This is a genomic window from Rhodococcoides sp. S146-33 (assembly GCF_059489205.1).
Map to the genome: position 1 here is coordinate 1,259,950 of NZ_JCAJWY010000002.1, position 57,671 is coordinate 1,317,620.

General features: G+C 64.6%; 53 protein-coding genes (2 of these 53 only partly in view). 34 read left to right on the forward strand and 19 right to left on the reverse strand.

The window, feature by feature from the left end; translation table 11 throughout:
• From AC5WEY_RS14455 to ppc, 13 genes are all read left to right on the forward strand, one after another.
• Positions 1–475 carry the 3' portion of a riboflavin synthase gene (locus AC5WEY_RS14455; protein ID WP_495646347.1) on the forward strand. The gene continues 137 nt to the left of window position 1, outside the view, so only the last 475 of its 612 coding nucleotides appear in the window; its start codon lies beyond the left edge, outside the window; its stop codon occupies positions 473–475.
• An 87-nt stretch (positions 476–562) separates the two neighbouring features.
• Entirely contained in the window at positions 563–1,849 is a 1,287-nt protein-coding gene (locus tag AC5WEY_RS14460) for a bifunctional 3,4-dihydroxy-2-butanone-4-phosphate synthase/GTP cyclohydrolase II (protein ID WP_495646348.1), read from the forward strand.
• Entirely contained in the window at positions 1,846–2,343 is a 498-nt protein-coding gene (gene ribH / locus AC5WEY_RS14465) for a 6,7-dimethyl-8-ribityllumazine synthase (protein ID WP_495646349.1), read from the forward strand. Before AC5WEY_RS14460 ends, ribH begins: the two co-directional genes overlap by 4 nt.
• A gap of 29 nt (positions 2,344–2,372) precedes the next feature.
• Positions 2,373–2,831 (forward strand): PH domain-containing protein, encoded by a 459-nt coding sequence (locus AC5WEY_RS14470; RefSeq protein WP_495646577.1) that lies wholly within the window; start codon positions 2,373–2,375, stop codon positions 2,829–2,831.
• A 72-nt stretch (positions 2,832–2,903) separates the two neighbouring features.
• Positions 2,904–4,994: an excinuclease ABC subunit UvrC gene (uvrC, locus tag AC5WEY_RS14475; protein WP_057478797.1), complete on the forward strand. Its 2,091-nt coding sequence runs from the start codon at positions 2,904–2,906 to the stop codon at positions 4,992–4,994.
• An 83-nt stretch (positions 4,995–5,077) separates the two neighbouring features.
• Positions 5,078–5,944 carry an RNase adapter RapZ gene (rapZ, locus tag AC5WEY_RS14480; protein WP_495646578.1) on the forward strand — a complete coding sequence of 289 codons (867 nt, stop codon included), beginning with the start codon at positions 5,078–5,080 and terminating at the stop codon, positions 5,942–5,944.
• Positions 5,941–6,966: a gluconeogenesis factor YvcK family protein gene (locus tag AC5WEY_RS14485; protein WP_495646350.1), complete on the forward strand. Its 1,026-nt coding sequence runs from the start codon at positions 5,941–5,943 to the stop codon at positions 6,964–6,966. Before rapZ ends, AC5WEY_RS14485 begins: the two co-directional genes overlap by 4 nt.
• Entirely contained in the window at positions 6,957–7,940 is a 984-nt protein-coding gene (gene whiA / locus AC5WEY_RS14490; RefSeq protein ID WP_032377822.1) for a DNA-binding protein WhiA, read from the forward strand. Before AC5WEY_RS14485 ends, whiA begins: the two co-directional genes overlap by 10 nt.
• A 120-nt stretch (positions 7,941–8,060) precedes the next feature.
• The gene (gene gap / locus AC5WEY_RS14495; protein WP_032365753.1) at positions 8,061–9,080 is read left to right on the forward strand and encodes a type I glyceraldehyde-3-phosphate dehydrogenase; all 1,020 of its coding nucleotides are present in this window, start codon (positions 8,061–8,063) and stop codon (positions 9,078–9,080) included.
• Between the two features lie 5 nt (positions 9,081–9,085).
• Entirely contained in the window at positions 9,086–10,297 is a 1,212-nt protein-coding gene (locus AC5WEY_RS14500; RefSeq protein WP_495646351.1) for a phosphoglycerate kinase, read from the forward strand.
• A gap of 3 nt (positions 10,298–10,300) precedes the next feature.
• Positions 10,301–11,086, forward strand: coding sequence for a triose-phosphate isomerase (gene tpiA / locus AC5WEY_RS14505; protein WP_495646352.1), 786 nt, complete (start codon positions 10,301–10,303; stop codon positions 11,084–11,086).
• A 119-nt stretch (positions 11,087–11,205) separates the two neighbouring features.
• Complete coding sequence (secG, locus tag AC5WEY_RS14510) at positions 11,206–11,439, forward strand: preprotein translocase subunit SecG (RefSeq protein WP_057478684.1); 234 nt, start codon at positions 11,206–11,208, stop codon at positions 11,437–11,439.
• A 51-nt stretch (positions 11,440–11,490) separates the two neighbouring features.
• Complete coding sequence (ppc, locus tag AC5WEY_RS14515; protein ID WP_495646353.1) at positions 11,491–14,322, forward strand: phosphoenolpyruvate carboxylase; 2,832 nt, start codon at positions 11,491–11,493, stop codon at positions 14,320–14,322.
• 214 nt (positions 14,323–14,536) lie between these two features.
• Here the strand turns inward: ppc and pgl are convergent, their stop codons facing one another.
• From pgl to tkt, 5 genes are read right to left on the reverse strand one after another with little or no spacing between them, the layout of a single operon-like run.
• Positions 14,537–15,283: a 6-phosphogluconolactonase gene (gene pgl, locus AC5WEY_RS14520; protein WP_495646354.1), complete on the reverse strand. Its 747-nt coding sequence runs from the start codon at positions 15,281–15,283 to the stop codon at positions 14,537–14,539.
• A complete protein-coding gene (opcA, locus tag AC5WEY_RS14525) occupies positions 15,276–16,184 on the reverse strand; it encodes a glucose-6-phosphate dehydrogenase assembly protein OpcA (RefSeq protein WP_495646355.1) in 909 nt (302 codons plus the stop codon). The genes pgl and opcA overlap by 8 nt, the downstream gene beginning before the upstream one ends.
• Entirely contained in the window at positions 16,181–17,737 is a 1,557-nt protein-coding gene (zwf, locus tag AC5WEY_RS14530; RefSeq protein ID WP_057478688.1) for a glucose-6-phosphate dehydrogenase, read from the reverse strand. Before zwf ends, opcA begins: the two co-directional genes overlap by 4 nt.
• Positions 17,738–17,743: 6 nt before the next feature.
• The gene (tal, locus tag AC5WEY_RS14535) at positions 17,744–18,868 is read right to left on the reverse strand and encodes a transaldolase (protein ID WP_495646356.1); all 1,125 of its coding nucleotides are present in this window, start codon (positions 18,866–18,868) and stop codon (positions 17,744–17,746) included.
• A 3-nt stretch (positions 18,869–18,871) separates the two neighbouring features.
• Complete coding sequence (gene tkt, locus AC5WEY_RS14540; protein ID WP_495646357.1) at positions 18,872–20,971, reverse strand: transketolase; 2,100 nt, start codon at positions 20,969–20,971, stop codon at positions 18,872–18,874.
• Positions 20,972–21,387: 416 nt separating this feature from the next.
• On the opposite strand from tkt, the gene AC5WEY_RS14545 reads away from it, so the two are divergent.
• On the forward strand, positions 21,388–22,395 hold the full coding sequence (locus AC5WEY_RS14545; RefSeq protein ID WP_057478799.1) for a heme o synthase: 1,008 nt from the start codon (positions 21,388–21,390) through the stop codon (positions 22,393–22,395).
• Between the two features lie 23 nt (positions 22,396–22,418).
• Here AC5WEY_RS14545 and AC5WEY_RS14550 read toward each other — a convergent pair whose 3' ends face one another.
• Positions 22,419–23,384, reverse strand: a complete 966-nt coding sequence (locus tag AC5WEY_RS14550) for a quinone oxidoreductase family protein (RefSeq protein ID WP_495646358.1) — start codon at positions 23,382–23,384, stop codon at positions 22,419–22,421.
• Positions 23,385–23,520: 136 nt separating this feature from the next.
• Here AC5WEY_RS14550 and AC5WEY_RS14555 point away from each other — a divergent pair, with 136 nt between their 5' ends.
• Positions 23,521–23,892, forward strand: coding sequence for a hypothetical protein (locus AC5WEY_RS14555; RefSeq protein WP_057478801.1), 372 nt, complete (start codon positions 23,521–23,523; stop codon positions 23,890–23,892).
• 65 nt (positions 23,893–23,957) lie between these two features.
• Here AC5WEY_RS14555 and AC5WEY_RS14560 read toward each other — a convergent pair whose 3' ends face one another.
• Genes AC5WEY_RS14560 through mptB form a run of 4 tightly spaced genes read right to left on the reverse strand, consistent with a single transcriptional unit; the run spans position 23,958 to position 28,369 of the window.
• Positions 23,958–24,974, reverse strand: a complete 1,017-nt coding sequence (locus AC5WEY_RS14560) for a COX15/CtaA family protein (RefSeq protein ID WP_495646359.1) — start codon at positions 24,972–24,974, stop codon at positions 23,958–23,960.
• Positions 24,975–25,029: 55 nt separating this feature from the next.
• On the reverse strand, positions 25,030–25,824 hold the full coding sequence (locus tag AC5WEY_RS14565; RefSeq protein ID WP_495646360.1) for an ABC transporter permease: 795 nt from the start codon (positions 25,822–25,824) through the stop codon (positions 25,030–25,032).
• A gap of 2 nt (positions 25,825–25,826) precedes the next feature.
• Positions 25,827–26,729 carry an ABC transporter ATP-binding protein gene (locus tag AC5WEY_RS14570; protein WP_442971000.1) on the reverse strand — a complete coding sequence of 301 codons (903 nt, stop codon included), beginning with the start codon at positions 26,727–26,729 and terminating at the stop codon, positions 25,827–25,829.
• Between the two features lie 38 nt (positions 26,730–26,767).
• On the reverse strand, positions 26,768–28,369 hold the full coding sequence (mptB, locus tag AC5WEY_RS14575; RefSeq protein ID WP_495646579.1) for a polyprenol phosphomannose-dependent alpha 1,6 mannosyltransferase MptB: 1,602 nt from the start codon (positions 28,367–28,369) through the stop codon (positions 26,768–26,770).
• A 415-nt stretch (positions 28,370–28,784) separates the two neighbouring features.
• Between mptB and AC5WEY_RS14580 the strand changes: the two genes are divergently transcribed.
• Genes AC5WEY_RS14580 through AC5WEY_RS14610 form a run of 7 tightly spaced genes read left to right on the forward strand, consistent with a single transcriptional unit; the run spans position 28,785 to position 35,129 of the window.
• Positions 28,785–29,489, forward strand: coding sequence for a helix-turn-helix transcriptional regulator (locus AC5WEY_RS14580; RefSeq protein ID WP_442971001.1), 705 nt, complete (start codon positions 28,785–28,787; stop codon positions 29,487–29,489).
• Positions 29,486–30,931 carry a Fe-S cluster assembly protein SufB gene (sufB, locus tag AC5WEY_RS14585; protein ID WP_032398021.1) on the forward strand — a complete coding sequence of 482 codons (1,446 nt, stop codon included), beginning with the start codon at positions 29,486–29,488 and terminating at the stop codon, positions 30,929–30,931. The genes AC5WEY_RS14580 and sufB overlap by 4 nt, the downstream gene beginning before the upstream one ends.
• 24 nt (positions 30,932–30,955) lie before the next feature.
• Positions 30,956–32,146 (forward strand): Fe-S cluster assembly protein SufD, encoded by a 1,191-nt coding sequence (gene sufD, locus AC5WEY_RS14590; protein ID WP_495646580.1) that lies wholly within the window; start codon positions 30,956–30,958, stop codon positions 32,144–32,146.
• 39 nt (positions 32,147–32,185) lie between these two features.
• A complete protein-coding gene (gene sufC, locus AC5WEY_RS14595) occupies positions 32,186–32,962 on the forward strand; it encodes a Fe-S cluster assembly ATPase SufC (protein ID WP_495646361.1) in 777 nt (258 codons plus the stop codon).
• A complete protein-coding gene (locus tag AC5WEY_RS14600) occupies positions 32,959–34,257 on the forward strand; it encodes a cysteine desulfurase (protein WP_495646362.1) in 1,299 nt (432 codons plus the stop codon). Before sufC ends, AC5WEY_RS14600 begins: the two co-directional genes overlap by 4 nt.
• On the forward strand, positions 34,258–34,755 hold the full coding sequence (sufU, locus tag AC5WEY_RS14605; protein ID WP_037189362.1) for a Fe-S cluster assembly sulfur transfer protein SufU: 498 nt from the start codon (positions 34,258–34,260) through the stop codon (positions 34,753–34,755).
• Entirely contained in the window at positions 34,752–35,129 is a 378-nt protein-coding gene (locus tag AC5WEY_RS14610) for a metal-sulfur cluster assembly factor (protein ID WP_495646363.1), read from the forward strand. Before sufU ends, AC5WEY_RS14610 begins: the two co-directional genes overlap by 4 nt.
• A gap of 21 nt (positions 35,130–35,150) precedes the next feature.
• Here AC5WEY_RS14610 and ku read toward each other — a convergent pair whose 3' ends face one another.
• From ku to AC5WEY_RS14625, 3 genes are read right to left on the reverse strand one after another with little or no spacing between them, the layout of a single operon-like run.
• On the reverse strand, positions 35,151–36,092 hold the full coding sequence (gene ku, locus AC5WEY_RS14615) for a non-homologous end joining protein Ku (protein WP_057478698.1): 942 nt from the start codon (positions 36,090–36,092) through the stop codon (positions 35,151–35,153).
• 51 nt (positions 36,093–36,143) lie between these two features.
• Entirely contained in the window at positions 36,144–37,289 is a 1,146-nt protein-coding gene (locus tag AC5WEY_RS14620; protein ID WP_495646364.1) for a lycopene cyclase family protein, read from the reverse strand.
• Positions 37,286–38,074: an SDR family oxidoreductase gene (locus AC5WEY_RS14625; protein ID WP_495646365.1), complete on the reverse strand. Its 789-nt coding sequence runs from the start codon at positions 38,072–38,074 to the stop codon at positions 37,286–37,288. Before AC5WEY_RS14625 ends, AC5WEY_RS14620 begins: the two co-directional genes overlap by 4 nt.
• Before the next feature lie 155 nt (positions 38,075–38,229).
• On the opposite strand from AC5WEY_RS14625, the gene AC5WEY_RS14630 reads away from it, so the two are divergent.
• Positions 38,230–39,861, forward strand: coding sequence for an ABC-F family ATP-binding cassette domain-containing protein (locus tag AC5WEY_RS14630; protein WP_057478701.1), 1,632 nt, complete (start codon positions 38,230–38,232; stop codon positions 39,859–39,861).
• Here AC5WEY_RS14630 and AC5WEY_RS14635 read toward each other — a convergent pair.
• Together AC5WEY_RS14635 and AC5WEY_RS14640 are read right to left on the reverse strand one after the other, a co-directional pair.
• Positions 39,853–40,434, reverse strand: a complete 582-nt coding sequence (locus tag AC5WEY_RS14635; protein ID WP_495646366.1) for a TetR/AcrR family transcriptional regulator — start codon at positions 40,432–40,434, stop codon at positions 39,853–39,855. The genes AC5WEY_RS14630 and AC5WEY_RS14635 overlap by 9 nt on opposite strands.
• 120 nt (positions 40,435–40,554) lie before the next feature.
• Positions 40,555–43,365 carry an aconitate hydratase gene (locus AC5WEY_RS14640; RefSeq protein WP_495646367.1) on the reverse strand — a complete coding sequence of 937 codons (2,811 nt, stop codon included), beginning with the start codon at positions 43,363–43,365 and terminating at the stop codon, positions 40,555–40,557.
• Positions 43,366–43,713: 348 nt separating this feature from the next.
• Here AC5WEY_RS14640 and AC5WEY_RS14645 point away from each other — a divergent pair, with 348 nt between their 5' ends.
• The 8 genes from AC5WEY_RS14645 to AC5WEY_RS14680 all read left to right on the forward strand — a co-directional run bounded on the left by AC5WEY_RS14645 (position 43,714) and on the right by AC5WEY_RS14680 (position 52,650).
• Positions 43,714–44,256: an Rv1476 family membrane protein gene (locus AC5WEY_RS14645; protein WP_495646368.1), complete on the forward strand. Its 543-nt coding sequence runs from the start codon at positions 43,714–43,716 to the stop codon at positions 44,254–44,256.
• A gap of 437 nt (positions 44,257–44,693) precedes the next feature.
• The gene (locus tag AC5WEY_RS14650) at positions 44,694–46,223 is read left to right on the forward strand and encodes an NlpC/P60 family protein (protein ID WP_495646369.1); all 1,530 of its coding nucleotides are present in this window, start codon (positions 44,694–44,696) and stop codon (positions 46,221–46,223) included.
• A 320-nt stretch (positions 46,224–46,543) separates the two neighbouring features.
• Entirely contained in the window at positions 46,544–47,806 is a 1,263-nt protein-coding gene (locus AC5WEY_RS14655; protein WP_495646581.1) for an AAA family ATPase, read from the forward strand.
• Complete coding sequence (locus AC5WEY_RS14660) at positions 47,803–48,801, forward strand: DUF58 domain-containing protein (RefSeq protein ID WP_495646370.1); 999 nt, start codon at positions 47,803–47,805, stop codon at positions 48,799–48,801. Before AC5WEY_RS14655 ends, AC5WEY_RS14660 begins: the two co-directional genes overlap by 4 nt.
• Positions 48,798–49,790: a VWA domain-containing protein gene (locus AC5WEY_RS14665; RefSeq protein WP_495646371.1), complete on the forward strand. Its 993-nt coding sequence runs from the start codon at positions 48,798–48,800 to the stop codon at positions 49,788–49,790. The genes AC5WEY_RS14660 and AC5WEY_RS14665 overlap by 4 nt, the downstream gene beginning before the upstream one ends.
• Before the next feature lie 66 nt (positions 49,791–49,856).
• Positions 49,857–50,579, forward strand: coding sequence for a 3-oxoacyl-ACP reductase FabG1 (gene fabG1, locus AC5WEY_RS14670; protein ID WP_495646372.1), 723 nt, complete (start codon positions 49,857–49,859; stop codon positions 50,577–50,579).
• A gap of 60 nt (positions 50,580–50,639) precedes the next feature.
• Positions 50,640–51,464, forward strand: coding sequence for an NADH-dependent enoyl-ACP reductase InhA (gene inhA, locus AC5WEY_RS14675; protein WP_135045738.1), 825 nt, complete (start codon positions 50,640–50,642; stop codon positions 51,462–51,464).
• Between the two features lie 103 nt (positions 51,465–51,567).
• A complete protein-coding gene (locus AC5WEY_RS14680) occupies positions 51,568–52,650 on the forward strand; it encodes a ferrochelatase (RefSeq protein WP_495646373.1) in 1,083 nt (360 codons plus the stop codon).
• 30 nt (positions 52,651–52,680) lie between these two features.
• Here AC5WEY_RS14680 and AC5WEY_RS14685 read toward each other — a convergent pair whose 3' ends face one another.
• Entirely contained in the window at positions 52,681–53,511 is an 831-nt protein-coding gene (locus AC5WEY_RS14685) for an Rv1486c family protein (RefSeq protein ID WP_495646374.1), read from the reverse strand.
• Between the two features lie 76 nt (positions 53,512–53,587).
• Here AC5WEY_RS14685 and AC5WEY_RS14690 point away from each other — a divergent pair, with 76 nt between their 5' ends.
• Genes AC5WEY_RS14690 through AC5WEY_RS14700 form a run of 3 tightly spaced genes read left to right on the forward strand, consistent with a single transcriptional unit; the run spans position 53,588 to position 56,072 of the window.
• Positions 53,588–54,397: a DUF3097 domain-containing protein gene (locus AC5WEY_RS14690; protein WP_495646582.1), complete on the forward strand. Its 810-nt coding sequence runs from the start codon at positions 53,588–53,590 to the stop codon at positions 54,395–54,397.
• 54 nt (positions 54,398–54,451) lie between these two features.
• Positions 54,452–54,883: an NfeD family protein gene (locus tag AC5WEY_RS14695; RefSeq protein WP_495646375.1), complete on the forward strand. Its 432-nt coding sequence runs from the start codon at positions 54,452–54,454 to the stop codon at positions 54,881–54,883.
• A 4-nt stretch (positions 54,884–54,887) separates the two neighbouring features.
• Entirely contained in the window at positions 54,888–56,072 is a 1,185-nt protein-coding gene (locus tag AC5WEY_RS14700) for an SPFH domain-containing protein (RefSeq protein ID WP_057478710.1), read from the forward strand.
• 13 nt (positions 56,073–56,085) lie between these two features.
• On the opposite strand, the gene AC5WEY_RS14705 is transcribed toward AC5WEY_RS14700, so the two are convergent.
• The 3 genes in view from AC5WEY_RS14705 to AC5WEY_RS14715 are tightly spaced (at most 31 nt apart) and all read right to left on the reverse strand, a layout consistent with a single transcriptional unit that may run on beyond the window.
• Positions 56,086–56,595: a hypothetical protein gene (locus tag AC5WEY_RS14705; RefSeq protein WP_495646376.1), complete on the reverse strand. Its 510-nt coding sequence runs from the start codon at positions 56,593–56,595 to the stop codon at positions 56,086–56,088.
• Positions 56,592–57,191 carry a hypothetical protein gene (locus AC5WEY_RS14710; protein WP_057478712.1) on the reverse strand — a complete coding sequence of 200 codons (600 nt, stop codon included), beginning with the start codon at positions 57,189–57,191 and terminating at the stop codon, positions 56,592–56,594. The genes AC5WEY_RS14705 and AC5WEY_RS14710 overlap by 4 nt, the downstream gene beginning before the upstream one ends.
• Positions 57,192–57,222: 31 nt before the next feature.
• On the reverse strand, positions 57,223–57,671 hold the 3' portion of the coding sequence (locus tag AC5WEY_RS14715; protein WP_057478713.1) for a TVP38/TMEM64 family protein. It continues 268 nt past the right edge of the window; 449 of the gene's 717 nt are visible here — the last part of the coding sequence; the start codon falls outside the window, past its right edge — the gene reads right to left on this strand; it ends in the stop codon at positions 57,223–57,225.

Genomic DNA, 57,671 nt, shown 5'->3' on the forward strand with positions numbered 1-57,671 from the left:
GTGTCTGACCGTCGTGGATGTACTTCCGGACGGCGGCTTCACCGCCGATGTCATGCAGGAGACGTTGAACCGATCCAGCCTGGGTGCCCTCGACGTCGGGAGCCGCGTCAACCTCGAACGCGCCGCGGCACTCGGCAGCAGGCTCGGTGGGCATCTCGTCCAGGGCCACGTCGACGGAACCGGAACTGTGGCGAGTCGCTCACCCTCGGAAAACTGGACCGTCGTGCGCATCACCATGCCCACCTCGGTTGCGCGCTACGTCGTGGAAAAGGGCTCGATCACCGTCGACGGAGTCTCGCTGACCGTGTCCGGGCTCGGTGTCGACGACGGTGCGCACTGGTTCGAGATTTCACTGATACCCACCACCCTCGATCTGACCACGCTCGGCACGGCCGAGGTCGGATCACCGGTCAACCTCGAAGTCGACGTGATCGCCAAGTACGTGGAGCGGCTGCAGTCGATCGACGCACAGTAAGTACTGTTGAAGTGCACGCAGGTAACGGTGCATCGGAGACATTCGAAGGGCGCTGAGCCAGGCCCGAGACGTATGGAGCGCACTTTCGTGACCAGGTTCGACAGTATCGAGCGCGCAGTTGCGGACATCGCTGCGGGCAAAGCCGTGGTGGTCGTCGATGACGAGGACCGCGAAAACGAAGGCGATCTGATCTTCGCCGCCGAGAAGGCCACCCCGGAGTTGGTCGCCTTCATGGTTCGCTACACCTCCGGCTATCTCTGTGTTCCGTTGTCCGGTGAGGATTGCGACCGACTCGGTCTGCCGCCGATGTTCGCCACCAACCAGGACAAGCACGGAACCGCGTACACGGTGACCGTCGACGCCCGCGAGGGAATCGGAACCGGGATCTCGGCCTCCGACCGTGCAGCCACGATGCGACTCCTCGCCGATCCCGACACCGGGGCCGGCGACTTCACTCGCCCCGGCCACGTCGTACCGCTGCGCGCCAAGGACGGCGGAGTCTTGCGTCGCCCCGGCCACACCGAGGCGGCCGTCGACCTGGCCCGGATGGCCGATCTGCGGCCCGCAGGCGTCATCTGCGAAATCGTCAGCCAGAAGGACGAAGGCGCGATGGCCCAGACCGACGAACTTCGCGTGTTCGCCGACGAGCACGATCTCGCGCTCATCTCGATCGCAGACCTGATCGCCTGGCGTCGCAAGCACGAAAAGCACGTCGTGCGCGTCGCCGACGCACGAATCCCCACCAGCCACGGCACCTTCCGGGCTGTCGGCTACCAGAGCATCTACGACGAGGTCGAGCATGTTGCCCTCGTGCGCGGCGACATCGCCGGGCCCGACGGTGACGGCAACGACGTGCTCGTTCGCGTCCACTCGGAATGCCTCACCGGTGACGTATTCGGCTCGCTGCGCTGTGACTGCGGACCGCAACTGGACGCCGCCCTCGAAATGGTGGCCGCCGAGGAACGCGGAATCGTCCTCTACATGCGCGGACACGAGGGCCGTGGAATCGGACTGCTGCACAAATTGCAGGCCTACCAGTTGCAGGACGCCGGCTCCGACACCGTCGACGCCAACTTGCAGCTCGGCCTGCCCGCCGACTCCCGCGACTACGGAATCGGTGCCCAGATCCTCGTCGACCTCGGTGTGTCGTCGATGCGTCTGCTCACCAACAATCCGGCCAAGCGAGTGGGACTCGACGGCTACGGTCTGCACGTGACCGAGCGAGTGCCGATGCCGTTGCGCGCCAACGCCGAGAACCTCACGTACCTGCGCACCAAACGCGACCGCATGGGCCACGACCTCACCGGTCTGGATGAGTACGAAAATGGTCATTCCGCAGGCTCCACTCCCGGCGAAAACGGAGTCACCTCATGAGCGGCGACGGTGAACCCACCCTCCAGCTCGCCGGTGCGAACGATCTGAAGCTGGCGATTGTGGCCGGCCAGTGGCATCGAACGATTTCCGAGGCACTGCTCGCGGGAGCGCTGCGCAAAGCCGAGTCGGCGGGAGTACAGGACGTCACCGTCATCCGCGTGGCCGGTGCCATCGAGTTGCCCGTCGTCGCTCAGGCGCTCGCCCGCAACCACGATGCCGTCGTAGCCCTCGGCGTTGTCATCCGCGGCGGTACACCGCATTTCGAGTACGTGTGCGACGCCGTCACGGCCGGCTTGACGCGAGTATCGCTCGACGAGGGCACTCCGGTCACGAACGGGGTGCTCACCACCAATGACGAGCAGCAGGCGCTCGATCGGGCCGGCCTGCCCGGCTCGTTCGAAGACAAGGGCGCACAGGCGACTGCAGCGGCGATCGATACGGCGTTGACTCTGAAGCATCTGCGCCAACCTTGGACGAACCAGGAGTTCACGTGACCGGCGGCGAACCGACCCAGCAGTGGGACATGCAGGTGAAATCTCGCAAGTCCGCTCGGTATGCCATTGCGACGGCAGTCTTGCTCGTCGTGGCGCATTCGACCGTCGCAGTCCTGCTTCGGGTGTCACCGACCGGGGTGTACTTCCGGACGGCCGACCAACTCGCGATGGCCGGAATCGGAGTTCTGCTCGGCGGCCTGGCGCTGGTGCTGACTCGCCCACGGATCCGCGTCGGACCCGCAGGTGTCGCGGTACGTAATTTGCTCTCGGAGCGCCTGATCGAGTGGGATCTGGTGCGCGGACTGTCTTTCCCCGACGGGGCGATGTGGGCCCGTGTCGACATCCCCGACGACGAGTTCATCAACGTGATGGCCATCCAGTCCAACGATCGTGAGCACGCGGTCGCCGCAGTGCGGAAGTTCCGGACACTCGAACGCAAATACGCACCCGCCGCATCGGATCCGACCGACGCGGTGGATCAGAACTGACGTAGCAGGGCATCCACCACACCTGAGCTGCGGATGCGGAGAACGTCGGACCCGACGGCTAACGTGGTTGCCGTGTCCGACCCCGCTACTTACCGTCCGGCCACCGGAACTATCCCGGTGGAGCCGGGTGTGTACAAATTTCGAGATCCCCACGGCCGCGTCGTCTACGTGGGTAAGGCCAAAAGCCTCCGCAGTCGGCTCAACTCCTACTTCGCCGACGTCGCCTCGTTGCATCCTCGCACCCGCCAGATGGTCACCACCGCGGCGTCGGTCGAATGGACGGTAGTCACCACCGAGGTGGAGGCGCTGCAGCTCGAGTACAACTGGATCAAGGAATTCGATCCGCGATTCAACGTCCGCTACCGCGACGACAAGAGCTATCCGATGCTCGCGGTGACGATGAACGAGGAATACCCACGTCTGTTCGTGTACCGCGGACCTCGCCGCAAGGGCGTGCGCTATTTCGGCCCGTACGCGCACGCGTGGGCCATTCGCGAGACGCTCGATCTGTTGCTGCGGGTGTTCCCTGCGCGCACGTGCTCGACCGGAGTGTTCAAGCGGCACAATCAGATCGGCAGACCCTGCCTGCTGGGGTATATCGACAAGTGCTCGGCGCCGTGCGTCGGCCGGGTCAGCGCGGAGGAGCACCGCCGCACCGTAGAGGACTTCTGCGACTTTCTGGCCGGTAAGACCGACAAGCTCGTGCGGCAGCTCGAGAAGAAGATGCAGGCGGCATCCGAGGACTTGGACTTCGAGACCGCCGCGCGTCTACGCGACGACGTCGGTGCACTGCGTCGCGCCTTGGAGAAGCAGGCGGTGGTGCTCGGCGACGGCACCGACGCCGACCTCGTCGCGTTCGCTACCGACGCCCTCGAAGCTGCCGTGCAGGTATTCCACGTTCGCGGTGGCCGTGTTCGAGGACAACGGGGCTGGGTGGTGGAGAAGGCGGGTGAAGTGATCGAGCGGCAGGACGAGGCCGATCTGCCCGCACTGGTCGAGCAGTTCCTCACTCAGTTCTACGGCGAGCAGGCCGCGCTGACTGCGCAGGCACCGGGCGGCGACGACGGCGGCTCCAATGCAGTTCCGCGCGAGGTGCTGGTGCCGGTTCTGCCCGACAATGCCGACGAGGTCCAGACGTGGCTCAGCGAGCTTCGGGGGTCCAACGTGACTCTGCGCGTTCCTCAGCGCGGCGACAAGAAAGCGTTGGCCGAGACCGTCGAGCGCAATGCCAAGGAAGCCCTGCAGCAACACAAGCTGAAGCGAGCGGGTGATTTCACGTCGAGATCTGCTGCGCTGCAAGGGATTCAGGAAGCTCTCGATCTGGATTCGGCACCGTTACGCATCGAGTGCATCGACATCTCCCACGTCCAGGGAACCGATGTGGTGGCATCTCTCGTCGTCTTCGAGGACGGGCTGCCTCGCAAGAGCGACTACCGCCACTACGCGATCAAGGAAGCGGCAGGCGACGGGCATTCCGATGACGTCGCCAGCATCGCCGAGGTGACTCGGCGTCGATTCCTCCGACACTCCGCCGATGGGGCGACCGAAGCGAGCGGAGGCGATCTGGCTCCGGAAGCAGCGCTCGACCCCCAGACTGGCAGGCCTCGAAAGTTCGCCTACCCACCGAACTTGTTCGTCGTGGACGGTGGTGCCCCTCAGGTGGCCGCAGCCGCGGCGGTGCTGGACGAACTGGGCGTCACCGACGTGGCAGTGGTCGGTCTCGCCAAGCGGCTCGAGGAGGTCTGGGTGCCGGGCGAGGAGGATCCGGTCATCCTGCCGCGAACCAGTGAGTCCCTCTACCTGCTGCAGCGAGTTCGCGACGAGGCACACCGATTTGCAATCACGTTCCACCGCAGCAAGCGATCTCGTCGAATGACGGCCTCGGCCCTCGATTCGGTCCGCGGACTCGGCGAATCGCGGCGAACGGCACTGGTCGCACACTTCGGTTCGGTCGCCAACCTCAAGCGTGCGACGGTCGCGGAGATCGTCGAGGTGCCGGGAATCGGGGAAACCACCGCGAAGTCCGTGCTGGCGGCGCTCGGTTCGGACGCGGACGACGCCGATGTAGGCGATGATGGCAACGCAACTGAAACGACATCGGGCGAGAACACGACGGAACATGCGATCGCACCGCGCGTGGAATCGGCGGGACAGGCTTCGTAGTGAGCGAACACCAGACACAGAGACATCCGCCATCCGACGAGCAGCTCGAGCCGCCTGCCGAGCCGGAATCGCGGCACGATGGGATAGAGGTGGCGTTGGTCACCGGCGTCTCCGGTGCAGGGTTGCGCACTGCAGCCAAGATTCTCGAGGACCTCGGGTGGTACGTCGCCGACAACCTGCCCCCCGAGCTCATCTCCAAGATGGTCGACCTCGGACTGGAATCCCGGCCCCGCATCGAGCGACTCGCGCTGGTGATGGATGTCCGAAGCCGACTGTTCACCGGGGATCTGGGCTGGGTCGTCCAAGAGCTCGACTCCAAGGGAGTGCGCAACCGCGTGCTGTTCCTGGACGCGTCCGACGCCGTGCTCATTCGCAGATTCGAGTCCAACCGGCGCAGTCATCCGTTGCAGAACGACGGTCAGGACGGAACGCTGACCGAGGGCATCACCGCAGAACGGTTGCGGCTCGCGCAGGTCAAAGCTGCGGCCGATCTGACCGTGGACACCACATCGCTGTCGGTTCATCAGCTGCGACGCAAGATCGAGACGGTGTTCGGTGATGCGAACACCAGCGGCGTCGGCGTCACAGTGCAGTCGTTCGGATTCAAGTACGGCCTGCCGATGGACGCCGACCTGGTCTGCGACGTCCGCTTTCTGCCCAATCCACATTGGGTGCCCGAGCTCCGCGAGCACACAGGACAGGACGCGGACGTACGCGATTACGTCTTGGGGCAGGACGGAGCCCGCGACTATCTGCAGACGTACACGCACCTGTTGAATCTGACGATCGAAGGATATGTGCGGGAAGGCAAGAGGTACATGACGGTAGCCGTGGGCTGCACCGGAGGTAAGCATCGAAGTGTGGCGATGACCGAAGCGCTCGCTGGAATTCTCGCCGAGCAGGGTGATGTGTCCGTGCGCGTACTGCATCGCGATCTGGGTCGCGAATGAGCGAGGTCGGCACCGCAACGCAGGGGCCGGGTCCGAAGATCGTTGCCCTCGGCGGCGGTCACGGTCTGTACGCAACCCTCTCCGCGGCCAGGCTGCTCGGCCACGACGTCACCGCCATCGTCACTGTTGCCGACGACGGAGGATCGTCGGGGCGCCTGCGGGCCGAGCTCGGAGTCATCCCGCCGGGAGATCTGCGCATGGCACTGGCTGCGCTGGCTCGCTCCGACGAGCGAACGCAGCTGTGGACCGATGTTCTGCAGCATCGGTTCGGGGGTACGGGTGCGTTGGCCGGACACTCGGTGGGCAACCTCATCCTCGCCGGCCTCACCGAAGTATTGGGAGACCCGATCGCTGCGCTCGACGAGATGGTGCGGATGCTCGGAATCGACGGGCGAGTGCTTCCGATGTCGCCCATCGCACTCGACATAGAAGCGGACGTCTCGGGCCTCGAGGACGACCCGCGGGTCAGCCGCGTCATCCGTGGACAGGTGGCGGTGGCGACCACCCCCGGCAAGGTTCGGCGAGTGCGGTTGCTGCCACCCGACCCGCCGGCGTCGGCGGATGCCCTCGCGGCGATCGAGCAAGCCGACCTGGTGGTGCTCGGTCCCGGGTCCTGGTTCTCGAGTGTCATTCCACACGTGCTGGTGCCGGATCAGCTCGCCGCGCTGGCCCGTACTTCCGCGCCGAAGGTGCTCGTGTTGAACCTGGCACCGGAGCTGGGGGAGACCACCGGATTCTCCGCCGAGCGCCATGTCCACGTACTCTCCCAACACGCACCTGATTTGGGAATCGACTACGTGTTGGTCGATTCCGCCTCGGTCCCGGAGGGCAGCAATCGCGAACACGTAGCGCGGGCAGCAGCCCGGCTCGGTGCTGAGGTCGTTTACGTCGATGTTGCCGAAAACGGCACTCACGCACATCATTACGGAAAGCTTGCTGCAGCTCTCGGTTCCATCGTGACGCCCACCGGCGGCACTGCACCGACTGCTGCACGCAGAGAGGGGATCACTTCGTGGCCATGACAGCGGAGGTCAAGGACGAGCTGAGCAGGCTCACCGTCAGTCAGGTCAGTTGCCGCAAGGCCGAGGTGTCCGCGCTCCTGCGATTCGCCGGTGGATTGCACATCGTGGCCGGTCGGGTCGTGGTCGAGGCGGAGGTGGATCTCGGGTCCATTGCCAGGCGGCTGCGTCGCGAGATCTTCGAGCTGTACGGCTACTCCTCGGACGTGCACATGCTCGGTGCCGGCGGGCTGCGCAAGACCTCGCGTTATGTGGTCCGAGTGGCCAAGGACGGGGAGGCTCTGGCTCGCCAGACCGGTTTGTTGGATCTGCGTGGGCGCCCGGTTCGTGGACTACCCGCGCAGGTGGTCGGCGGCACGGTGGGGGACTCCGAAGCAGCGTGGCGTGGTGCGTTCCTCGCACACGGCTCGCTCACCGAACCGGGCCGATCCTCGGCGCTCGAGATCAGCTGCCCAGGGCCGGAAGCCGCCTTGGCGCTCGTCGGAGCGGCCCGCCGACTCGGCGTCGCCGCCAAGGCCCGAGAGGTTCGCGGAACCGATCGAGTGGTCGTGCGCGACGGCGAGGCCATCGGCGCGCTTCTCACCCGGATGGGAGCACAGGACACCAGGCTCGTCTGGGAAGAACGTCGAATGCGGCGCGAGGTGAGGGCCACGGCCAACCGACTCGCGAATTTCGACGACGCAAACCTCCGACGCTCGGCTCGAGCGGCCGTTGCCGCCGCAGCGCGGGTCGAGCGAGCGCTGAACATCCTCGGCGAGGACGTGCCGGATCATCTCGCTGCCGCGGGTTCGCTCCGAGTTCAGCATCGCCAGGCGTCACTGGAAGAACTCGGGCAACTGGCCGACCCGCCGATGACGAAGGATGCGGTGGCGGGTCGAATCCGGCGCCTGCTGTCCATGGCCGACCGCAAGGCGAAGGAAACCGGAATTCCGGACACCGAGTCTGCAGTCACCGCGGAGTTGCTCGACGAGGCGTGACCACTCCGATCGAGTGATGCGCGCGCTCTGCCTGCGCGCACACTAGGGTAGGAACCGCGTGTGGCACCCCGCACGCAGGCACAATCAGACATCTGTTTTCACAACTTTTAGGAGCGAACAGTGACGATCCGGGTAGGCGTCAACGGCTTCGGCCGCATCGGGCGTAACTTCTTCAGGGCAGTCGACGCGCAGAAGGCGCTCGGTACCACCGACATCGAAATCGTTGCTGTCAACGACCTGACCGACAACGCATCGCTCGCACACCTGCTCAAGTACGACTCGATCCTGGGCCGCTTGCCGCACGATGTCTCGCTCGAGGGCGAAGACACCATCGTCGTCGGCGGCCAGAAGATCAAGGCGCTGTCGCTGCGCGAAGGCCCGTCCGCACTTCCGTGGGGTGACCTGGGCGTCGACGTCGTCGTCGAGTCCACCGGCATCTTCACCGACGCTGCCAAGGCCCAGGGCCACATCGACGCCGGTGCCAAGAAGGTCATCATCTCCGCGCCCGCCAAGGGTGAGGACATCACCATCGTGATGGGCGTGAACGACGACAAGTACGACGGCAGCCAGAACATCATCTCGAACGCGTCGTGCACCACCAACTGCCTCGGCCCCATCGCCAAGGTTCTCGACGACGAGTTCGGCATCGTCTCAGGCCTGATGACCACCATCCACGCGTACACGCAGGATCAGAACCTGCAGGACGGCCCGCACAGCGACCTGCGTCGCGCCCGCGCGGCAGCGCTGAACGTCGTACCCACCGGTACCGGTGCAGCCAAGGCCATCGGCCTGGTTCTCCCGCAGCTGCTCGGCAAGCTCGACGGCTACGCACTTCGGGTGCCGATCCCCACCGGCTCGGTCACCGACCTGACCGCTCTGCTGAAGAAGAAGGCCAGCGCGGACGACATCAACGCCGCGATGAAGGCAGCAGCCGAAGGCCCGCTGAAGGGCATCCTGAAGTACAACACCGATCCGATCGTGTCCTCGGACATCGTGACCGACCCGCACTCGTCGATCTTCGACGCGCCGCTGACGAAGGTCATCGACGATCAGGTCAAGATCGTCTCCTGGTACGACAACGAGTGGGGCTACTCCAACCGCCTCGCCGACCTCATCGGTCTCGTCGGCAAGTCCCTCTGACACCGATGGCTGTCAAGACACTGCAGGATCTGCTCGATGCCGGTGTCGAAGGCCGTGGCGTCCTCGTGCGATCGGACTTCAATGTTCCGCTCGAGGACGGCACGATCACCGATCCCGGCCGTATCCAGGCGTCGATCCCGACACTTCGAGCGCTGGTCGAGGCGGGTGCAAAGGTCATCGTCACCGCCCACCTCGGGCGTCCGGACGGCAAGCCCGACGCGAAGTACAGCCTGGCACCCGTCGCCGCGAAGCTCGGCGAGCTGCTGGGTCGCCACGTTCAGCTCGCGGGCGACGTGGTGGGTCAGGACGCCGAGGCTCGCGCCGAGGGTCTGACCGACGGCGACGTGTTGCTGCTCGAGAACATTCGTTTCGATCCGCGCGAGACCAGCAAGGACGAGTCCGAGCGAGTTGCTCTGGCTCGTGAGCTCGTAGCGCTGGCCGGCGACGACGCGGCATTCGTCTCCGACGGATTCGGCGTCGTGCACCGTAAGCAGGCGTCGGTCTACGACGTGGCGCAGTTGCTGCCGCATTACGCGGGCACCCTCGTCGCTGCCGAGGTCGAGGTGCTGGCCAAGCTCACCGAGGATGCGGCACGTCCGTACGCGGTGGTGCTCGGCGGCTCCAAGGTCTCGGACAAGCTCGGTGTCATCGAGGCGTTGGCTCCCAAGGTCGACACCTTGGTGATCGGCGGCGGAATGGCCTTTACTTTCCTTGCGGCACAGGGTTATTCGGTCGGAAACTCGCTGCTTCAGGAGGACCAGATCGGAGTCTGCAAGGATTTGCTCGAGCGCTTCGGTGACGTGATCCACCTTCCCGTCGACATCGTCGTGGGAGACAAGTTCGCGGCGGATGCCGAGGCGAAGACCGTGAAGGCCTCCGAGATTCCGGACGGCTGGATGGGCTTGGACATCGGACCTGACTCGGTCAGTCGTTTCGCCGTCGTCCTCTCGAATGCCAAGACCGTCTTCTGGAACGGACCGGCAGGGGTGTTCGAGTTCGACAAGTTCTCGGCCGGCACCAAGGGCATCGCAGAAGCGATCATCGGAGCCACCGAGAAGGGCGCGTTCAGCGTCGTCGGCGGCGGCGACTCCGCGGCGGCGGTGCGCACCCTCGGGTTGCCCGACGACGGCTTCTCGCACATCTCCACCGGCGGCGGTGCATCCCTCGAATACCTCGAAGGCAAGCAGCTCCCCGGCCTATCCGTCCTGGAGGCGTAACGCATGGCACGTAAGCCGCTCATCGCGGGCAACTGGAAGATGAACCTCAATCACCTCGAGGCCATCTCGCTGGTGCAGAAGATCGCTTTCTCGTTGCCCGAGAAGTACTTCGACAAGGTCGACGTGACGGTGATCCCGCCGTTCACCGACATTCGTAGCGTGCAGACGCTGGTCGAGGGCGACAAACTGTTGCTCACTTACGGTGCACAGGATGTCTCGTCCGAGGACAAGGGTGCCTTCACCGGCGAGATCAGCGGATCGATGCTGGCCAAGCTGGGGTGCACCTTCGTCGTCGTCGGTCACTCGGAGCGACGCACGCTGCACAGCGAGGACGACGCCGTTGTCCTGGCCAAGACGAAGGCGGCGCTGAAGAACGGCCTCACCCCGATCGTCTGCATCGGCGAGGGGCTGAACATCCGCGAGGCGGGCGAGCACGTGGCCTACAACGTCGCGCAGCTCCGTGGGTCACTCGACGGGCTGTCGGCCGAGGACATCTCGAATGTCGTCATCGCCTACGAACCGGTGTGGGCGATCGGCACCGGTCGAGTTGCGTCGGCATCGGACGCGCAGGAAGTGTGCGGGGCAATTCGCGAGGAACTGAAGGCGCTGTCCTCGGACAAGGTCGCCGCGGGCGTCCGCGTGCTGTACGGCGGCTCGGTCAACGCGAAGAACGTCGGCGAGATCGTCGGCCAGCCCGATGTCGACGGTGCCCTGGTCGGGGGAGCGTCGCTCAAGGCGGACGAATTCGCCACGCTGTCGGCTATCGCCGCAGGTGGACCCCTGCCCTGATCGGCCCTCGGCAACGCTGTAACGAACGGTTCTCGGACACCTCGCTTCGGCGGGGTGTCCGAAGCCGTTCTCGGGGCCAGGTAGGCTGCTGAAGGCATCGAATCGAGTTTGAGGTGGACATGGATCTGTTTCTGGATATTCTGCTGGTCATCACCAGTCTGGCGTTGATCTTGCTGATCCTGCTGCATCGCGGCAAGGGTGGCGGATTGTCCAGTCTGTTCGGTGGCGGAGTGCAGTCCAGCCTGTCCGGTTCCACCGTCGTCGAGAAGAACCTGGATCGTCTGACGCTGTTCACCGGCCTGATCTGGCTCATCGCCATCCTCGGAATCGGCCTGGAGATCAAGTACACCTGATCCACTTCGGCTCCGAGTGCGAGTTGGTGACGAAGCGACGATACTGGGGGGATGAGCGAATCCTCTTACGAGTCAGTCGGTTCCCCAGCCTTCGTCCCGCCGACAGCTCAGGGCCGCGAGTTGACCGAGCCTCTCCGTGAGGACATCCGCTACCTCGGTGGCATCCTGGGTGAGATCGTTCGTGAACACGAGGGCGAGGACGTCTTCGACCTGATCGAGTCGGCACGCGTCGAATCCTTCGCGGTACGCAGATCCGAGATCGAGCGTGACGACTCGGTCGGACGCTACACCGATGTGGAAGTGGCACAGGCCGTTCCGCTCATCCGAGCATTCAGTCATTTCTCGCTGCTTGCCAATCTTGCGGAAGATCTGCACCGCGAACGTCGTCGCGCGATCCACCTCGATCGCGAGGATCCGCCACAGGACAGCAGCCTCGACGCCACGTGGCTGAAGATCGATGCGGCGGCTCCGACGCGCGAGCAGGTCGCCGCGGCGTTGACCGACGCGTTGGTGGCTCCGGTGATCACTGCCCACCCCACCGAAACACGTCGGCGGACGATCTTCGACGTGCAGTCGAAGATCACCGAACTGATGCGCCGGCGCGATGTGGCCACCGCAGCTCTCGAAAGCAAGGCTGCGAGCGCGACCAAGGAATTGGCCGTCATCGACGTGCAGATTCGCAGGCAAGTGCTGACCCTGTGGGAGACGGCTCTGATTCGGTTGTCGCGCTTGCGAATTCAGGATGAGATCGAAGTAGGGCTTCGCTACTTCGAGTCCTCGCTGTTCGACGTCATGCCGGCTCTCAACGCCGATGTGCGCGCAGCACTGCGGGCGCGGTGGCCCGAGGACGACCTGCTGCCCCGCCCCATCCTTCGCCCTGGATCATGGATCGGCGGCGATCGAGACGGCAACCCGAACGTCACCGGGGATGTGGTGCACACCGCGACCCACCAGGCGGGCTACGTCGCCTTCGAGCACTATCTCGACGAACTGGTCGCGCTGGAGAAGGAATTGTCGATGTCTGCGCGTCTGGTGGACGTCACCGAGGAGCTGACAGCTCTGGCCGGTGCCTCGGCGGAACCGGACGACCGTCGGGCAGACGAGCCGTACCGGGTGGCAATTGTCGGCGTCCGGGCTCGACTGACTGCCACTGCTCGTGCTGTGCTCGACGAGGTTCCAGTGTCCGGCATCGATCTCGGGGCGGAGAAATACGACGGTCCGCAGGACATTCTCGACGACCTCGACATCATCGATCGCGCGCTGCGAGCCGACGGGGACGGATTGATCGCCGACGATCGTTTGCTCCGGCTCAGGCAGTCGGTCGAGACGTTCGGATTCCATCTGCAGGCGCTCGATATGCGGCAGAACTCCGAAACGCACGAAGAAGTGGTCGCCGAGCTGCTGGCCTGGGCCGGGGTGCATCCTGACTACTCGTCTCTCGACGAGGACGAGCGGGTCTCGGTGCTGTCGCAGGAACTCGCGACTCGCCGCCCGCTTATCGGCCCCAACGCGCAGCTCAGTGAACTCGCAACCAAGGAACTGGGCATCGTCAGAGCCGCCAAGGAAGCCATCGACCATCTGGGGCCCGACACGATCCAGAACTACATCATCAGCATGTGTCAGTCGGTCAGTGACATGCTCGAGGCTGCCTTGCTGCTCAAAGAAGCCGGCATCTTCGACCCAGGCACGGACGGCGCGTCGCCCACGTCCACGGTGGGTGTGGTCCCGCTGTTCGAGACCATCGAGGATCTTCAGCAGGGTGCCGCGACGTTGCTCGCCACGCTCGACGTCCCCATCTACCGCGCCCTGGTGGCCGGGCGCGGAATGAACCAGGAGGTCATGCTCGGGTATTCGGACTCGAACAAAGACGGTGGGTATCTCGCAGCCAACTGGGCCTTGTATCGCGCCGAGTTGGATCTACTCGAAGCCTCGCGCAAGACGGGAATCCGATTGCGGCTTTTCCACGGCCGCGGCGGCACGGTCGGCCGCGGTGGTGGTCCCAGCTACGACGCTATTCTGGCGCAGCCGCCCGGTGTGGTGCAGGGATCCTTACGACTCACCGAGCAGGGCGAGATCATCGCGGCGAAGTACGCAGAGCCGTCCATGGCGCGTCGCAACCTCGAGTCCCTGGTTGCGGGAACCCTCGAATCCACTCTGCTGAACGTGGAAGGTCTCGGGGACGGCGCAGAAGCTGCATACGACATCCTGGACGACCTCGCCGCGAAGGCCCGCGCGGCATACGGCCGTCTGGTGCACGAGGAGCCCGGATTCGTGGAGTACTTCCGCACCTCCACGCCGGTTGCCGAGGTCGGTGAGCTGAACATCGGATCCCGGCCTGCGTCACGCAAGCCCACGAACTCGGTGTACGACCTCCGCGCGATCCCATGGGTGATGTCGTGGAGTCAGTGCCGAGTGATGTTGCCCGGCTGGTACGGCACCGGTTCTGCGCTCGAGGAGTGGGTCGGCGGCGACGATACGAAGCTCGCCGTGCTGACCGACCTGTATCGAAAGTGGCCGTTTTTCCAAACCGTTCTGTCGAACCTCGCCCAGGTGATGGCCAAGTCGGATCTGGGCATAGCCGCGCGGTACGCCGAGTTGGTGCCCGACGCCGACCTGCGCGCGAGGATCTTCGGCATGATCGAGGTCGAACACGCCAGAACGGTGCGGATGTATCTGAAGATCACCGGCCACAGTCGTCTGCTGGAAGACAATCCGTCGCTCGAGCGCTCTGTGCACAATCGATTCCCGTACCTGGAACCACTGAATCAGATGCAGGTCGAGATGCTGCGCCGCTATCGCAACGGTGACGACGACGAACGGGTCAAGCGTGGCATCCTGCTGACGATGAACGGCCTCGCGACGGCGCTGCGTAACAGCGGCTAGCCCCGGGAGGAACCGGTCGGCGGTCGGTCGCGTCCAACGAGGTATGAGGCAGTGCAGCAACGACACCGATGCCTGGCGCGACGGATCCGCCTACCGCGCGAACGGTAGGCGGATCGGTCACTCGACGACAGGTCGTACCTGGGGCGTCAGTGAGTACGAGGGCAATCGGCCGAGATGTGACCCCGACGCTGCCGAACCCAGCTGAACGGGTAGATCAGACCGTGTCCAGCTTGGACGCTGCGCCGGCGTCGAGGAACCACACTGTCGACTCGGTACCCAGTGCACCGGCCGACGGGACCTCATCCGGATCTGCCCCGCCTACCGCGGCTGCGACAGCATCGGCCTTGTTCGCTCCCGATACGAGCAGCCATACGTGCTGTGCGCGGCGAACTGCAGGCAGCGTCAGTGTGATTCGTACGGGCGGAGGCTTGGGGGAGTCCTCGACCGCGACAACGTAGCGATGCTGTTCACGCACGGCATCGGTATGCGGGAACAACGAATTGATATGACCCTCGCCTCCCATACCGAGCAGGTGGATGTCGAATGCAGGTGTCGGCTCTCCCTCGGAACGCGAATGGAGGATCTGCGCGTACGTCGCTGCCGCTACCTCGGGATCGCTTCCGTGTGGTCCGTCGGACGCAGCCATCCGGAACACTCGATCCGGGTGAACGTCGACGTGGTCGAGCAGAGCCTCGGCGGCCTGCACCTCGTTGCGTTCAGGATCACCCGACGGCAGGAATCGCTCATCGCCGAAGAAGATGTCGACCTTGCCCCAGTCGATCGATCCGGAATCGTGGCGCAGCGCCTCCAACAACGCAATTCCCGTGCCACCGCCGGTGAGCACCACCGAAGCCGAGCCCCGGTCGGCCTGCGCGGCCGTGACGACCTCGACGAATCGAGATCGTGCAGCATCGACCAAGGCCTGCGCGTCCAGGTACTGAAGGATCGACGTTTTACTCATAGCTCACTTTCGACAATCCGTGCAGGGCAAGTTCGTAGATCTCGTCCGTGTCGAGTCTGCGCAGTTCCTCGGCCAGGCACTCTCGAGTGTTGCGCCGGGCCAGTGCAACTTCGGCGTCGGGCTGACCGGTGCGCCGCAACGTTGCGGTCTTACCGGTTTGCGGGCGCGTCAGCGAAATGATGCTGGTCTCTCTCATCAGTTCCACCTTCAGCTCACCCGCTCGGCGATACACCGGAACGTCGAGTTTCGCGGCAAGCCAACCGGCCAAGATGTCGAGTGCAGGCTCCTCCGCCAGTCCCGAGACCGTTGCCGAGACGACGGCCTCGAACGGAGCCTGGTCCAGGGCCGTGGCCAACAGGCCGCGCCAGTACGTGATGCGACTCCATGAGAGATCGGTGTCGCCCTCGGTGTAGCTGCTCAGCCGTCCCTTGATCGCAGCCGTCGTGTCGGGCGAATTCGTGGCATCGGTGATACGTCGAATCGCCAAGCGTCCCAACGGGTCCTTAGCGGGAACAGCCGGTGCTTCGTCCGGCCACCATGCCACGATCGGAGTGTCGGGCAGCAGGAACGGGATCACCACACTGTGCTCGTGATCGGCCAGTTCACCATTGAGCCGCAGTACTACGACCTCCGATGCACCCGCGTCACCTCCGACGCGGATCTGTGCGTCGAGGCTGGACTCGGCCGATCGGTCGCCGTGGATGAGCACGATGACGCGGCACGGGTGCTCGCGGCTCGCCTCGTTCGCTGCGTCGATCGCCCGCTCGGCCTTGGCCGGGTCGCGGCTGGCGACTATCAAGGTCAGCACGCGTCCGATGGTGACTGCGCCGCCTGCCTCGCGAACCTCCACCAACTTCTTGCCGACCTCGGCCGTCGTGGTGGCGGGAATGTCGACAATCACGGCCTTCTCCATTCGCGTCCGGTGCGCTGCATCATCTCGTCACCCGAGGAGGGACCCCAGGTACCGGCTTCGTACGGTTCCGCGGTGCCACCCGACGCCCAGAAGTCCAGAATCGGGTCGAGAATCTTCCAGGACAGTTCGACCTCGGCGTTGACCGGGAACAGCGAGGGCTCACCGAGCAACACATCGAGAATGAGACGCTCGTATGCCTCGGGCGAGGATTCGGTGAACGCCTGGCCGTAACTGAAGTCCATGGAAACGTCCCGCACCTGCATGCTGGATCCGGGAACCTTCGAGCCGAAGCGCATCGTCACGCCCTCGTCGGGCTGGACTCGGATGACCAACGCATTCTGACCGAGTTCTTCGGTCATCGTGGCGTCGAACGGCAGGTGCGGCGCGCGTTTGAACACCATGGCGATCTCGGTGACTCGGCGACCGAGCGCCTTGCCGGTGCGAAGGTAGAACGGCACTCCGCCCCACCGTCTCGTATCCACCTCGAGAGTGATGGCGGCGTAGGTCTCGGTGTTGGACTCGGAGTCGAATCCCTCTTCCTCCTTGAGCCCCTTCACTTTCTGGCTGCCCTGCCAGCCTGCGGAGTACTGACCGCGAGCCGACGTGCGATCGAGGGGCTCGGCGAGCTTGGTAGCCGAGAGCACCTTGATCTTCTCCGACTGCAACTCCTTGGGGTTGAAGCTGACCGGCTCTTCCATCGCCGTGATGGCGAGCAGTTGCAGAAGGTGATTCTGAATGACGTCACGGGCGGCACCGATGCCGTCGTAATACCCTGCGCGACCGCCCAATCCGATGTCCTCGGCCATCGTGATCTGAACGTGGTCGACGTAGTGCGCATTCCAGATCGGATCGAACAACTGGTTCGCAAAGCGCAGCGCCAGAATGTTCTGCACCGTCTCCTTGCCCAGGTAGTGATCGATGCGGAACACGGTGTCCTCGGGGAACACGCGGTTCACGACCGCGTTGAGCTCTTTTGCGCTCTCCAGGTCGTGGCCGAACGGCTTCTCGATCACCACACGACGCCAGTTGCCGTCCTTGCTCTGAGCCAGGCCGGACCGCGACAGCTGCTCGAGAACGACGGGGAATGCGCTCGGTGGGATGGACAGATAGAAGGCGTGATTGCCGCCGGTGCCACGAGTTTCGTCCAGTTCGGTCAGTGTTCGCGACAGCTCGTCGAACGCTGCGTCGTCGTCGAACGTGCCCTGAACGAACCGGAATCCCTCGGCGAGGGTGTTCCACACCTCCTCGCTGAACGGAGTGCGCGCGTGATCGCGAACGGAATCGTGCACGATCTTCGCGAAGTCCTGGTTCTGCCATTCCCGCCGGGCAAATCCGACCAAGGCGAAACCGGGGGGGAGTAACCCCCGGTTCGCCAGGTCGTACACCGCAGGCATGAGCTTCTTGCGCGCGAGATCACCGGTCACTCCGAAGATGACCATGCTGCACGGGCCCGCAATGCGGGGGAGCCGCTTGTCTCGTGCGTCGCGGAGTGGGTTGAGCCAGTCCGCTGAATGGAGAGGTTCGGTTTCTGCGGTGGGCACAGTCGGTCAGCTCTTCTGACCTGCTTGGCGAAGTTGCTCGCCGGTGGCCTCGAGCAATTCGTTCCAGGCCGACTCGAACTTCTGCACGCCCTCGTTTTCCAACGTCAAGAAGACATCGGTGATGTCGATCCCGAGTGCCGAGATGCGATCGAAAATCTCCTGCGATTCCGGTCCCTTGCCCGAGACGGTATCGCCGACGATCTCACCGTGATCGGCCACCGCGTCCATGGTCTTCTCCGGCATCGTGTTCACCGTGTTCGGCGACACGAGCTCGGTGACGTACATGGTGTCCGGGTACGCGTCGGACTTCACGCCGGTCGAGGCCCACAGCGGACGCTGCGGACGCGCGCCGCTGCCGACGAGCTCGCGGAAGCGAGGAGCGACCTCGAAGACCTGCTGGTACGCCACGTAGGCGAGACGAGCGTTGGCCAGCGCGGCTTTGCCCTTGAGCCCTTCTGCATCCGGCGTGCCGATCGCGTCGAGCCTGGAATCGATCTCGCTGTCCACGCGGGAGACGAAGAACGACGCCACCGAGTGGATCTTGTCGAGATCGTGACCGGCTGCTCGCGCTTTCTCCAGACCTTCGAGGTAGGCGTTCATCACCAGTTCGTAGCGTTCGACGGAGAAGATCAGCGTCACGTTGACGCTGATACCCTCGCCGACGACCTTGGCGATGGCGGGAATGCCTTCTTCGGTCGCCGGAATCTTGATCAGCAGATTCGGTCGATCGACGATCTTCCACAGCTCGACGGCCTGCTCGTACGTCTTGTCCGCGTCGTGTGCCATGCGGGGATCGACCTCGATGGACACGCGGCCGTCAACGCCTGAACTGGCCTCGTACTGGGGCATCAGGATGTCGCACGCTTCGCGGACGTCGTCCGTCGTGACGGTGCGAATCGTGGTCTCGACGTCGGCACCTTCGCCGGCCAGCTTGGTGACCTGCTCGTCGTAGGCGTCGCCCTTGCTCAAGGCGGCCTGGAAAATCGACGGGTTGGTCGTCACCCCCACGACGCTCTTGGTGTCGATGAGGTCCTTCAGGTTGCCCGAACGGATGCGGTCACGAGACAGGTCGTCCAGCCACACCGAGATGCCGGCTGCGGAGAGCTCTGCGAGATTCTTGTTCTGGGTCATGGACTATCCCTTCACTTTGGTGATGGAGCGCTGAGCGGCTGCGGAGACGGCCTCGGCGGTGAAGCCGAACTCACGGAAAAGTGTTGCAGCATCCGCAGATTCGCCGTAGTGCTCGAGCGAGATGATTTCGCCGAAGCCGCCGACGATCTTCCACCACGGCATGGCGATGCCGGCTTCGATCGACACGCGCGCCTTGACGGTCGGCGGGATGACCTGGTCGCGGTAGTTCTGATCCTGGCTCTCGAACCACTCGACGCAGGGCATCGACACCACTCGGGCGGCAATGCCCTGGGCCTCGAGCTGCTTCTGCGCTTCGACGGCGTACTGCAGTTCCGAGCCGGTACCGATCAGCACGACGTCCGGCGTTGCCTTGGAAGACTCGACGAGGATGTATCCACCCTTCGAGACACCCTCGAAGCTGGTGCCGTCGAGGATCGGGATGCCCTGACGCGTCAGTGCGAGCCCGACGGGGCCGCTGCTGCTGGACTTGGCGAGCACCGCCTGCCATGCGAATGCGGTTTCGTTGGCGTCACCCGGACGCACGACCGAAAGGTTGGGGATTGCCCGCAGCGCCGCGAGGTGTTCGACCGGCTGATGCGTCGGACCGTCCTCGCCGAGTCCGATGGAGTCGTGGGTCCACACGTAGATGGGATCGATGTCCATCAGCGACGCGAGCCGGACGGCCGGCCGCATGTAGTCGCTGAACTGCATGAACGTGCCGCCGTACGCACGGGTCGGACCGTGCATGACGATGCCCGACAGGATGGCGCCCATCGCGTGCTCACGAATACCGAAGTGCAGCGTGCGACCGTACGGCTCGGCGTCCCAGTCGTCGGTGGAGATCGACGTGGGGCCGAAGGACTTGGCACCCTTCATTGTCGTGTTGTTGCTGCCGGCGAGGTCGGCGGAGCCGCCCCACAGCTCGGGCAGAACCGGGCCGACCGCGTTGAGGACCTCACCCGACGCCGCACGCGTGGCGACGGCCTTGCTGCCGGGCTCCCAGGTGGGGAGAACGTCGGTCCAGTTCTCGGGCAGCGTGCCCTGGGTGAGGCGATCGAGCAGCTTCTTGCGCTCGGGCTCGCGTGCGGCCCAGGCGTCGAACTGGGTGGTCCACTCGGCGTGGGCCGTGCGGCCACGTTCCTGCAGTTTGCGGGTGTGACCGATCACCTCGTCGGTGACCTCGAAGGTCTTGGCGGGATCGAAATCGAGAGCCTGCTTGACCTTGACGATCTCTTCGTCGCCGAGCGCCGCACCGTGGACGGCACCGGTGTTCATCATGGTAGGGGCCGGGAAGCCGATGATGGTGCGCAGCACGATGATCGACGGCTTGTCGGTGACGGCCTTGGCCGCCTCGATGGCCTCTTCGATCGCGGTGACGTTCTCGCCGCCCTCGACGACCTGCACGTGCCAGCCGTAGGCCTCGTAACGGGCAGCGGTGTTCTCGGACAGAGCGATGTCGGTCGAGTGCTCGATCGAGATCTTGTTGTCGTCGTAGAACAGGATCAGATTGCCGAGTTGCTGAGTGCCGGCGAGGGACGAAGCCTCGGACGTGACCCCTTCCTCGATGTCACCGTCGGAGGCGATCACGTAGATGAAGTGATCGAACGGGCTCTCCCCGAGTGCGGGTTCGGGATCGAACAGACCGCGTTCGCGGCGAGCAGCCATCGCCATGCCGACGGCGGAGGCAAGTCCCTGACCGAGCGGGCCGGTGGTGATCTCGACGCCGTCGGTGTGACGGAACTCCGGGTGTCCGGGAGTCTTCGACTTGTAGGTACGCAGCGCCTCGATGTCGGCGAGCTCGAGTCCGAAGCCGCCCATGTACAGCTGTAGGTAGAGGGTCAGGCTCGAATGTCCGCACGAGAGCACGAACCGGTCGCGCCCGATCCAGTGGGAATCGGTGGGATCGTGACGCATGGTGCGCTGAAAGAGGGTGTAGGCGAGGGGAGCCAGGCTCATCGCGGTTCCGGGGTGGCCGTTGCCGACCTTCTGCACTGCGTCCGCTGCCAGAACACGAACGGTGTCGACCGCTCGGGTGTCCAGGTCCGTCCAGTCGCTCGGGTGGTGCGCCGTGGTGAGGACGTCAATATCGTCTGTGATCGACACGAGCAGAAATCTCCTGACATTCGTTCGAGTTGTGGCTCTGTGGAGTTCGTCGCTCGGCCGCGACTGTCGTGCGCCTGCGTTGAGCGCGCACACGGTCGGTGCCGAAGGACGTCCTCCACCAGCCTAGTTCTGTCCGACCCTACTGTCGTGCCTTCCCCCGGCCGATTGCACGCGGGTTACTCGCAGACGACGTATTTCCCCACTTTGGGTGCCCTGCGAATTGGAGGTGCAAACCCTGCCGTCTACCATCGTGTGTAGTAGGCGCACGTACGTCGGTTCCAGTGGAAGATTTCAGGATCGCGGCGATCGAACGTGCGCGCTGGCGTCCATGGTCGTCTGCAAAGTGAACCCGCGTGCCGGTGGCGCGTGAGCAAGTGGCCGAGCGCCAGAGAATGACAGTCGTGCGAGGAGACGCAGTGCGAATTGGGCAGCAGCCGGGCGGACACGGATTCGCAGGCGGCCCCGGATTCGGAGCCGACGATCAGGGTGAGCCCGCAGAGGTCGCACCGGTGACGTCCGCCCCGCGTCGAGCGCTCGCTCTCCTCCTTGCATACGTGGCACTGACGAAGCCACGCGTCATCGAGCTCCTCCTCGTGACCACCATCCCCGCGATGCTGCTGGCCGACCGCGGTCACGTCGATCCGTGGCTGATTCTGACCACGCTTTTCGGTGGCATGCTGGCCGCGGCCAGTGCAAACACCTTGAACATGGTGGTCGACGCCGACATCGACAAGGTGATGAAGCGCACCGAGAAGCGCCCGCTCGCCCGTGGTGCCATGCCGGTGTCGCATGCTCTGGTCTTCGGGCTCGTCCTGGGCGTGTTCTCGTTCTTCTGGTTGTGGGCCACGACGAATCTGCTCAGTGGCGTGCTCGCGGTCGTCACGATCTGCTTCTACATCTTCGTTTACACCCTGATCCTCAAGCGGCGCACATCGCAGAACGTGGTGTGGGGTGGCGCGGCCGGTTGCATGCCGGTGATGATCGGTTGGTCCGCAGTGACCGGCACAATCGGCTGGCAGGCACTGGTGATGTTCCTGGTCATCTTTCTGTGGACACCGCCGCACACCTGGGCGCTGATGTTGCGCTACAAGGAGGATTACCAAGCCGCGAACGTGCCGATGCTGCCCGCAGTTGCCTCCGAAACCAAAGTCACCAAGCACATCGTGCTCTACGCATGGGCGACCGTCGCGGCCACTCTCGCGCTGGCACCGGGTTCGGGCGTCATCTACGCCGTAGTCGCCGTGGCCTCGGGAGCATGGTTCCTCGTGGTGGCGCACCGCCTGTACGCGGGAGTTCGAGCCGGAACCCCGGTAAAACCGCTGAAGCTGTTCATTCTTTCCAACGAATACCTGGCCCTGGTGTTCTGCGGCCTTGCTGTGGACTCCGTACTCGGCTGGCAGACGCTCGCTCAGATCTTCTCCTGAGCGAGCGCCCGCCGCGAGCCTGATCAGGGAATCAGGACGATGGACCCGGTCGTCTTGCGCGACTCGAGATCGATGTGGGCCTGCGCCGCATCGTCGAGTGCGTAGTGCGCACCCACCTGGATCGTGAGCGCTCCACTCGCCATCGCTTCGAATACGTCACCGGCCCGCCACTCCAGTTCGGCTCGGTCCCGGATGTGATGCGCGAGCGTGGGCCGGGTCAGGAACAGCGAACCCGCTCCGTTGAGACGCTGCGGATCCAGAGGCGGTACCGGACCGCTGGCGGCACCGAACAGGGCCAGAGTGCCCCTGATCCGGAGCGACGCCATGCTGGCTTCGAATGTGTCCTTCCCGACGCCGTCGTACACCGCGTGCACGCCTTCGTCGTCGGTGATGTCGCGAACGCGTGCGGCGATGTCCTCGTCGTACCTGAGCACGTGTGCTGCACCGGTCCGTTTCGAGAGTTCGGCCTTCGCGTCCGTGGACACCGTCGTGATCACGTTCACACCTTTGGCCACTGCGAGTTGTGTCAAGAGCAATCCCACGCCGCCTGCTCCGGCGTGGACGAGCACGGTGTCACCCCGCTGGGCGGGGTAAGTGGATTCGATCAGATAGTGCGCCGTCATACCCTGTAGGAGCGCCGACGCGGCCTGATCCGACGCAACGCCGTCCGGAACGGCGATGGCCGAGGAGGCGTCGACCAGCACGTACTCGGCGTAGCTACCCGGTGCCGCAGCCCACGCGACGCGGTCTCCCGTAGCGAAACCGGTGACGTCCGAGCCGACCTGATCGATCAGCCCCGACCCTTCGTCGCCGGGAACGTACGGCAGCGCGCGTGGGTACAGGCCACGGCGGAAATAGGTATCGATGTAATTGATACCGATGGCGTCGGTACGAACCAGGAGCTGAGTAGGCCCAGGTGTCGGTATCGGCACATCGACGACCTTCAGAACCTCGGGACCGCCGGTGTTGTCTACTCGAATGGCACGCATGAACTCTGTTCTACACGGGGTGCCGGTGGCACGGCACGCGGATGCGGTCGTCACGGGTGACCCAGTCAAGTTACTGATCAGTAACGACTCGATGGGTCGATGCAGGTAGCGTGTACCACCTCGGTATCGTGTCTGCATGGCTACCGAAATCGACAGCGCAGGCATCGAGAAGAACACGTCCGACGATGTTCCCAAGGGAACGCTGGCGGCAGTGAAAGGTTTTCTTGCAGATCACGGAAACGCTGCACAGGTCGTTATCCAGCCCATCGGTCGAGCCGGCACGCGGCTCACCATGGTCGGTGCCGACGGGGTGCTCGGTGATCAGGTGGTTGCTACTCAGGCCATTGCCAAAGCGGTTGTCGACGAGTTCGACGAACTGACCGAGGCCGAATGGGACCGCGAGCTGGTCAGTTCGGTCAACCCGGCACCGGGCCACTACGAGAAGATGGCCGGTTGGGTCGCACGTCAGAAGAAGTTCCCCAAGGCCCGCAACCAGGCAATCGTCTGAGCGAAAGACCTTCGCCAAATTTGTTCGATCTGGCGGGAACCGTTTCGGAACCCGATGCGTCGAAGTCAGTGGAGGGGCAGTCGGCCATCTGAGGGGGAGGTCGGCTGCCCCTTCACCTCGTTCGAAGTGACGCGCGCGGTCTCGACCGGGCCGCGGGTGCGGCAGGCGGCCCAGAGCGCAGCAGTTGCAGCAGTGCACGCGCCTGCTCCGGCAACGTGGAAGGCAACGAGAACTGCAGGAACACCGGTGAAGTACTGAACCAGTCCGATCAGAGACTGCGCGAGTACCAGCACGATCAGAACGTGCAACCGACGCTTGACCGAATTCGGCGCATGCACCGCGTACAGCGCGAAGCCCAGCCCGACCAACAAGGCCAGGTAGCCGACCAGAAACTGGGAATGCGCGTGGACGAGGGTCACGATCTCGATTCCGAGACGCGGCACGGGTTCCTGGATGCTCTTGTCGCCTGCGTGCGGACCGGCCCCGGTCACCATCGTGCCCGCGATCAGCACACCGGTCAGAGCAACTCCGGACAGTCCGACGAGAGCGCGCAGCGCAGCGGGGACGGTGGGGGTCGATTCGGATGCCGCATCGCGTTCGCCCACCTTGGCGTACAGCAGCGTGGCCAACCAGACCATGGCCATCGAGACGATGAGGTGAACTGCGACCGTCCACCACAGCAGTCCGGTCAACACGGTGAATCCACCGATCACTGCCTGCACAACGGTGCCGAGTGGCATCAGCCACGCGAAGAAGAGCACCTCGCGGCGACGACGTGCGCGGGTGACCGCAATGACTACGGCGGCGGCCGCGAGCACCACCACGAAGGTGAGGAGTCGATTGCCGAACTCGACGGCCTGGTGCAGCACCGGGACCTCGGACACTCCGACCGGAGTGAAGCTGCCGGGAAAACACTGCGGCCAGGTGGGGCACCCCAGCCCGGACCCGGTCACTCGCACGACTGCGCCGGTGACGGCGATGCCGCCTTGGGTGACGATCGCGACGAACGCCAGAATTCGCTGCACCCGAAGCGACGGCAGAGGGAAGAGATCGACGACGCGCAAGAACGCTCTGTACAGCACACCACGATGGTAAACGCCGAACAACTACACAGCGTCGTTGGGTAGTCGGCCTGCGTCAGGTGAACTTGAATGTGCGGACCGCAAGTGTGCTGCACACTGCGGCCCACACCAGCAGCACGACCACGCCGAACACGTCGAAGGACGACGCGACGCCTCGGCTCAGGGCTTCACCCAGTGCCCCGGACGGAACGATGCGTGCCACGTTCTGCACGCCCTGGGGAATCTGATCGTCGACGAAGACCGCGCTGCCGATACCGAGCATCACGAACCAGGCGATGTTCGCCAGCGCCAATACGATCTCCGCCCGCAACGTGCCGCCGAGCAGCAATCCCATGGAGGCGAAGGTGACGGTACCGAGAGCGATGATCACGGCTCCGAGCAACAGGCCCGTGGCGGTCGGACGCCAACCGAGAGCGACGCCGATGGAGCCGAGCAGAATCGACTGCAAGATCACGACGATCACTACGGCCGCGGATTTGCCGCCGATGATTCCCCAGCGCGGAAGCGGTGTTGCACCGAGTCGCTTGAGCGCGCCGTAGCGACGGTCGAAACCGACCGCAATGGCTTGACCGGTGAACGCCGTCGACATGATGGCCACCATCATCACCGCAGGCACCACTCGCCCAACTCGGTCGTCGCCCAGCGCACCGAACGGCAGCAGAGTGAGACCGACGAGCAACGTGATCGGGATGAACATCGTCAGCAGCAACTGTTCGCCGTTGCGTAGCAGCAACTTCAGTTCGAGGCGGGTCTGCGCCAACAGCATTCGCGACGCCGAGGCCGGTTGCGGACGAGGCGCGAACAGACCTGTCTCGAATCGGTTGTCGGCGAGCCGGGCTTCTCTGCGCACCGTCACTTCCTCAATTCTCTACCGGTCAGTTCGAGGAATACGTCCTCGAGACGGCGCTGATCGACCTGCAACTCGGTGGCCAGTACGTCCTGCTGCGCACACCAGGACGTGACGATCACCAATATCTGCGGCTCGATGACACCCGACACCACGTACGACCCGGGCGTCGGTTCCGACGGTACGTACCCCGGGGGGAGCGCCGCGTCGAGCATCGAGAGTTCGAGTCCAGGGGGAGCGGTGAAGCGCAGTTGGCCCTCGGCACCCTGTTTGGTCAGTTCCGAAGGCGAACCCGACGCCACCACCCGGCCGTTGTCGATGATCGTCAACCGATCCGCCAGCTGCTCGGCCTCGTCCATGAGATGCGTCGTGAGCAGCACGCCCACACCGTCTCGCCGCAGTGCATCGATCAGCTCCCAGACCAGCAGTCGGGCTTGTGCGTCGAGACCGGCAGTCGGTTCGTCGAGAAACACCAGTTCTGGACGTCCGACGATGGCGCATGCCAGCGCGAGGCGCTGCTGCTGTCCGCCGGAGAGGCGTCGATACGGGGTGCGCACAGCCGAGGTCAGACCGAGGCAGTCGAGCAGCCAAGCCGGATCGTGCGGATCGGCCGAGTACGACGCAACGAGCTCGAGCATCTCACCGGCTTTGGAACCGGGGTACGCGCCGCCGCCCTGGAGCATGACGCCGATGCGCGGCCGCAGCTGCGCCGACTCTGCGATGGGGTCGAGTCCGAGGACGCGGACCGACCCGCTGTCGGGGACGACGAAGCCTTCGCACATCTCGACGGTGGTGGTCTTGCCTGCACCGTTCGGGCCGAGGAGCGCCAGGACCTCGCCGGGGCCGATATCGAGGCTGAGGCCGTCCACCGCGGTGACGCCGTCGTACGACTTGCGCACGTCGTTCAGCTGTACGACACGTTGCGCCGCTGTGGACGTACCGGGGATCACGAGGGTTCAGCGTATTCGTCGGCACTCCGGTCGCGTGCCGGCGGTCCGGTGCGTGTGGGCCACGGCATACGGTTTCGTGTCAGCAAATACAACACTGCGATGGTCAGGATCGTCATCACCGCGGCCTGCACGATCTGAAAGGGCAGGTATTCACTGCCGTTGGGCATCAGGATGACGCTGACCAGAGACGAGAAAGCGATCGCGGGCCGCCGGAACGACGGCGTCGTGGCCCACGCTGCCAGCGGAATGACCGCCCACAGCAAGTACCAGGGTTGAACCACCGGAAAAAGCAGTACGACCGCGCCCAGCGCAACGCCGAGTGCTCCGACCGGATGCAGGCGCCCACGCAGAACCGCGACCAGCATGCGGACGACGATGACGGCGGCCACTACGGCCGCGATCGGACGAGTGAGACCCAGCACGGCGGTGGTGTGGTCGCCGAGGCCGAGCAGAACTCCCACGAATCCGGTGCCCAAGCCCAGGATGGTCGGGATCGACATCCAGCTGCGCACGACGCCGGCCGTGCCCAGAGTGTTGATCCACCCGAATCCGAGTCCGCTACCGAGACTGACCGCGACTTGGACCACGACGGCAATCGTGCCGAGAAGGACTGCGACGTACACCACGGAGCGGAGGGTCCCGCCCCATCGCCTCGACAGCGCCATTCCGACGAATCCGAGCGCGATCAGAGACGGGATCTTGATCGTCGACGACAGCGCGATCAATGCCGCTCCGCCCACCAGGAATGCGACGTCGGTCCTCAGCATCGCTCCCGAGCGTTCGATACCCCGCAGTGCAAGCTCGGTACCCGCGAGCATGAGCCCGATCATCAGGGCCTCGTTGTGAATTCCGGCCACGAGATGGAACAGCAACAGCGGGTTCGCGGCACCGAGCCAGAGCGCACTGACCGAGGCAACCCCGCAGCGTCGGGCCAGACGCGGTAGAGCCCAGACGATCAGCGCGACTCCCGCCAGCGCGAGAAGGCGATGCAGAAAGATGCCGGCAACAATGTTCTCGCCGGTCAGGTAGGTGATCCCGCGGCCCATCCACAGAAACAGCGGACCATAGGGTGCCGGAGTTTCACGCCAGATGTTGGGAACGGTTCGGGTCAGCACGTTGTCCGCACCGAGCGCCGTTTGGGGGCCGACTTCGTAGGGGTCGAGTCCGCGCGCGGTGATCTCGCTCTGCGCCAGATACGAGTACACGTCACGCGAGAACATGGGTGGCGCAACACACAGCGGCAGAATCCACAGCAGCAGCGTGCGGTCCATCTGCGATCTGGTGAGTCGCCGTGGGATGTTTCCGGATCGCGTTCGACCCAGGGCGAACCTGCCCAGTAGCAACCAGGCGATCACCACGATGACGGTGCCGGTCATGGTCACCGTCAGCGCGGAGCTGGCCATGCGGGACGGCAGGCTCAGGAATCGAACTCCGGCAACGGGATTCTGCAGCACCGGTTGCGCTCCGGCACCGAGGGCACCGATCGTCATCAGCAGCGCGCCCGCCGCACCGAACCGACGAATGTTGCGGAGCTGAACCGTCTCCTCCGGATTCAGCCCGGGCGCTTCCGGCTCGTCTCCGTGCAAGGTGGCCACCACGCCACCCGGCGGAGTGGGTTCGAGTCCGAAGACTCGTCGTGCGGGGGCGACGGCGTATCGGTGAAGAACCTGTCCGAGCGCTGATCCGGAGTCGTCGGTGTCGGTCGGCCGGCGGCCTCTGCCCGTGAAACGTGAGCGGTCGGAACTCTGCTCACTGTCGGTCGATGACACGATGCGAGCGTAGCTGTGCCACTGTCCGACGCCCGCACCGTCCTCCCGACCGAGATGGGACGAACATCGCGACCGTCATAGGGTGCCCTTGGTGGACCAGGCAAAACAATTCCGTCACACTGGTGTTGTGAAAACAACCGAAAGCACGTTCGCGCGTCCGGGGAGTGTCGATTCCTCGACCGCCGGCGCAGGCGCGCCGTCGGTTCGACAGCCCTCGCTCCCCGAAGGACAGACCAGGGGTGCGGTGGTCACTCTACTGCTGGAAGAGGGCCCCATCACGGCCTCGGACATCGGCACGCGGCTGGGATTGAGCGCGGCAGGGGTTCGACGTCATCTCGATGCGCTCATCGATGCAGGCGAGGCTCGCATCACCACCCCGGCAGGGGCGCGTCAGCGTGGCCGCGGTCGACCGGCCAAGTACTTTCAGCTGACGGCCGCCGGACGTAACCGCCTCGGCCACACCTACGACGATCTCGCCGGTGCCGCCATGCGGCAACTTCGCAAGATCGGCGGGGACGCGGCCATCGAAACGTTCGCCCGGCAACGCGTGAACACGATCGTGGCCGACGTCGAACCGGCGTCGGGGTCCGACGCACACTCCGTGGAGGATGCGGCGGAGCGAATCGCCGACGCCTTCAGTGCGGCCGGTTTCTCCGCGACCACGCGTCAGGTGGGTAACGGCGTCCAGATCTGCCAGCACCACTGCCCGGTATCGCACGTCGCCTCGGAGTTTCCAGAGCTGTGCGAAGCGGAACAGACCGCGTTCGCCGAGATCCTCGGCACACACGTGCAGCGTTTGGCAACCATCGCCAACGGCAATTGCGCGTGCACGACGCACGTACCGCTGTCACCGACGCGGTACTCGAATACCGATAGTTCCGACAAGAAGACTCCCGACGCGCAGCCCCGTGTCGGAGAACGCCCACGCCTCCGGAAGGAGCTCGCATGACCGTCACACCAGACCAGGTGACACCCACCGCGCCGCTGACTCAGGACGAGACCATCGCCTCGCTCGGCACGTACGGATACGGCTGGGCCGACTCGGACGTAGCCGGTGAAAGCGCCAAGAGAGGTCTCTCCGAGGCCGTTGTTCGGGACATCTCGCAGAAGAAGAGCGAGCCCGAATGGATGCTCGAGGCGCGCCTCAAGGCTCTCAAGACGTTCGAGCGCAAGCCGATGCCCAATTGGGGATCCGACCTCGATGGCATCGACTTCGACAACATCAAGTACTTCGTGCGCTCCAGTGAGAAGCAGGCTGCGACGTGGGAAGACCTGCCCGAGGACATCAAGAACACGTACGACAAGCTCGGCATCCCCGAAGCCGAGAAGCAGCGCCTGGTCTCCGGTGTCGCTGCCCAGTACGAGTCCGAGGTCGTCTACCACTCGATCCGTGAGGACCTCGAAGCGCAGGGCGTGTTGTTCCTCGACACCGACACCGCGCTGAAGGAGCAGCCCGAGCTGTTCCGCGAGTACTTCGGCACCGTCATTCCCGCGGGCGACAACAAGTTCTCCGCGCTGAACACCGCGGTGTGGTCCGGTGGATCGTTCATCTACATCCCGCCGGGCGTCCACGTGGACATCCCGCTGCAGGCCTACTTCCGGATCAACACCGAGAACATGGGTCAGTTCGAGCGCACGCTGATCATCGTCGACGAGGGTGCCTACGTGCACTACGTCGAGGGCTGCACCGCGCCGATCTACAAGTCGGATTCGCTGCACTCCGCCGTCGTCGAGATCATCGTCAAGAAGGGTGGTCGTTGCCGCTACACGACCATTCAGAACTGGTCGAACAACGTCTACAACCTGGTCACCAAGCGCGCCAAGGCAGAAGCAGGCGCAACGATGGAGTGGGTCGACGGCAACATCGGCTCCAAGGTCACGATGAAGTACCCGGCTGTATGGATGACCGGCGAATACGCGAAGGGCGAGGTTCTCTCGGTCGCGTTCGCCGGCCCGGACCAGCACCAGGACACCGGCTCGAAGATGCTGCACCTCGCGCCGCACACGTCGTCGAACATCGTCAGCAAGTCCGTCGCCCGTGGCGGTGGACGGACGTCCTACCGCGGATTGATCCAGATCAACAAAGGCGCGCACGGCTCCCGCTCGACCGTCAAGTGCGACGCGCTGCTCGTCGACACGATCAGTCGGTCCGACACCTACCCGTACGTCGACATCCGTGAGGACGACGTGTCGATGGGGCACGAGGCCACCGTCTCGAAGGTCAGCGACGATCAGCTGTTCTACCTGATGAGCCGCGGCATGACCGAGGACGAGGCGATGGCTATGGTCGTCCGCGGATTCGTCGAGCCGATCGCTCGCGAGCTGCCGATGGAATACGCGCTCGAGCTCAACCGGCTCATCGAGCTGCAGATGGAAGGGTCGGTCGGATAAGTGAACAACCCTCTCACCGGAGTGATGGGTGCTGTCGCATCCGAGAACCCCGATTCCGCCAAGGAAGACAAGTCCAAGCTCGTCGCGAACAAGGGCGCTCAGTTCACGTCGTACGACGTGAACGCGTTCGAGGTTCCGTCGGGCCGCGACGAGCTGTGGCGCTTCTCGCCGCTGCGCCGACTTCGCGGACTGCACGACGGTTCCGCCGTCGCCGACGGGGCCGCGAAGGTCACCGTCGGGGCGTCGGACTCGGTGGTCGTGGAAACTGTCGGACGCGATGACGAGCGCCTCGGCAAGGCCGGAGTGCCGGCCGATCGTATTGCAGCTCAGGCATTCTCGGCTTTCTCCGAGGCGACGGTCGTCACCGTGCCGAACGAGGTCGAGGTGAGCGATCCCATCGAGATCACCATCGACGGCCCCGGCGCGGACCGCGTTGCGTACGGACACGTCCAGATAGTGCTCGGCACGTTCGCTCGCGCGACCGTCGTCATCGATCAGCGCGGAAGCGGAACGTACGCCGAGAACATCGAGTTCGTTCTCGGTGACAGCTCGCAAATGCATGTCGTCCTGATCCAGGACTGGCAGTCCGACGCCGTGCACGTGGCTGCGCATCACGCGCTGCTCGGTCGCGATTCTGTGTTGCGGCACTACAACGTCAGCCTCGGCGGCGATCTGGTCCGCATCAGCCCGACCGTGCGCTACAGCGCGCCCGGCGGCGACGCGGACCTGCTCGGTGTGTACTTCGCCGATGCCGGCCAGCATCTCGAGCAGCGACTGCTCGTCGACCATTCGGCACCGCACTGCAAGTCGAACGTGATGTACAAGGGTGCGCTGCAGGGCGAAACCGGACCCGGAACCGTCGACGCGCACACGGTATGGATCGGAGATGTTCTGATTCGAGCCGAGGCCGAGGGCACCGAGACGTACGAGCTGAACCGAAACCTCGTGCTCACGGACGGCGCTCGCGCCGACTCGGTACCGAACCTCGAGATCGAAACAGGCGAGATCGTCGGAGCAGGCCACGCCAGCGCCACCGGCCGTTTCGACGACGAGCAGCTGTTCTACCTGCGCGCTCGTGGCATCTCGGAGGAGGTTGCTCGTCGACTCGTCGTCCGCGGCTTCTTCCACGAGATCATCGACAAGATTCCGGTCCCCGCCGTACGCGAGCGTCTGGACGCCGCTATCGAGACCGAACTCGCCGTCGCCGGCGCGTAGGTCCACCCGAACCTTTCTCGACTGCACAAAGGAACTTTGATGTCCACACTCGAAATCCGCGACCTGCACGTCAGCGTCGCCAACACCGATTCGTCCGCCGAGCCGATCAACATCCTCAAGGGTGTCGATCTGACCGTGAAGTCCGGCGAGACACACGCGATCATGGGCCCCAACGGTTCCGGCAAGTCCACCTTGTCGTACGCCATTGCAGGCCATCCGAAATACACCGTCACCTCCGGCACCATCACCCTCGACGGTGAAGACGTGCTCGAGATGAGCGTCGACGAGCGCGCCCGCGCCGGCCTGTTCCTGGCGATGCAGTACCCGGTGGAGGTGCCCGGCGTGTCGATGTCGAACTTCCTGCGCACCGCTGCCACCGCAGTGCGCGGCGAGGCCCCGAAGCTGCGGCACTGGGTCAAGGAAGCCAAGACCGCGATGAGCGAACTGGAAATCGAGCCCAACTTCCTCGAGCGCAACGTCAACGAAGGTTTCTCCGGTGGCGAGAAGAAGCGTCACGAGATCCTGCAGCTGGGACTGCTCAAGCCCAAGATCGCCATCCTCGACGAGACCGATTCCGGTCTCGACGTCGACGCACTGCGCGTGGTGTCCGAGGGCGTCAACAAGTACAAGGAGCGCGAAGACGGTGGAGTGCTGCTGATCACGCACTACACCCGCATCCTGCGCTACATCAAGCCCGATTTCGTGCACGTGTTCGTCAACGGTGAGATCGTCAAGTCCGGCGGTGCCGAGCTGGCCGACGAGCTCGAGGCCAACGGTTACGCCGGCTACACCCAGGCCGCGACTACCGGAGCATGAGCGTGGCTGCACCGGCAGCTGTGGCGGTCGCGGCATCGTTCGATGTCGCCGCCGTTCGCCGCGATTTCCCCATCCTTTCGCGCACCGTCCGTGACGGAAAGCCGTTGGTGTACCTGGACTCCGGTGCCACCTCGCAGCGTCCGGTGCAGGTGCTCGACGCCGAACGCGAATTCCTCACCACTTGTAACGCCGCAGTGCACCGCGGTGCGCATCAGCTGGCCGAGGAGGCCACCGATGCGTACGAGGGAGCCAGGGCGGCCATCGCCGCGTTCGTCGGTGCGTATGTCGACGAGATCGTGTTCACGAAGAACGCGACCGAGTCGCTCAACCTCGTGACGTACGTCTTGGCCGATCAGCGCTTCGATCGCCATCTCGGCCCCGGGGACGAAATCGTCGTCACCGAGCTCGAGCATCACGCCAATCTCGTTCCCTGGCAAGAGCTTGCGGCCCGTACCGGCGCAACACTGCGGTGGTACGGCGTGACGGACGACGGCCGGATCGACCTCGATTCGCTCGAATTGTCCTCGGCCGTCAAGGTTCTCGCGTTCACGCACCAATCCAACGTGACCGGTGCTGTCGCTCCGGTCGCAGAATTGGTGCGTCGGGCCCGGGCGGTCGGTGCGCTGGTCGTGCTCGACGCATGCCAGTCGGTGCCGCACATGAAGGTCGATTTCCACGCGCTCGATGTCGACTACGCCGCGTTCTCCGGGCACAAGATGCTCGGCCCCTCCGGCGTGGGCGTGCTGTACGGCAAGGCTGCACTGCTCGATTCGATGCCGCCGTTCATCACCGGCGGGTCGATGATCGAGACCGTCACCATGGAGAAGACGACCTTCGCACCGCCTCCGCAACGGTTCGAGGCCGGAGTGCCCATGACGTCGCAGGTCGTGGGACTGGGTGCCGCTGTGCGGTACCTGGAGAACATCGGTATCGACGTCATTGCCGCGCACGAAAAGGCTTTGGTCGCAGCAACTCTCGCAGAGTTCGCAAAGATCGACGGAGTGCGCGTGATCGGCCCCACCGAGAACGTCGACCGTGGTTCTGCGGTCTCGTTCGTGGTGGACGGCATTCACGCCCATGACCTCGGTCAAATCCTGGACGACGAGGGCGTCGCCATTCGCGTCGGGCATCACTGTGCATGGCCGCTGCATCGCCGTTTCGGCGTAGCCGCGACCGCGCGGGCATCTTTTGCGTTGTACAACACCGTCGAAGAAGTGCACGTACTGGCGAACGCAATTCGCCGTGCGCAGTCGTTCTTCGGTACCACGCAGGCCGACGGGGGAGGAGAACTCTAGATGCGAATGGAACAGATGTATCAGGAAGTGATCCTCGATCACTACAAGCACCCACACGGTCGCGGATTGCGCGAGCCGTTCGGTGCGGAGGTACACCACGTCAACCCCACCTGCGGCGACGAGGTCACCCTGCGCGTGCAGATAGAGGACGGCGCCGTCGCAGACGTGTCGTACGACGGCCAGGGTTGCTCGATCAGTCAGGCAGCGACGTCCGTTCTCACCGATCAGGTCGTCGGCCTGAGCGTCGCCGATGCGCTGAAGACGGTCGATGCATTCAGCGACATGGTCGGCAGCAGAGGTACCGTCGAGGGTGACGAGGACGTCATCGGCGACGGCATTGCGTTCGCTGGTGTTGCCAAGTATCCGGCTCGCGTGAAGTGCGCATTGCTGGGTTGGATGGCTTTCAAGGACGCAGTTGTTCAAGTAGTGGACGCAGATTCGACAGCTACGACGGGCGGGACCGCCCAGTCGGCACTTTCCGGAGGACAGCAATCATGACCGAAGCAACAGAAACGACGCCGTCCGAAGCCACGCCGGTGGCATTGACCGCCGACGAGATCAAGGTGCTCGAGGATCTCGAAGAAGCGATGCGCGACGTCGTCGACCCCGAGCTCGGAATCAATGTCGTCGACCTCGGGCTGGTGTACGACATCAAGATCGACGCCGACGACATCGTCACGGTCGACATGACGCTCACCTCGGCAGCGTGCCCGCTGACCGACGTCATCGAGGATCAGGCCCGCGGCGCGCTCGTGCGCAGCGGATTGGCCGCCGACCTGAAGATCAACTGGGTGTGGATGCCGCCGTGGGGCCCGGACAAGATCACCGACGACGGTCGCGAGCAGCTCAGGGCCCTCGGCTTCACCGTCTGACCCACTGACGAGTCGGCCCCCTCACGCACCTTTCGCTTCATCGGCTTTGGAGTCTGCGGACTTGGCGGGGGTCGACTTCTTGGCCGCTGCCTTCTTGGCCGGGGCCTTCTTCGCAGCAGCTTTCTTGGCGGGTGCCTTCTTCGCCGGAGCAGATGTGGCAGACCCGGACTTCGCGTTCTTGCCGGCCGCCTCCACGCTCCGCTGCAAAGCGGCCACGAGGTCGACCACCTCGGCATCCTCGCCGTCGTCGTCTTTTTCCGTCTCGGTATGGATGACCTTTTCACCGCCGTTGGCGAGCGTCTCGTCGATCAGCTTGCGCAGCTCGATCTGGTAGTCGTCCGTGTACTCGGTCGGATCGAATTCCGAGGACATGCTTTCCACCAGGGACGTCGCCATCTTCACTTCCTGCGGACGCGCGGACGGCGCGTCCTCGAGCGAAGGAAATTCCGCAGCCCGGACTTCATCCGGCCACAGCAAAGTCTGGATCACCAGCACGTCGTCGCGCACGCGCAGTGCGGCCAGACGGGTTTTCTGCCGCAGAGTGAAATGCACCAGCGCGGTGCGCTCGGTTTCTTCGAGAGTCTCGCGCAGCAGAACGTACGCCTTCGGTGACGCGGAGTCCGGCTCGAGGAAGTAGCTCTTGTCGTAGAGGATCGGATCGATCTGCTCGGTGGGTACGAATTCGAGAACCGGAATTTCGTGTTTCTCTGCCGCAGGCAGCTTGTCGAAGTCGTCGTCGGTGAGAATGACGCGTTCGCCGTCGGGGGAGTCGTACGCCTTGTCGATGTCGGCGAACTGCACCGACTTGCCGCATTCCTGACAGATCCGGTCGTACTTGATGCGACCGCCGTCCTTCGCGTGCACCTGATGAAACCGAATGTCGTGCTGCTCGGTGGCCGAGTAGACCTTCACCGGAACATTGACCAGTCCGAAGGCGATCGAGCCCTTCCAAATGCTGCGCATCTGTCCATGATCCCCGACCGGGCGCCCGCGTGTCGACCGTTGGCGAGAAACTCAGCCGCGGCCCGGAGTGCGCACTATCGTGCGCGCGATCGCGAGCCTGGCCGATGACGGGAGCGTCGGAAACATCTTCAGCATCGCGGTCATCGTCCCCAGGGCGTCGTCGTGGCCGGAGAGATAGGAACGCTGCAGTTCGACCGGGAGCGAAAAGAAACTTGAGAAGAACTGGGGCACCATCTCCGGTTCCAGACTCAGCGCCGTGCGCAGGCCGAGATTGCGAAGCTTCTGGACCGTCCAGATGTGCACCATACGGTTTCCTCGCGGACGACCGCCGCCGCGGAACCTCTCGACCAGATGGTCCGCGGAAGCCAGCGATGCCGCAACGCTGTAGCCAGTGGCGGGGTGCATCAGGTTGGACCGGGATCCGAAGAGCACAGGACCTCCTCGTCCGGTGCTCGAACGCGAACGCGGTGGCGGTTCGACCGAGAATCGCACTCGCTCGACAGCCTCGTGCCCGGTGGGTTCCAGATTTCGCTGGCACAGCCTGTGGTGCAATCGCGTACGGAGAACGTCCAGGCCGAGCGCAGGTCGGCCGACCAGGCAGGTCTCCTCGAGCAGGATTCGATCGTCGTCGAGAGCTACGGCGTAGAGAAAGCTCGGAGCCTCGCCGGGCCGGGCCCCGTTATCGGTGCGCCAATCCATGAACCATGCGTCGGATCCTTCGAGGATCGGTTCGGCGCGGTCCCTTTCGACGACGATGCCGTATGCCGTCTGCTGTGCCAGGTCGTACGAAACGAGCGTTCCGCGGGCGTCGACGACGTGCCGAGCATCGACGATGGTGCCGTCGGACGTGGTCACGCGAGAACCGGTAACATCGACGGCCGTCCCGGCCAGCACTCGCGCGCGGTCGAGAGACAGGGTCGCTTGCAGTGCGGGTGTGTCCAGGACGCAATACGTTCGGTCGATGATCCGATGGTGATCGGTCCACACCGCAGGCTTCTGCGCAGTCGAGGCGACTGCAGTCTCGGGCAACCACGAGGGCAATTCGTCCGCCCAGGCCGAATACGTCGGTGTCCAGGTGCGCGACGGGTGTGGATCGAGGGCCAGCACGTCGAGGCCGGCCGCGGAACAGCGATGAGCAAGTGCCCTACCCGCGGGACCCAGACCCACTACCGCGACATCGGCCGAGAAGTCGTTCACATTCCGCCGGTGGCGAGTAGACCACCGTCCACCCGCACGGTTTCGCCTGTGATCCAGGACGACGCGTCCGACACGAGGAAGGCGACCAGCGCGGCCACATCCTCCGGATTTCCCAGACGCTTCATCGGGTAGCCGGCGGCCGCCGCGTCTTCACCGTTCGCGACGAGTGCCTCGGCGAATTTGGTCTTGACGACGCCCGGTGCCACTGCGTTGACACGAATCTTGGGGCCCAGTTGCCAGGCGAGCTCCTCGGTGAGCCGGATCAGGGCGGCTTTGGACGCACCGTAAGCGGCGATCACGCCGGTGGACCGAATGCCTGCCACGCTGGCGATGTTGACGATCGCGCCGCCGTGCTGACCCATCCAGGCGTGAAATGCCTGCTGGACGAAGCCGAGGGTGCCCACGACGTTCGTATCGAACAGCTTGCTCACGCCGGTCAGATCGGCATCCATCAAGGAGCCGTAGACAGGGTTGATGCCTGTGTTGTTCACGAGAATGTCCAGCGAACCGAAAGTTTCGATGGTCTGAGCTACTGCGCTGCGTCGATGTTCCGGATCGCCGGCATTACCGTCCAGTGCGAGCACCGAGTCACCCAGTTCTGCTGCGGCCGCCACGAGAGGCTCGCGCTTCCGTGCGGTGATCGCGACATTGGCGCCGCGAGAGAGCAGCTCTGCCGCGATTGCCTTACCGATGCCCCGGCTGCCACCGGTGACAAGTGCGGTACGCCCGGTGAGGTCGGCAATCGGTGCGCTGCGTTGGGAGACTGTTTCGGAGGCGTCGGTCATCGACCAGACGTTACCGGTGTCACCGTCGTTCCTGGGTGAGGGCACGTGAATGCTGAGCTAAAATGGGGGTTTGCTGTGCCGTCGTTCGGCGCACCTGCGTTCGCTCGTCGGTCGACGGGCAACGATCTTGTTCGGCAATCTCTAGGAGCTCACGCGTGATCACCGCCACCGACCTGGAAGTTCGTGCCGGTGTGCGGACCCTTCTGTCCACCGAGGGGCCCGCGCTCCGTGTACAGGCAGGCGACCGCATCGGTCTGGTGGGTCGCAACGGGGCGGGCAAGACCACCACTCTGCGGATTTTGGCCGGCGAGGGCGAGCCCTATGCAGGGGAGGTCGTGCGCACGGGCGACCTCGGGTATCTGCCGCAGGATCCCAAAGAGGGCGACCTCGACGTGTTGGCCAAGGACCGAGTGCTTTCGGCCCGCGGCCTCGACACCCTGCTGCACAGTATGGAGAAGCAGCAGGCGCTGATGGCGGAGGTGGCCGACGAGGCGTTGCTCGACAAAGCCGTCCGCAAGTACGGCGAACTCGAGGAACGGTTCGCGTCCCTCGGCGGCTACGAAGCCGAGAGCGAAGCGGCCCGCATCTGCAACAGCTTGGGCTTGGCCGATCGCATCCTCGGTCAACCGCTGCGGACCCTGTCCGGTGGTCAGCGCCGACGTGTCGAGCTCGCTCGTATTCTGTTCGCCGCGTCCGACGGCAGTGGCGGACGCTCGAACACCACGTTGCTGCTCGACGAGCCCACCAACCACCTCGACGCCGATTCCATCACCTGGCTGCGCAGTTTCCTGCAGAACCACGAGGGTGGACTCATCGTGATCAGTCACGATGTCGAACTGCTCGGTGATGTCGTGAACAGGGTGTGGTTCCTCGACGCCGTGCGCGGTGAGGCCGACATCTACAACATGAACTGGAAGAAGTACCTCGACGCCCGTGCCACCGACGAGCAGCGGCGTCGTCGCGAGCGTGCGAACGCGGAGAAGAAGGCGGGTGCGCTGCGCGTCCAGGCCGCCAAGATGGGTGCCAAGGCAACCAAAGCCGTTGCGGCACAGAACATGGCGAAGCGAGCGGACAAGCTGATGGCGAACCTCGACGCGGAGCGGGTGTCCGACAAGGTCGCCCACATCCGTTTCCCGGAGCCTGCGCCGTGCGGTAAGACGCCGTTGATGGCGAAGAACTTGACCAAGATGTACGGGTCGCTGGAGATCTTTGCCGGCGTCGATCTGGCGATCGACCGGGGGAGCCGCGTGGTGGTGCTCGGGCTCAACGGTGCCGGTAAGACGACACTGCTGCGCATTCTGGCCGGAACCGAGAAGGCCGACACCGGAGAGATCGAACCCGGCCACGGCATGCGCGTAGGTTACTTCGCCCAGGAGCACGACACCCTCGACGACATGGCGTCGGTGTGGGAGAACATTCGGCATGCGGCACCCGACACCGGCGAGCAGGAGCTCAGATCGCTACTCGGTGCCTTCATGTTCACCGGACCCCAGCTCGAACAGCCCGCAGGAACGCTGTCCGGCGGCGAGAAGACGCGTCTGGCGCTGGCCGGGCTGGTGTCTTCGGCTGCGAACGTTCTGCTACTCGACGAACCGACCAACAACCTCGATCCGATCTCACGCGAGCAGGTTCTCGACGCACTGCGCAGTTACAAGGGTGCTGTCGTTCTGGTGACTCACGATCCGGGTGCCGCCGAGGCGTTGTCACCCGAACGAGTGATCCTCCTTCCCGACGGAACCGAGGATCACTGGTCGCAGGACTACCTGGAACTGATTCAGCTAGCGTGACTCGGGTCGGTCGCGTTTACGCACCGATTCTTCGACCAGATCGAGAATGGCCGATAGGTTCGACCCGCCGTTGCCCGACGCGATTCTGGCGACGAGTCCGTCGAGAACCAGGTCCAGGTAGTCGGCGAGAACGTCGTTCGGCACGTCGTCTCGCAGTTTTCCCGCGGATTTCTGCCGTTCCAGTCGGCCCAGGGTTGCGTCGGTGAGCTCTGCCGAACGCTCGGCCCAACTGGTTCGGAAGTCGGCGTCGGTTCGCAGTCGTCGGGTGATTTCGAGCCGTGTACCGAGCCACTCGAACTGCTCCGGCTGGGCCAGCATGTCGCGCATCACCTGAACCAGACCCTGCGCGGCCGCGACTTCGGCCATGCGCCCGGCGTCCTCCTGTGCCAACGCGAGGAAGAGACCGTCCTTGTCCTTGAAGTGATGGAAGATAGCGCCGCGCGAAAGACCCGTCGCCTCCTCGAGGCGGCGCACCGTCGCACCTTCGTAGCCGAACTCGCCGAAGCATTTGCGGGCACCGTCGAGAATTTCGCGTCGGCGAGCGGCAAGGTGGTCTTCGCTGACCTTGGGCACGTGTGAAACTCCTACTTTTCGATGAAGGCGTCGCCCGTACCGATACGGCGATGGGCCCGAAACACGTATCGAGTTCCGGGCCCATCGCTGTGCGTGGCGTCTGTCTACAGTGCCGTGTGACTAGCCTCTGATCATGTTGCGCAGGACGTACTGCAGGATTCCGCCGTTGCGGTAGTAATCCGCTTCACCGGGGGTGTCGATACGGACCACTGCGTCGAACTCGACCTTGGTTCCATCTTCCTTGGTCGCGGTCACAGCCATCGTCTTCGGAGTGGTGCCCTCGTTCAGCTTCTCGACCCCGATGATATCGAACGTCTCGGTTCCGTCGAGCTTGAGCGACGCTGCGCTCTCGCCTGCCGGGAACTGCAGCGGAACGACGCCCATGCCGATGAGGTTGGAGCGGTGGATGCGCTCGAACGACTCGGTGATGACCGCCTTGACGCCAAGGAGCGAGGTGCCCTTGGCCGCCCAGTCACGTGAGCTTCCCGATCCGTACTCCTTGCCGCCCAGCACGACCAGCGGAATACCGGCCTTCTGGTAGTTCTGCGACGCGTCGTAGATGAACGACTGCGGGCCACCGTCGAGGGTGAAGTCGCGGGTGTAGCCACCCGAGACGTCGTCGAGCAGCTGGTTCTTGAGGCGGATGTTCGCGAAGGTTCCGCGAATCATGACCTCGTGGTTACCGCGGCGCGATCCGAGCGAGTTGTAGTCCTTGCGCTCGACCCCGTGGGAATCGAGGTACTGCGCGGCCGGCGTGCCCGCCTTGATAGGACCTGCCGGGCTGATGTGGTCGGTGGTGACCGAATCGCCGAGCAGGGCCAGCACGCGTGCACCCTTGATGTCCTCGACCGGAGCCGGATCCATCGTCATGCCGTCGAAGTACGGAGGCTTGCGCACGTACGTCGACTTGGGATCCCACTCGAACGTGTCGCCCTCGGGGGTGGACAGGTTCTGCCAGCGGCTGTCGCCGGCGAAGATCGTCTCGTAGGACTTGCTGAACATGTCCCGGCTGATCGAGGACTTGATCGTCTCTTCGATTTCCTGCGACGACGGCCAGATGTCCTTCAGGAACACCGGATTGCCTTCGTGGTCGTTGCCGAGTGCGTCGGTCTCGAAGTCGAAGTCCATCGTGCCTGCGAGGCCGTAGGCGATGACCAGCGGCGGCGAGGCCAGGTAGTTCATCTTGACGTCGGGGGAGATGCGACCCTCGAAGTTGCGGTTGCCCGACAGCACGGCGGTGACCGAGAGATCGTTGTCGTTGATCGCCTTCGAGATCGGCTCGAGCAGCGGGCCGGTGTTGCCGATGCACGTGGTGCAGCCGTAGCCGCCCAGGAAGTAGCCGAGCTTCTCGAGGTAGGGCCACAGGCCGGCCTTCTCGTAGTAGTCGGTGACGACCTGAGAACCGGGTGCCATGTTGGTCTTGACCCACGGCTTGGTGGACAGACCCTTTTCGACGGCGTTGCGAGCGAGCAGTGCTGCGCCCAGCATGACCGACGGGTTCGAGGTGTTGGTGCAGGAGGTGATACCTGCCACCACGACGGCACCGTGGTCGAGAACGAATTCGCCCGCTTCGTCGGTGATGACGCGAACAGGCTTGCTCGGGCGGCCTTCGGAGCCGTATGCCGCCGACCGTACGTCGACTGCATCGTCTTCCGCGAAGCTCAGCGATGCGGGATCGCTGGCCGGGAACGACTCGTTGAGAGCCTCGTCCAGCTTGCTGTCACCCTCGTGCGCCGGGTGGTTCTCCTCGACGTAGTTGTGGATGTCCTTGCGGAACGCAACCTTGGACTCGGACAACAGGATTCGGTCCTGCGGGCGCTTCGGGCCTGCGATGGACGGAACGACCGTGTTGAGGTCGAGCTCGATGTACTCGGAGTACACGGCTTCGTTCTTCGGGTCGTGCCACATGCCCTGCTCTTTGGCGTACGCCTCGACGAGAGCGAGCTGCTCGTCGCTGCGGCCGGTGAGGCGCAGGTAGTTGATCGTTTCTTCGTCGATCGGGAAAATGGCTGCCGTGGAGCCGAATTCGGGGCTCATGTTGCCGAGGGTGGCGCGGTTGGCGAGGGGAACCTCGGCCACGCCTTCACCGTAGAACTCCACGAACTTTCCGACGACGCCGTGCTTGCGCAGCATCTCGGTGGCGGTCAGAACGACGTCGGTCGCCGTGACGCCCGGCTGAATTTCGCCGGAGAGCTTGAAGCCGACGACACGCGGAATCAGCATCGACACGGGCTGGCCGAGCATGGCTGCTTCGGCTTCGATTCCGCCGACGCCCCAGCCGAGTACACCGAGACCGTTGACCATCGTCGTGTGCGAGTCGGTGCCGACACAGGTGTCGGGGTACGCCTGGCCCTTGCGGGTCATGACGGTCGGTGCCAGGTATTCGATGTTGACCTGGTGCACGATGCCCATGCCGGGTGGGACGACCTTGAAGTCGTCGAACGCGCCCTGGCCCCAACGCAGGAACTGGTAACGCTCGCCGTTGCGCTCGTACTCGAGGTCGACGTTGCGCTCGAGTGCGTCGGCGCGGCCGAACACGTCGAGGATGACCGAGTGGTCGATGACCATGTCGGCGGGGGAGAGGGGGTTGACCTTGTTGGGGTCGCCGCCGAGGGTGGTCACGGCCTCACGCATGGTGGCGAGGTCGACGACACACGGGACGCCGGTGAAGTCCTGCATGATGACACGTGCAGGGGTGAACTGAATTTCGATACTCGGGTCGGCCGAGGGATCCCACGACGCGATCGAGCGAATATGGTCGGCGGTGATGTTGGCACCGTCCTCGGTGCGAAGGAGGTTCTCCGCGAGGACCTTCAGTGCGTAGGGCAGTTTCTCGGCACCGGGCAAGGCCGACAGCCGGAAGATCTCGTACGAGTTCTCTCCGACTTCGAGGGTGCCCTTTGCACCGAATGAGTTATTACTTGCGGTCACTTCAGCTCCACTCGTCTATGAGGCACACCGCCGACGGGGCTGTGTCGACGGTTGAAGCGAGGCGCTGCCCGTGTGTCTCGGCCTTGGCATCCGGGGTGCGAATTGCCTGCGGACGCTCGTGCAGTGTCTCGATGGAAGTCTAACAGTACGCTTGTCCTGTGAAAACCTGCGGGTCCGTTTCTCGGCGGATGCCGACGGAACGACCCGCGTCACAATCCTCACGTACTGTTTCGTGCGACGCAATGAAGGTTGGCCTCAGTTACTGCCCCGGACGTGCCGGCCTCCCCGGTGTCGCGAGCGCTGTGACGTAGGGTTTCACGCGACTGGTTCCTACCGACTGGACGAGAGATGCCTGAGCCGATACACGCCGTTTCCCCACTTGCCACCGATATTCCGGCAGGTCTGGACGTCGACAGCATCGTCGCCACGGTCCGCGAGTCCGGCGTCAGTGCGCCCGCCGACGAAGAAGCCGGGTTGTCCTCCGCTGTGGCCCGCGCGGAAGAACACGGCATCGATCTGAGCATCGTCATCGTGCCGAACGAACCGCGCCACGACTCGCAACTGCGTGACCTGGCCACCGCAGTCGGTGCCCGCGAGGGTGGCACGGTACTGGTTCTGAGCCCAGGGCAGGTGGGCACGTTCAGCGACTCCGTCAGCCGGGTGACCCTCGAAGCCGGTCAAGACCGCACCTACACCGGCAACCACATCGTCGCGGCCGACAATTTCGTCGACACCCTCGTCCAGGATCAGACGCCGTGGGGCCTGCTCACCGGTGGACTCGTCGTTGTCGTCGCTGCTGTTGCCACTCTGACTGCAGTCGTGAAGGCCCGCAGATTCCGGGCTCGGGCCACGGTGCCCGAGAGCGCGAATCGCGACTCCGGCGAGAACTGACACGACGCGTCGACGCGTCATTCGGGTGACCGACGCCCGAACCGTGGATACGGCCGTGATCGTGACGGCCGCGCCGCAGGAAAAAGTCGGAAAAATTGTTTCCGGCAAACACCGAGTTCACGGCGTTGTGCCTGGTGAAATTACAAATGTGTCATTTGTGACTGGAGTTTCTTTAGGGTGCAAAGTGTCGTACGGTGCCATTGGCACTGCTGGGGAAGGAGTGTCGCAGAAGGCAGAGTGTCGTCCGTGGGGAACGCGGGAGGCCACTGCTTCGGGTGTGACTGACGTGGTTCGCACCTGTCGTGTCGCTGCGTGTTCCTTTCCCGCCCGGCGACAGCGCTCACCGTCCCTGCGATCGGGGTGGGAACGGTAAGCACTTCGGCGGCACGACGGTTCGACTCGGACCTGACTGAATGCCGGACCCGAGGGAGATATTCGTGAGCCGACGTCCAGTCCGCGCCACCCGCCGTGCAGCGCTCGTCCGTACCCGATTCGTGCTGGTAGGTGCCGGCCTCGTCATCGCGTTGATGGCAACCCTTCCCGGAGTTGCCGCCGCGGTACCACCGCCGCCGCCGAACCCATCCGACAGCGACCTCGCTGCCGCCGGAAGTGCTGTCGATTCCCGCCTGGGCCAGGTCGGTCAGCTGATCGACGCGATCGCGTCGGCCAACCAGCAGCTCGCTCGTCTCGACGACGAGGTTGCCTCGAAGCGAGAAGGCGTCAACAAGGCCCTGGTCGACCTGCAGAATGCGCGCGACGCCGCAGATGTCGCTGCCGCGGTCGTCGGTGCAGCACAGCAGGCACTGGCCGATGCCGGAACCCAGATTCAGGCAGCCCAGCGCAAATTCGATGAATTCGCGAAGTCCAGCTACACGCAGGGTTCCGGCGTTGCGTCGATGGCCTCGTTCCTCGGTTCGAGCGGCCCCGACGACGTCTTGGATCGGGCCCAAGTACTGAAGGTTCTCTCCAACAGCCAGAACGCGGTGCTCGACGGGCTACAGCGGGCTCGGACCGAGCAAGCGAATCGCGATTCTGCGGCACGGGACTCGAAGCAGCAGGCAGACGCTGCGGCATCGGAAGCCGAGGCCAAGAAAGCCGAGGCCGAGCAGGCCATCGCCGAGGCACAAGCTGCTCTGCAGGCCGAGGCCGATCAGAAAGCAGCCATCGAGTCTCAGCGTGACGCTGCGCAGACCGAGCTCGACTCCGCGCGCAGCAACGTTGCTGGTCTGCAGGATCAGCGAGCGGCGTACGGCGACTGGGAAGCGCAGAAGGCAGCCGAGGATGCGGCAATAGCCGCCGCGGCGTCTGCGGCGCGAGAAGCTGCTGTTCAGGCAGCAGCCCGAGTGTCGGCCAATCTCGCCGCCCAGCAGCGCGCGGCAGCCATTGCCGAGGGCCAACGTTCGCACGTGGACGTGGACGAGGATTCGAGCGAGACGACCGATTCGGACAGCTCGACACCGACCACACCCAGCAAACCGACCACGCCCACCAAACCGAAGACACCGACCAAACCGAAGACGTCCACGACACCGTCGGTCACCGGGAGCGCGGCCGTCGAGTTGGCGATCGACCGCGGAATGAGTCAACTGGGAGTGCCGTATTCCTGGGGCGGCGGCGACGAGAACGGTCCGACGAAGGGCATCAGGGACGGCGGCGTCGCGGACAGCTACGGCGATTACAACAAGGTCGGGTTCGACTGCTCCGGCCTGATGATCTACGCCTTCGCCGGCCTCGGTATCTCGTTGCCTCACTACACCGGCTATCAGTACACCGCAGGCAAGCAAGTGCCCTCCTCGGACATGAAGCGCGGCGACATGATCTTCTACGGTCCGAACGCCAGCCAGCACGTTGCGCTCTACCTGGGCGACGGCAAGATGCTCGAAGCGCCGCAGTCCGGTTCGGTGGTCAAGGTCTCCGACGTGCGATACAGCGGCATGACTCCCTACGCAGTGCGCATGGTGTCCTGAGCACGATCAGGCTCCAGTCGGGCATCTCGAGTCGTTCCGCAGGCTCCACTCCGGCCTCTCGAGTCGTTCCGCAGGCTCCACTCCGGCCTCTCGAGTCGTTCCGCAGGCTCCACTCCGGCATCTCGCCGGGGGTGCCTTTCGGCGCGCTCGGCGATCACCTGGAATAGTTGATCGTGGCGGTATCGACACGCGCCCGACCATGATCGACTGAAAGCGGTGAATTCTTGGTGACATCACGTGACGGCCGGATTTCGAACGACGAGGAGTCGGCCCACGTCGAGACCTCGACTCGTGATCCACAGGGTGGGGAGCCGAAGCGGGTGGACAGCCCGACTCTGGCCGAGGACGTCCAGCTTCTCGAGAAGGCCGTGTACGAGGTCAAACGCGTCATCGTCGGTCAGGACCGCCTGGTCGAGCGCATTCTGGTCGGATTGCTCGCCCGTGGACACGTACTGCTCGAGGGCGTTCCGGGCGTCGCCAAGACACTCGCCGTCGAGACGTTCGCGCGCGTCGTGGGCGGATCTTTCTCGCGAGTCCAGTTCACCCCTGACCTGGTCCCGACCGACCTCGTCGGAACGCGAATCTACCGTCAGGGCCGGGAGGAGTTCGACACCGAACTCGGTCCTGTCGTGGCCAACTTCGTCCTGGCCGACGAAATCAACCGCGCGCCGGCGAAGGTGCAGTCCGCGTTGCTCGAGGTCATGGCCGAACGTCATGTCACCATCGGTGGCCGGACCTTCCCGATGCCCGATCCGTTCCTGGTGATGGCAACGCAGAACCCCATCGAGAACGAGGGCGTGTACCCCCTTCCCGAGGCCCAGCGCGACAGATTCCTGTTCAAGATCGTCGTCGACTACCCGACGGTCGAGGAAGAACGCGAGATCGTCTATCGCATGGGCATCAAGGCACCCGAGCCCAAGCAGATCCTCGATCCGGTCGAGTTGGTTCGGCTCCAGAATCTGGCCAGCTCGGTGTTCGTGCACCATGCGCTGGTCGACTACGTCGTTCGGGTCATCGCCGCCACGCGTACGCCCGAGCAGTTCGGTCTGGACGACGTGGCCAGCTGGATCGCCTATGGTGCATCACCGCGCGCGACACTCGGCATCATCGCGGCGTCGCGTGCTCTCGCTCTGCTCCGAGGTCGCGACTACGTGGTGCCGCAGGACGTACTCGAGGTCATCCCGGATGTGCTTCGACATCGTCTCGTGTTGTCCTACGACGCCCTCGCCGACGAGGTGACTCCCGAGACCGTCATCTCCCGCGTGTTGCAGACTGTCGGGTTGCCTCAGGTGTCACCTCAGGCGGTGCCGGTGCCGCAGAGCAACGGAGCCGGTCCGGACGGCCCGCACTTCGACGGCCGTCAGGCCGGACCCCAGGGGCAGTATCCGGCGCAGGGGCAGTACCCCGCTCCCGGCCAGTTTCCCGCTCCCGGCCAGTTTCCAGGTCAAGGCCAGACACCGCCGCTACCGCAGCAGCCAGGAGATCAGCAGCCTCCACAGGGCGGCGGTCAGTACGGTCAGCCGGCACCTTCGCTGCAGAAGCCGTCGGGTGACGGATCGTCGATCGGTACGCCGGGGCAGTGAGCGGATCCGACACCGCTCCCGTGTCCTCCGGCGGTACCGTCGTTTCGCGGCCGCCGTCGTTCCGCTCGGGTGAGCTTCGTGATCCGAAGTTGGCCGCAGCGCTGCGGACCCTGGAGCTGACGGTTCGCCGCCGGCTGGACGGGGTGTTGCACGGGGATCATCAGGGGCTGATTCCTGGTCCTGGTTCCGAGCCCGGGGACGCCAGGGAGTACCAGCCCGGCGACGACGTCCGCCAGATGGATTGGTCGGTCACTGCACGCACGACGCATCCGCACGTGCGCCAATCCGTGGCCGATCGCGAGCTCGAGACCTGGTTGGTGGTCGACCTGTCGGCCAGCCTCGACTTCGGCACCACCGGGTGCGAGAAGCGCGATCTGGCCGTGGCGGCCTCGGCAGCCATCACGCATCTGTCGGGCGGCGGCGGTAACAGGATCGGCGCGGTGGTGGCCACCGGTGCCAGCACCACTCGTATTCCCGCTCGAGGTGGACGCGTGCACACCCAATCGATGCTGCGTGCCATCGCCACGACGCCCTCGGCCGAGGATGGTGTCCGTGGTGATCTTCGAGCGGCCATCGAGGCTCTGCGGCGGCCGGAACGCCGTCGCGGTATGGCTGTGGTGATCAGCGACTTCCTCGGCCCCATCGACTGGGAACGGTCACTTCGCGCCATCTCGGCCAGACACGACGTGCTGGCGGTCGAGGTACTCGACCCGCGCGACCTCAAACTACCCGACGTCGGCGACGTGGTGCTGCACGATCCGGAGTCCGGCCGCACTCGCGAATTCAGCACGACGCCTCGGTTGCGCGCAGACTTCGCCCGTGCCGCGGCAGCGCATCGCGACGACGTGGAGAAGGCGCTGCGGCGTTGCGGAGCTCCCCGGCTGACACTGCGTACCGACGGTGATTGGATTGCCGACGTCGTCCGGTTCGTCACTGCGCGCAGGCACACCATCGGATCCGGCTTCACCAATACCGCTCGGGCGGGTACGCGATGAGCCTGACCGATTTCGCTTCGCCGTGGTGGCTCGGTTTTCTCGTCGTCGTCATCGCGCTGACCGTCGGCTACGTCTGGGTCCAACGGCGCAAGCAGAAGCACGTTCTTCGCTTCTCCAACATGGAACTGCTCGAGTCGGTAGCCCCCGCTCGGCCGAATCGTCTACGACACCTACCCACCGCGCTGGTGCTGGTCGGTCTGCTGTTTCTGACCATTGCGATGGCCGGTCCGACGGCGGACGAGCGCGTCCCACGCAACCGGGCCACCGTCATGCTGGTGATCGACGTCTCGCTGTCGATGGAGGCCACCGACGTCGAGCCGACTCGTCTGGCCGCCGCTCAGGAAGCCGCTAAGTCGTTCGCCGACGGTCTGACACCGGGAATCAACCTCGGGTTGGTCGCATTCGCGGGCACCGCGTCCGTTCTGGTGTCTCCCACAGCCAACCGCGAAGCAACCAAGTCCGCAATCGACAAGTTGCAGCTCAGCGAGCGAACGGCCACCGGGGAGGCGATCTTCACGTCGCTGCAGTCGATCGACACTCTCGGAGCGATACTCGGCGGCGGTGACGCAGCACCTCCGGCACGCATCGTGCTGCTGTCGGACGGCAAGCAGACCGTTCCGCAGAACCTCGACGACCCGCGCGGCGGGTACACCGCAGCGCGGGCAGCCAAGGACAAAGGCGTACCGATCTCCACGATCTCGTTCGGCACGAGCTACGGCTCGGTTGAAATCGAGGACGAGGCCGGCGTCGAACGGGTGCCGGTACCTGTCGATGATCCGTCCCTGCGGGAGATTGCGACTCTCTCCGGCGGTAGCTTCTTCACCGCGTCGTCGCTCGAAGATCTCAGAGATGTCTACGACACCCTCGAGGAACAGATCGGTTTCGAGATCACTCGCGGGGACGCGTCCCGTCCGTGGTTGATTCTCGGTGTCCTGTTCATCTCGTCGGGCTTGGGATCGGCTTTGGTGCTGCGGCAACGGTTGCCGTGATCGCTGTTATTACTCACGAGTAAGTTTCGCTTTGTCATTCCAGGACGAACAGATAGGTTGCTAGGCATGTCCACACCTGACTTCATCGCGCGATCGGTACTCGTCACCGGAGGTAACCGGGGTATCGGTCTGGCCATTGCCCAGCGTCTCCAAGCCGACGGCCACAAGGTGGCCGTCACCCACCGCGGATCGGGAGCGCCCGACGGTCTGTTCGGAGTCGTCTGCGACGTCACCGACTCGGACTCGGTGGACGCTGCCTTCAAGGAGGTCGAGGAGAAGCAGGGGCCCGTCGAAGTTCTTGTGGCCAACGCGGGCATCACCGACGACACGTTGCTGATGCGGATGACCGAGGATCAGTTCCAGCGCGTCATCGATGCGAACCTCACCGGAGCTTTCCGGGTCGCCAAGCGCGCCAACCGAGCCATGCTGCGCGCGCGTTGGGGCCGAATGATCTTCCTGAGTTCTGTGGTGGCCATGGCCGGCGGACCAGGTCAGATCAACTACGCGGCGTCCAAGGCAGGAGTCATCGGAATGGCTCGATCGATCACGAGGGAACTGGGTTCGCGTTCCATCACGGCGAACGTCGTGTCCCCGGGGTTCATCGAAACCGACATGACGGCAGAACTCTCCGACGACTTGCGCGGCAAGGCGAAGGAATACATCCCCCTGCAGCGTCTCGGTCAGCCCGAGGACGTTGCGGCGGTGGTGAGCTTCCTTGCCGGACCGGACTCGTCGTACGTGTCCGGCGCGGTCATCCCTGTCGACGGCGGTATGGGTATGGGGCACTGAAGTCCTACTCGCACAACGATTTCGATAGACGTACACCTCCGAATTAAGGAATACAGCACTATGGGCGGATTGCTCGAAGGCAAGACCATTCTCATCACCGGCATCATCACCGACGCGTCGATCGCGTTTCACGCCGCAGCCATGGCGCAGGAGCAGGGTGCCAAGGTGATCATCACCGGCTTCGATCGGCTCCGGCTCATCGACCGGATCGCGCAACGCCTCCCCGAGGAGGTGCCCCCGGCAATCGAGCTCGACGCCACCAACGAAGAGCACCTCGCCGCGTTGGCGGATCGGGTGCGCGAAGTGGCCCCCGAGGGAATCGACGGAGTTCTGCACTCCATCGCGTTCGCACCCCGCACCCTGATGGGACCGGATGCCAAGCCGTTCCTCGAAGGCCCCGGCCCCGATGCCGCGAGGGCATTCGAGATCTCCGCGTGGAGTTACGCGTCGCTCGCGCGCGCCGTACTCCCGGTCATGAACGAGGGCGGCTCGATCGTCGGAATGGATTTCGATCCCCGCACTTCGATGCCGTACTACAACTGGATGGGTGTGGCCAAGGCCGCCCTGGAATCGGTGAACCGTTACGTGGCACGGGAAGTGGGCGCAGCCAAGCGCATCCGCTCCAATCTCGTTGCCGCAGGACCGATCAGGACTCTGGCCGCGAAGGCGATTGCGGGTACCGCGACCGGTGATGCGGCCAAGATGGACCAGCTGAACGTGTACTGGGACGGTGCGGCTCCCATCGGGTGGGACGTCAACGATCCGACAGTCGTCGCGAAGTCGATCGTCGCCTTGCTGTCGGATTGGCTGCCCGGAACCACCGGGTCGATCGTGTACGTCGACGGTGGAGCGAGCCACAACACGTACCTGCCCGAAAACATGTGACCCTTCGGTGAGCGAGACCCGACGTGGGCTCGCTCACCGAAGGTTTCGACGGTCGATTTGTGCCCCTGCCGGTGTCCCACTGAGGCAGGGGCACAATGGGTTCATGACCACCCCTGGAGATTTCGACGCACTGTTGGTGCTCTCGTTCGGCGGACCGGAGAAGCCCGACGACGTTCGCCCGTTCCTCGAGAACGTCACTCGCGGACGCGGTGTGCCGCCCGAACGCCTCGACGCAGTCGTCGAGCACTACATGCACTTCGGTGGCGTGTCACCGATCAACGAGCTCAATCGCGACATCATCGCGGCATTGCAGGCCGAATTCGATTCGGCTGGAATCGATCTGCCGATCTACTTCGGAAACCGCAACTGGCATCCGATGATCGAGGACACCGTTGCCACGATGAAGGCGGACGGCATCAACAACGCCCTGGTGTTCCCGACCTCCGCATGGGGCGGGTATTCCGGGTGCAGGCAGTACCACGAGGACATCGCCAGGGCCCGTGCGTCGGTGGGGGACGACGCTCCGCACCTGCTCAAGATCCGGCAGTACTACGACCACCCGCTCATGGTCGACGCCTTCACCGATGCCGTCGCTGCTGCCCGAGCTTCACTGCCCGAGCAGCATCGATCGGATGCGCGTCTGGTGTTCACCGCGCACTCCATTCCCTCTGCCGCCGACGCCAACGCAGGCCCGCCCGAGGATGGCGGGAATCTCTACAGTCGCCAGGTAGCCGAGGCCTCGAGGCTCGTTGCGGCCGCGTCCGGTATCGAGGACTACGACCTGGTGTGGCAGTCGCGTTCGGGACCGCCGCAGGTTCCGTGGCTGGACCCCGACATCTGCGACCACCTCGAAGCGCTCTCGGCTCGGTCGGTCGAGTCGGTGATCGTGTGTCCGATCGGATTCGTATCCGACCATCTCGAGGTCGTGTGGGATCTCGACACCGAGGCCGAGGAGAAGGCTCGCGAACTCGGGATCGCCTTCGCCCGCGCCGGAACTCCCGGTTCTGACGCGCGCTTTCCGAGAATGATTCGTGAACTCGTCGACGAGTACCGGCTCGGTGCCGACTGTCGCGGGCTCGGACGGGTGCCGGGCTACGGTTCGACGCTGGACGGAAATCGCTGCGCCGTCGGATGCTGCGAGCAGCCGACCCGGCCCACTCGTCCCGCCGGAGCCGCTACTCGGTAGTGCCACACGACGGGCATCGAGCGGAGTGCATCAGGCGGAGTGCATGGCCGCTTCGATGCTCGTCGCGACGGCGATCGTGCGCGCGATTCGCACCGCAGCCCACAGCGGTCGGAGTAATTCCTCACGCGCCGCGGCTGCCGACGCGGTGGGGGCTTCCGACGGGGCGGACTCGGCTGCCACGGTCAGAATTGCGGCCACCCTGTCTGCAGATTCGAGTACCCGAAACGCCCGCTCGGACATCTCGGCCGGGTAGCGATGCCGGGCCGCGTCGGCGATGAGCGACGCGATTCGGGTGCGCGGATCGGATTCGAGGGTTCGAGTGGGAAGCGACTGCATCTGTGCCAGCGCGTCCGCTGCACCCCGGACGGCCTCTCGCATCTCGTATTCCGCCTCGCCCAGGCCTTGATCGCGATAACCGTGCTCGGGGACGGGGATCGAGTACACAGTCCAGCGCAGCACATCCGGCCCCTCGACAACAGGCACCAACCCGATTCCGAGGCTGCCGGACGTGCCGACCATCACCGCCTGCCCGGTGTTCAGTGCGGCTCGCGAGAAGTCGGTGTTCGCGGGCAACCCGTGGACGGCACCGGGAGCGGGGAGTACGAGTCGTACTCGGTCGTCGCCGATCGCCGACCGTGCCTCCGTTCCGGCTGCCACCCTGATCGCCTGCAACATGCCTGCAATTCCTTCGGCGTAACCGGGACGCTGCAGTCCGAAGGTCTCGGCCGCGCCCGCATCGCCCGCACCCACCAGATGCATCGGGGCCCACTCGGACATGGCGTCGATGACGTCGTCCGGTGAGCTGGCACCGGCCAGCCAGGAACTGGCCCACAGGGCGAGACTCGCACTCGAAGAACACACGACTCACGAGCATAGGTCGGCGTGGCGAACCGTGCTCGGGACGCAGGTGTCGCTAGCGTTGACCGCCGTGAACGACATGTACGGCGGAGACATTCTCAAAGGGCACAGTCGGATGCGAAAAGTCCCGGCGCCGGAGGTTCCGGCAGAGCGTGGACTGGTCGTCGAGGACGCCGGAACCGGCTACTGCGGTGCGGTGGTCGGATTCGAGCGCACCTACGACGGAGACTTCGTGCGACTGGAAGACGGTGCCCGCACCACGCGTCTGTTCGCTCTGCGGGAAGCGGCGTTCCTGATCGACGGCCGTCGGGTGACCCTGGTGCGTCCGAAGCCCGCTGCTGCGACACCGCAGCAGACGCGATCCGCCTCCGGGTCCACCAAAGTCGAGGGGCTGCGGGCACGGACGGCCCGCGCGAGCCGGATCTGGGTCGAGGGGGTGCACGACGCGGCCCTCGTGGAAAGTGTGTGGGGACACGATCTTCGAGTGGAGGGAGTGGTCGTCGAGCATCTCGAGGGCCTGGACAATCTGGGGGAGCGGTTGGCCGATTTCGGTCCGGGTCCCGGGCGTCGCGTCGGCGTTCTGGTGGACCATCTGGTGACCGGCTCGAAGGAGTCGAAATTGACGACGTCGCTGGGCAAGCACGTGCTGGTGACGGGTCATCCGTACATCGACGTCTGGGAGGCGGTCAAGCCGGCCGCCGTGGGTATTGCTGCGTGGCCGAGGATTCCGCGGGGTGAGGACTGGAAGACCGGTATCTGTAGAGAGCTGGGATGGGGTAGTCCGCGGGACGGGTGGCGTCGCGTGTATTCGTCGGTATCGAGCTTTCGGGATCTCGAGGCACCGTTGATCGGCGCTGTCGAGCAATTGGTGGACTTCGTGACCGAGTAAGGCTGTGTCCAGCAACGCACCGGCAATTGTCCGATTCGTGCTTGGATGGAGGCTGTGGCAGCGATCATTTGGCTCATAGCGGCAGTGGTACTCGCTGGTGCCGAGGCACTGACGGGTGACTTCTTTCTCCTGATGATTGCCGGCGGTGCCCTCGGTACGGCCGGTGTGTCTGCTCTGACGGATTTCCCGGTCTGGGCCGACGCGATCGTCTTCGGTGTCCTATCGCTGGCGCTGGTACTCGGATTGCGACCGATTCTGTTGCGGCGCTTCGCGAATCCGCCCGATACCCCGATGGGCATGGCAGCACTCCCCGGCAAGAGTGCCGTGGTGCTCGAGCAGGTCACTGCCCACGAAGGCCAGATCAAGCTCGGTGGTGAGGTGTGGACCGCTCGTCCACTCGACGAGACCGAGGTCTATGCCCCCGGTACCACCGTGACCGTGATGCAGATAGACGGCGCCACCGCCGTCGTATGGAAGGGACCGTAGCTACGTGGAAGCACTCATCGCACTGGCTGTCATCGTCGTGTTCGTCGCGGTGTTGATGGCCAAGTCCATCTCGATCGTCCCGCAAGCCGAGGCAGCCGTGATCGAGCGGCTCGGCCGCTACACGCGCACCGTGTCCGGTCAGCTCACGTTTCTCGTACCCTTCGTCGATCGCATTCGTGCCAAGGTCGACCTGCGCGAGCGGGTGGTGTCGTTTCCCCCGCAGCCGGTCATCACCAAGGACAACCTGACGGTGTCCATCGACACCGTCGTCTACTTCCAGGTGACCAATCCGCAATCGGCCGTGTACGAGATCAACAACTACATCGTCGGCGTCGAGCAGTTGACGACCACCACGCTGCGTAACGTCGTGGGCGGAATGACGCTGGAAGAGACGCTCACCTCGCGTGATTCCATCAACGGTCAGCTCCGCGTCGTGCTGGACGAGGCAACCGGTCGCTGGGGACTGCGAGTCGCCCGAGTGGAGCTCAAGAGTATCGATCCGCCGCCCTCGATCCAGGAGTCGATGGAGAAGCAGATGAAGGCGGACCGCGAGAAGCGCGCAACCATTCTCACCGCCGAAGGCCACCGTGAATCGGCGATCAAGACGGCCGAGGGCGACAAGCAGAGCCGGATTCTCGCAGCCGAGGGCGGCAAGCAAGCGGCCATTCTCACCGCCGAGGGCGAGCGGCAATCCCGCATCCTGCGGGCGCAGGGCGACCGTGCTGCGAAGTACCTCGAAGCGCAGGGCCAGGCCAAGGCGATCGAGAAGGTGTTCGGTGCCATCAAGGCGGGCAAGCCGACGCCGGAACTGCTGGCTTACCAGTACATGCAGACTCTGCCGCAGATGGCGCAGGGCGACGCCAACAAGGTGTGGATGATCCCGAGCGATTTCGGCGATGCTCTGAAGGGCTTCGCGAAGACACTCGGTGCGCCCGGCGAGGACGGCGTGTTCCGATACGAGCCGAACGAGTCGGCGGGCAACGAGCCCAAGCCCGAGGACGACTCGGACGAGGTTGCCGAATGGTTCGAGACCAAGACCGATCCAGCGGTCGCCGAGGCTGTCAAAGCAGCGGAGGCCGTCGCCCGCAAGCCGGTCGACACGTCGCTGGCTGCTTCCCCGGAGCTGTCCAAGGGGATCGACATCGGTGCCTTGTCTGCATCACCGGAAGCCGAGCCGGAGCAACGCTGACGTCCGCAGTCGATCAGCTCCCCAGGGCAGTTCCGACTCCGGCAGCTGCCAGTGCCCACAGGACGCTGGCGAAAGTGCCGATGATGAATTGTTCGGAAGCATGGGACTCGCGCAGTTCGGGGTAGCGCGCGAGTCCCTTGACGGCCAGCACGATGGCGATCCCTTCGGGCCACCCGGCGAGGATCGACACGGCCACGGCGACGCGTTCGAGGACGCCGATGGTCAGTCCACCACGCAGCGGCTCGACCGGATCATCGCCGGTCGAGTCGCTGCTGCGGCGGGCAACTCTGAATACGGTCGGCACCATGGCAGTTCCGCCCAGGGCCGCGGCAACGACGCTCAGGACGATTCCGACGGCATGGCCGAAACCGAGGGCCGGACCGGCGACGGATGCCAGGACTGCGGCCACTGCAAGCAGAGCCGATGCAGCCGCGGTGGGCAGCCACCGACGGACGCCGTTACCGGCAGGGACGACGGCGGCGAGTGCAGCCAGTGCCAGTAGAACGAGGCTGACGACGGTCATGTCCCTTGACTTCCTGTTCTGTTCGCTGTGTCGAGCAATCGCGCGGCGAGGATACGGCCGGCGTTCTCCACATGCCAGCCGGCGACGGAGAGCCGTTGCGACATGGCCTGTTTGCTGATCTTCAACCGCTCTGCCGCGTCGGTCTGCGACAATCCGCCCGTCATGAGTGCAACCGCTTCGCGGCCGTGGTCCGAGCGACGGCCGATCAGCAGGGCGACAAGGGTGAACGCCGTCTCGGCATCTTCGGCGGCAGTGGGCTCGGGACCGGAGACCGCAAGCGCGGCGGGACTACCCTTGGCCCTGGTCACAGCGTCTCGAGCTGCCTCGAAAGCCGGGCCACGCCCGGCTCGCGTGGTTTCCGGTAGCGGAAGCTCGACGGAACCGATGCCGATTCCCACGCTCCACCGTGGCGTGGATACCAATTCGAGCGCGATGGACACGACGGTGGCGGCGTCCTCGCACACGGCTTGGACTTCGTCTCCTGCGGTGCGCTCGAAGGAACGGATCAGCCCGTGGTCGCGATAGCGTTCGAGCAGTTCGGGCACCCGATCGATATCGCGTCTGCTTCTACGTTGATCCACGGTCAGAACGAACATTGGACAAGGCTAGGTCGTTGATTCAAGCCAGTCAAGCTTCAAGGCTTGATTCACCGGAGTCAAGGTTCTCGCCCTGCCGACTACAGGCAGGCACCGGCTCGGACTTCGAGCCGCGCGAGAGCCGCCAGTCCACCACCAGCCCGCTCAGTCCGATTGCGATGCAGACCGCCGAGAGCACCAGCAGCACCGGATGTGTCTGACCTCCGATGGCACCGCCGATCACGACGATCCCGAGAGTGCCCGGCAGCATGCCGATCGCGGTCGCCACGGCGAACGGCACGAGACGCACCGCCGACACACCGCAGGCGTAGTTCACCAACGAGAACGGCACCGGCGCAATCAAACGCAGGGAGCCGACGGCCAGCCAGCCTCTTCGGCGAAGGCTGTCGTCGATCGGGTCCAGGGCAGAGTGTGACATTCGAGCTGCCACGGCCTCGCGGCCGATCGCGCGGACCAGCAACAGTGCCAAGATCGCGCTGA

Excerpts from the sequence above, each read along its gene's own strand:
- ribH (WP_495646349.1), top strand. The coding sequence starts at position 1,846 with ATGAGCGGCGACGGTGAACCCACCCTCCAGCTCGCCGGTGCGAACGAT.
- AC5WEY_RS14470 (WP_495646577.1), top strand. The coding sequence starts at position 2,373 with ATGCAGGTGAAATCTCGCAAGTCCGCTCGGTATGCCATTGCGACGGCA.
- AC5WEY_RS14485 (WP_495646350.1), top strand. The coding sequence starts at position 5,941 with ATGAGCGAGGTCGGCACCGCAACGCAGGGGCCGGGTCCGAAGATCGTT.
- AC5WEY_RS14500 (WP_495646351.1), top strand. The coding sequence starts at position 9,086 with ATGGCTGTCAAGACACTGCAGGATCTGCTCGATGCCGGTGTCGAAGGC.
- tpiA (WP_495646352.1), top strand. The coding sequence starts at position 10,301 with ATGGCACGTAAGCCGCTCATCGCGGGCAACTGGAAGATGAACCTCAAT.
- secG (WP_057478684.1), top strand. The coding sequence starts at position 11,206 with ATGGATCTGTTTCTGGATATTCTGCTGGTCATCACCAGTCTGGCGTTG.
- ppc (WP_495646353.1), top strand. The coding sequence starts at position 11,491 with ATGAGCGAATCCTCTTACGAGTCAGTCGGTTCCCCAGCCTTCGTCCCG.
- pgl (WP_495646354.1), bottom strand. The coding sequence starts at position 15,283 with ATGAGTAAAACGTCGATCCTTCAGTACCTGGACGCGCAGGCCTTGGTC.
- tal (WP_495646356.1), bottom strand. The coding sequence starts at position 18,868 with ATGACCCAGAACAAGAATCTCGCAGAGCTCTCCGCAGCCGGCATCTCG.
- AC5WEY_RS14550 (WP_495646358.1), bottom strand. The coding sequence starts at position 23,384 with ATGCGTGCCATTCGAGTAGACAACACCGGCGGTCCCGAGGTTCTGAAG.
- AC5WEY_RS14555 (WP_057478801.1), top strand. The coding sequence starts at position 23,521 with ATGGCTACCGAAATCGACAGCGCAGGCATCGAGAAGAACACGTCCGAC.
- sufB (WP_032398021.1), top strand. The coding sequence starts at position 29,486 with ATGACCGTCACACCAGACCAGGTGACACCCACCGCGCCGCTGACTCAG.
- sufD (WP_495646580.1), top strand. The coding sequence starts at position 30,956 with ATGGGTGCTGTCGCATCCGAGAACCCCGATTCCGCCAAGGAAGACAAG.
- sufC (WP_495646361.1), top strand. The coding sequence starts at position 32,186 with ATGTCCACACTCGAAATCCGCGACCTGCACGTCAGCGTCGCCAACACC.
- AC5WEY_RS14600 (WP_495646362.1), top strand. The coding sequence starts at position 32,959 with ATGAGCGTGGCTGCACCGGCAGCTGTGGCGGTCGCGGCATCGTTCGAT.
- sufU (WP_037189362.1), top strand. The coding sequence starts at position 34,258 with ATGCGAATGGAACAGATGTATCAGGAAGTGATCCTCGATCACTACAAG.
- AC5WEY_RS14610 (WP_495646363.1), top strand. The coding sequence starts at position 34,752 with ATGACCGAAGCAACAGAAACGACGCCGTCCGAAGCCACGCCGGTGGCA.
- ku (WP_057478698.1), bottom strand. The coding sequence starts at position 36,092 with ATGCGCAGCATTTGGAAGGGCTCGATCGCCTTCGGACTGGTCAATGTT.
- AC5WEY_RS14625 (WP_495646365.1), bottom strand. The coding sequence starts at position 38,074 with ATGACCGACGCCTCCGAAACAGTCTCCCAACGCAGCGCACCGATTGCC.
- AC5WEY_RS14645 (WP_495646368.1), top strand. The coding sequence starts at position 43,714 with ATGCCTGAGCCGATACACGCCGTTTCCCCACTTGCCACCGATATTCCG.
- AC5WEY_RS14665 (WP_495646371.1), top strand. The coding sequence starts at position 48,798 with ATGAGCCTGACCGATTTCGCTTCGCCGTGGTGGCTCGGTTTTCTCGTC.
- fabG1 (WP_495646372.1), top strand. The coding sequence starts at position 49,857 with ATGTCCACACCTGACTTCATCGCGCGATCGGTACTCGTCACCGGAGGT.
- inhA (WP_135045738.1), top strand. The coding sequence starts at position 50,640 with ATGGGCGGATTGCTCGAAGGCAAGACCATTCTCATCACCGGCATCATC.
- AC5WEY_RS14680 (WP_495646373.1), top strand. The coding sequence starts at position 51,568 with ATGACCACCCCTGGAGATTTCGACGCACTGTTGGTGCTCTCGTTCGGC.
- AC5WEY_RS14690 (WP_495646582.1), top strand. The coding sequence starts at position 53,588 with ATGTACGGCGGAGACATTCTCAAAGGGCACAGTCGGATGCGAAAAGTC.
- AC5WEY_RS14705 (WP_495646376.1), bottom strand. The coding sequence starts at position 56,595 with ATGACCGTCGTCAGCCTCGTTCTACTGGCACTGGCTGCACTCGCCGCC.
- AC5WEY_RS14710 (WP_057478712.1), bottom strand. The coding sequence starts at position 57,191 with ATGTTCGTTCTGACCGTGGATCAACGTAGAAGCAGACGCGATATCGAT.